This is a genomic window from Roseovarius sp. MBR-51 (genome assembly GCF_053628575.1).
In genome coordinates this window covers 227,512-283,017 of record NZ_JBRJGQ010000006.1, presented here as the reverse complement: position 1 = coordinate 283,017, position 55,506 = coordinate 227,512, and the positions used below count along the sequence as shown (strand labels likewise).

Annotated in this window: 56 protein-coding genes (2 of these 56 cut by a window edge); 15 read left to right on the top strand and 41 right to left on the bottom strand. The window is 61.5% G+C overall.

Going from position 1 to position 55,506, the window contains the following annotated elements; all coding sequences use genetic code 11:
- The 5 genes from ACSSVY_RS11160 to ACSSVY_RS11140 all read left to right on the top strand — a co-directional run.
- Positions 1–1,532, top strand: partial view of an ATP-binding protein gene (locus ACSSVY_RS11160; RefSeq protein WP_454269627.1) — the 3' portion only. It extends 736 nt beyond the left edge of the window; only the last 1,532 of its 2,268 coding nucleotides appear in the window; its start codon lies beyond the left edge, outside the window; the stop codon is at positions 1,530–1,532.
- 7 nt (positions 1,533–1,539) lie between these two features.
- Entirely contained in the window at positions 1,540–2,949 is a 1,410-nt protein-coding gene (gene ntrX / locus ACSSVY_RS11155; RefSeq protein WP_454269626.1) for a nitrogen assimilation response regulator NtrX, read from the top strand.
- Between the two features lie 194 nt (positions 2,950–3,143).
- The gene (locus ACSSVY_RS11150; protein ID WP_454269625.1) at positions 3,144–4,085 is read left to right on the top strand and encodes a sulfurtransferase; all 942 of its coding nucleotides are present in this window, start codon (positions 3,144–3,146) and stop codon (positions 4,083–4,085) included.
- A 14-nt stretch (positions 4,086–4,099) separates the two neighbouring features.
- Positions 4,100–5,236 (top strand): YeeE/YedE family protein, encoded by a 1,137-nt coding sequence (locus ACSSVY_RS11145; RefSeq protein WP_454269624.1) that lies wholly within the window; start codon positions 4,100–4,102, stop codon positions 5,234–5,236.
- A complete protein-coding gene (locus ACSSVY_RS11140; protein WP_454269623.1) occupies positions 5,233–5,403 on the top strand; it encodes a hypothetical protein in 171 nt (56 codons plus the stop codon). The genes ACSSVY_RS11145 and ACSSVY_RS11140 overlap by 4 nt, the downstream gene beginning before the upstream one ends.
- Positions 5,404–5,412: 9 nt before the next feature.
- Here the strand turns inward: ACSSVY_RS11140 and ACSSVY_RS11135 are convergent, their stop codons facing one another.
- The 4 genes from ACSSVY_RS11135 to ACSSVY_RS11120 all read right to left on the bottom strand — a co-directional run bounded on the left by ACSSVY_RS11135 (position 5,413) and on the right by ACSSVY_RS11120 (position 8,839).
- On the bottom strand, positions 5,413–6,618 hold the full coding sequence (locus ACSSVY_RS11135) for a peptidoglycan DD-metalloendopeptidase family protein (protein ID WP_454269622.1): 1,206 nt from the start codon (positions 6,616–6,618) through the stop codon (positions 5,413–5,415).
- A 56-nt stretch (positions 6,619–6,674) separates the two neighbouring features.
- Entirely contained in the window at positions 6,675–7,334 is a 660-nt protein-coding gene (locus ACSSVY_RS11130; RefSeq protein ID WP_454269621.1) for a protein-L-isoaspartate(D-aspartate) O-methyltransferase, read from the bottom strand.
- Positions 7,331–8,113 carry a 5'/3'-nucleotidase SurE gene (gene surE, locus ACSSVY_RS11125; protein ID WP_454269620.1) on the bottom strand — a complete coding sequence of 261 codons (783 nt, stop codon included), beginning with the start codon at positions 8,111–8,113 and terminating at the stop codon, positions 7,331–7,333. The genes ACSSVY_RS11130 and surE overlap by 4 nt, the downstream gene beginning before the upstream one ends.
- Positions 8,114–8,185: 72 nt before the next feature.
- Positions 8,186–8,839 (bottom strand): SDR family NAD(P)-dependent oxidoreductase, encoded by a 654-nt coding sequence (locus tag ACSSVY_RS11120; RefSeq protein WP_454269619.1) that lies wholly within the window; start codon positions 8,837–8,839, stop codon positions 8,186–8,188.
- A 108-nt stretch (positions 8,840–8,947) separates the two neighbouring features.
- Between ACSSVY_RS11120 and ACSSVY_RS11115 the strand changes: the two genes are divergently transcribed.
- Positions 8,948–9,517 carry a biotin transporter BioY gene (locus ACSSVY_RS11115; RefSeq protein ID WP_454269618.1) on the top strand — a complete coding sequence of 190 codons (570 nt, stop codon included), beginning with the start codon at positions 8,948–8,950 and terminating at the stop codon, positions 9,515–9,517.
- A gap of 72 nt (positions 9,518–9,589) precedes the next feature.
- Here ACSSVY_RS11115 and ACSSVY_RS11110 read toward each other — a convergent pair whose 3' ends face one another.
- The 12 genes from ACSSVY_RS11110 to ACSSVY_RS11055 all read right to left on the bottom strand — a co-directional run bounded on the left by ACSSVY_RS11110 (position 9,590) and on the right by ACSSVY_RS11055 (position 19,805).
- Positions 9,590–9,853 (bottom strand): hypothetical protein, encoded by a 264-nt coding sequence (locus tag ACSSVY_RS11110; protein WP_454269617.1) that lies wholly within the window; start codon positions 9,851–9,853, stop codon positions 9,590–9,592.
- A gap of 155 nt (positions 9,854–10,008) precedes the next feature.
- A complete protein-coding gene (gene purF / locus ACSSVY_RS11105; RefSeq protein ID WP_454269616.1) occupies positions 10,009–11,463 on the bottom strand; it encodes an amidophosphoribosyltransferase in 1,455 nt (484 codons plus the stop codon).
- Positions 11,464–11,586: 123 nt separating this feature from the next.
- Complete coding sequence (locus ACSSVY_RS11100; RefSeq protein WP_296627903.1) at positions 11,587–12,036, bottom strand: DMT family transporter; 450 nt, start codon at positions 12,034–12,036, stop codon at positions 11,587–11,589.
- 3 nt (positions 12,037–12,039) lie between these two features.
- Positions 12,040–12,600 carry a CvpA family protein gene (locus ACSSVY_RS11095; protein ID WP_454269615.1) on the bottom strand — a complete coding sequence of 187 codons (561 nt, stop codon included), beginning with the start codon at positions 12,598–12,600 and terminating at the stop codon, positions 12,040–12,042.
- A gap of 26 nt (positions 12,601–12,626) precedes the next feature.
- Complete coding sequence (gene radA / locus ACSSVY_RS11090) at positions 12,627–13,991, bottom strand: DNA repair protein RadA (protein ID WP_297776369.1); 1,365 nt, start codon at positions 13,989–13,991, stop codon at positions 12,627–12,629.
- 106 nt (positions 13,992–14,097) lie between these two features.
- A complete protein-coding gene (locus tag ACSSVY_RS11085; RefSeq protein ID WP_454269614.1) occupies positions 14,098–14,547 on the bottom strand; it encodes a paraquat-inducible protein A in 450 nt (149 codons plus the stop codon).
- Positions 14,548–14,578: 31 nt separating this feature from the next.
- On the bottom strand, positions 14,579–15,019 hold the full coding sequence (locus tag ACSSVY_RS11080; RefSeq protein ID WP_454269613.1) for a hypothetical protein: 441 nt from the start codon (positions 15,017–15,019) through the stop codon (positions 14,579–14,581).
- 109 nt (positions 15,020–15,128) lie between these two features.
- On the bottom strand, positions 15,129–15,875 hold the full coding sequence (locus tag ACSSVY_RS11075) for an ABC transporter ATP-binding protein (protein ID WP_454269612.1): 747 nt from the start codon (positions 15,873–15,875) through the stop codon (positions 15,129–15,131).
- The gene (locus ACSSVY_RS11070; protein WP_454269611.1) at positions 15,872–16,657 is read right to left on the bottom strand and encodes an MlaE family ABC transporter permease; all 786 of its coding nucleotides are present in this window, start codon (positions 16,655–16,657) and stop codon (positions 15,872–15,874) included. The genes ACSSVY_RS11075 and ACSSVY_RS11070 overlap by 4 nt, the downstream gene beginning before the upstream one ends.
- A complete protein-coding gene (gene alr, locus ACSSVY_RS11065; protein WP_454269610.1) occupies positions 16,654–17,691 on the bottom strand; it encodes an alanine racemase in 1,038 nt (345 codons plus the stop codon). Before alr ends, ACSSVY_RS11070 begins: the two co-directional genes overlap by 4 nt.
- A 133-nt stretch (positions 17,692–17,824) precedes the next feature.
- Positions 17,825–17,938, bottom strand: coding sequence for an entericidin EcnA/B family protein (locus tag ACSSVY_RS11060; protein ID WP_454269609.1), 114 nt, complete (start codon positions 17,936–17,938; stop codon positions 17,825–17,827).
- Positions 17,939–17,981: 43 nt separating this feature from the next.
- A complete protein-coding gene (locus tag ACSSVY_RS11055; protein ID WP_454269608.1) occupies positions 17,982–19,805 on the bottom strand; it encodes an extracellular solute-binding protein in 1,824 nt (607 codons plus the stop codon).
- Between the two features lie 281 nt (positions 19,806–20,086).
- Between ACSSVY_RS11055 and ACSSVY_RS11050 the strand changes: the two genes are divergently transcribed.
- Positions 20,087–20,860 carry a 3-hydroxybutyrate dehydrogenase gene (locus tag ACSSVY_RS11050; RefSeq protein ID WP_454269607.1) on the top strand — a complete coding sequence of 258 codons (774 nt, stop codon included), beginning with the start codon at positions 20,087–20,089 and terminating at the stop codon, positions 20,858–20,860.
- A 118-nt stretch (positions 20,861–20,978) separates the two neighbouring features.
- Here the strand turns inward: ACSSVY_RS11050 and ACSSVY_RS11045 are convergent, their stop codons facing one another.
- A complete protein-coding gene (locus tag ACSSVY_RS11045) occupies positions 20,979–21,674 on the bottom strand; it encodes a DUF502 domain-containing protein (RefSeq protein WP_454269606.1) in 696 nt (231 codons plus the stop codon).
- A 258-nt stretch (positions 21,675–21,932) separates the two neighbouring features.
- On the opposite strand from ACSSVY_RS11045, the gene rpsB reads away from it, so the two are divergent.
- Together rpsB and tsf are read left to right on the top strand one after the other, a co-directional pair.
- Positions 21,933–22,706: a 30S ribosomal protein S2 gene (gene rpsB, locus ACSSVY_RS11040; RefSeq protein ID WP_040650670.1), complete on the top strand. Its 774-nt coding sequence runs from the start codon at positions 21,933–21,935 to the stop codon at positions 22,704–22,706.
- Positions 22,707–22,781: 75 nt separating this feature from the next.
- Positions 22,782–23,654: a translation elongation factor Ts gene (gene tsf / locus ACSSVY_RS11035; RefSeq protein WP_454269649.1), complete on the top strand. Its 873-nt coding sequence runs from the start codon at positions 22,782–22,784 to the stop codon at positions 23,652–23,654.
- 364 nt (positions 23,655–24,018) lie between these two features.
- Here the strand turns inward: tsf and ACSSVY_RS11030 are convergent, their stop codons facing one another.
- The 5 genes from ACSSVY_RS11030 to ACSSVY_RS11010 form a co-directional block, all read right to left on the bottom strand.
- Positions 24,019–24,774: a LuxR family transcriptional regulator gene (locus ACSSVY_RS11030; RefSeq protein ID WP_454269605.1), complete on the bottom strand. Its 756-nt coding sequence runs from the start codon at positions 24,772–24,774 to the stop codon at positions 24,019–24,021.
- Positions 24,771–25,214, bottom strand: a complete 444-nt coding sequence (gene aroQ / locus ACSSVY_RS11025; RefSeq protein WP_454269604.1) for a type II 3-dehydroquinate dehydratase — start codon at positions 25,212–25,214, stop codon at positions 24,771–24,773. The genes ACSSVY_RS11030 and aroQ overlap by 4 nt, the downstream gene beginning before the upstream one ends.
- A gap of 292 nt (positions 25,215–25,506) precedes the next feature.
- Positions 25,507–26,913 (bottom strand): MATE family efflux transporter, encoded by a 1,407-nt coding sequence (locus ACSSVY_RS11020; RefSeq protein ID WP_454269603.1) that lies wholly within the window; start codon positions 26,911–26,913, stop codon positions 25,507–25,509.
- Positions 26,914–27,004: 91 nt separating this feature from the next.
- A complete protein-coding gene (locus ACSSVY_RS11015; RefSeq protein WP_454269602.1) occupies positions 27,005–28,264 on the bottom strand; it encodes an NAD(P)/FAD-dependent oxidoreductase in 1,260 nt (419 codons plus the stop codon).
- Between the two features lie 3 nt (positions 28,265–28,267).
- On the bottom strand, positions 28,268–29,491 hold the full coding sequence (locus ACSSVY_RS11010; RefSeq protein WP_454269601.1) for an acyl-CoA dehydrogenase: 1,224 nt from the start codon (positions 29,489–29,491) through the stop codon (positions 28,268–28,270).
- A 104-nt stretch (positions 29,492–29,595) separates the two neighbouring features.
- Here ACSSVY_RS11010 and ACSSVY_RS11005 point away from each other — a divergent pair, with 104 nt between their 5' ends.
- The gene (locus tag ACSSVY_RS11005; protein WP_454269600.1) at positions 29,596–30,507 is read left to right on the top strand and encodes a LysR substrate-binding domain-containing protein; all 912 of its coding nucleotides are present in this window, start codon (positions 29,596–29,598) and stop codon (positions 30,505–30,507) included.
- A 284-nt stretch (positions 30,508–30,791) separates the two neighbouring features.
- On the opposite strand, the gene phoB is transcribed toward ACSSVY_RS11005, so the two are convergent.
- The 10 genes from phoB to ACSSVY_RS10955 form a co-directional block, all read right to left on the bottom strand.
- Positions 30,792–31,481, bottom strand: coding sequence for a phosphate regulon transcriptional regulator PhoB (phoB, locus tag ACSSVY_RS11000; protein ID WP_454269599.1), 690 nt, complete (start codon positions 31,479–31,481; stop codon positions 30,792–30,794).
- 14 nt (positions 31,482–31,495) lie between these two features.
- Positions 31,496–32,224: a phosphate signaling complex protein PhoU gene (gene phoU / locus ACSSVY_RS10995; RefSeq protein WP_454269598.1), complete on the bottom strand. Its 729-nt coding sequence runs from the start codon at positions 32,222–32,224 to the stop codon at positions 31,496–31,498.
- Positions 32,225–32,234: 10 nt separating this feature from the next.
- The gene (gene pstB / locus ACSSVY_RS10990; RefSeq protein WP_454269597.1) at positions 32,235–33,035 is read right to left on the bottom strand and encodes a phosphate ABC transporter ATP-binding protein PstB; all 801 of its coding nucleotides are present in this window, start codon (positions 33,033–33,035) and stop codon (positions 32,235–32,237) included.
- 16 nt (positions 33,036–33,051) lie between these two features.
- Entirely contained in the window at positions 33,052–34,401 is a 1,350-nt protein-coding gene (pstA, locus tag ACSSVY_RS10985) for a phosphate ABC transporter permease PstA (RefSeq protein WP_454269596.1), read from the bottom strand.
- Positions 34,398–35,858, bottom strand: coding sequence for a phosphate ABC transporter permease subunit PstC (gene pstC / locus ACSSVY_RS10980; RefSeq protein ID WP_454269595.1), 1,461 nt, complete (start codon positions 35,856–35,858; stop codon positions 34,398–34,400). Before pstC ends, pstA begins: the two co-directional genes overlap by 4 nt.
- 61 nt (positions 35,859–35,919) lie before the next feature.
- Positions 35,920–36,957, bottom strand: coding sequence for a substrate-binding domain-containing protein (locus ACSSVY_RS10975; RefSeq protein ID WP_454269594.1), 1,038 nt, complete (start codon positions 36,955–36,957; stop codon positions 35,920–35,922).
- Positions 36,958–37,121: 164 nt separating this feature from the next.
- Positions 37,122–38,168 carry an ATP-binding protein gene (locus ACSSVY_RS10970; RefSeq protein WP_454269593.1) on the bottom strand — a complete coding sequence of 349 codons (1,047 nt, stop codon included), beginning with the start codon at positions 38,166–38,168 and terminating at the stop codon, positions 37,122–37,124.
- A 6-nt stretch (positions 38,169–38,174) separates the two neighbouring features.
- Entirely contained in the window at positions 38,175–38,696 is a 522-nt protein-coding gene (locus ACSSVY_RS10965; protein ID WP_454269592.1) for a gamma carbonic anhydrase family protein, read from the bottom strand.
- Entirely contained in the window at positions 38,693–39,334 is a 642-nt protein-coding gene (gene gmk, locus ACSSVY_RS10960; protein WP_454269591.1) for a guanylate kinase, read from the bottom strand. The genes ACSSVY_RS10965 and gmk overlap by 4 nt, the downstream gene beginning before the upstream one ends.
- 60 nt (positions 39,335–39,394) lie before the next feature.
- Entirely contained in the window at positions 39,395–40,285 is an 891-nt protein-coding gene (locus tag ACSSVY_RS10955; RefSeq protein ID WP_454269590.1) for a YicC/YloC family endoribonuclease, read from the bottom strand.
- A gap of 239 nt (positions 40,286–40,524) precedes the next feature.
- Between ACSSVY_RS10955 and ACSSVY_RS10950 the strand changes: the two genes are divergently transcribed.
- Complete coding sequence (locus ACSSVY_RS10950; RefSeq protein ID WP_454269589.1) at positions 40,525–41,175, top strand: PAS domain-containing protein; 651 nt, start codon at positions 40,525–40,527, stop codon at positions 41,173–41,175.
- Between the two features lie 129 nt (positions 41,176–41,304).
- Here ACSSVY_RS10950 and ACSSVY_RS10945 read toward each other — a convergent pair whose 3' ends face one another.
- Positions 41,305–42,675 carry a class II 3-deoxy-7-phosphoheptulonate synthase gene (locus tag ACSSVY_RS10945; protein ID WP_454269648.1) on the bottom strand — a complete coding sequence of 457 codons (1,371 nt, stop codon included), beginning with the start codon at positions 42,673–42,675 and terminating at the stop codon, positions 41,305–41,307.
- A 165-nt stretch (positions 42,676–42,840) separates the two neighbouring features.
- Here ACSSVY_RS10945 and ACSSVY_RS10940 point away from each other — a divergent pair, with 165 nt between their 5' ends.
- Positions 42,841–43,848: a GlxA family transcriptional regulator gene (locus ACSSVY_RS10940; RefSeq protein WP_454269588.1), complete on the top strand. Its 1,008-nt coding sequence runs from the start codon at positions 42,841–42,843 to the stop codon at positions 43,846–43,848.
- Between the two features lie 36 nt (positions 43,849–43,884).
- On the opposite strand, the gene ACSSVY_RS10935 is transcribed toward ACSSVY_RS10940, so the two are convergent.
- From ACSSVY_RS10935 to ACSSVY_RS10920, 4 genes are read right to left on the bottom strand one after another with little or no spacing between them, the layout of a single operon-like run.
- Positions 43,885–44,973 (bottom strand): PQQ-dependent sugar dehydrogenase, encoded by a 1,089-nt coding sequence (locus tag ACSSVY_RS10935; protein ID WP_454269587.1) that lies wholly within the window; start codon positions 44,971–44,973, stop codon positions 43,885–43,887.
- A gap of 31 nt (positions 44,974–45,004) precedes the next feature.
- Positions 45,005–46,933, bottom strand: coding sequence for a 1-deoxy-D-xylulose-5-phosphate synthase (dxs, locus tag ACSSVY_RS10930; protein ID WP_454269586.1), 1,929 nt, complete (start codon positions 46,931–46,933; stop codon positions 45,005–45,007).
- A gap of 32 nt (positions 46,934–46,965) precedes the next feature.
- Positions 46,966–47,829 (bottom strand): polyprenyl synthetase family protein, encoded by an 864-nt coding sequence (locus tag ACSSVY_RS10925; RefSeq protein WP_454269585.1) that lies wholly within the window; start codon positions 47,827–47,829, stop codon positions 46,966–46,968.
- Between the two features lie 5 nt (positions 47,830–47,834).
- Positions 47,835–48,077 carry an exodeoxyribonuclease VII small subunit gene (locus ACSSVY_RS10920; protein ID WP_454269584.1) on the bottom strand — a complete coding sequence of 81 codons (243 nt, stop codon included), beginning with the start codon at positions 48,075–48,077 and terminating at the stop codon, positions 47,835–47,837.
- A gap of 102 nt (positions 48,078–48,179) precedes the next feature.
- Here ACSSVY_RS10920 and ACSSVY_RS10915 point away from each other — a divergent pair, with 102 nt between their 5' ends.
- Positions 48,180–49,136, top strand: a complete 957-nt coding sequence (locus ACSSVY_RS10915) for a phosphotransferase (RefSeq protein WP_454269583.1) — start codon at positions 48,180–48,182, stop codon at positions 49,134–49,136.
- Positions 49,137–49,143: 7 nt separating this feature from the next.
- Here the strand turns inward: ACSSVY_RS10915 and ACSSVY_RS10910 are convergent, their stop codons facing one another.
- From ACSSVY_RS10910 to ACSSVY_RS10900, 3 genes are read right to left on the bottom strand one after another with little or no spacing between them, the layout of a single operon-like run.
- On the bottom strand, positions 49,144–49,752 hold the full coding sequence (locus tag ACSSVY_RS10910) for a pyridoxamine 5'-phosphate oxidase family protein (RefSeq protein WP_454269582.1): 609 nt from the start codon (positions 49,750–49,752) through the stop codon (positions 49,144–49,146).
- A 13-nt stretch (positions 49,753–49,765) separates the two neighbouring features.
- The gene (locus ACSSVY_RS10905) at positions 49,766–50,239 is read right to left on the bottom strand and encodes a nuclear transport factor 2 family protein (RefSeq protein WP_454269581.1); all 474 of its coding nucleotides are present in this window, start codon (positions 50,237–50,239) and stop codon (positions 49,766–49,768) included.
- Positions 50,240–50,294: 55 nt separating this feature from the next.
- Positions 50,295–50,840, bottom strand: coding sequence for a carboxymuconolactone decarboxylase family protein (locus tag ACSSVY_RS10900; protein ID WP_454269580.1), 546 nt, complete (start codon positions 50,838–50,840; stop codon positions 50,295–50,297).
- Between the two features lie 126 nt (positions 50,841–50,966).
- Between ACSSVY_RS10900 and ACSSVY_RS10895 the strand changes: the two genes are divergently transcribed.
- Complete coding sequence (locus ACSSVY_RS10895) at positions 50,967–51,887, top strand: LysR substrate-binding domain-containing protein (protein ID WP_454269579.1); 921 nt, start codon at positions 50,967–50,969, stop codon at positions 51,885–51,887.
- 34 nt (positions 51,888–51,921) lie between these two features.
- On the opposite strand, the gene ACSSVY_RS10890 is transcribed toward ACSSVY_RS10895, so the two are convergent.
- A complete protein-coding gene (locus ACSSVY_RS10890; RefSeq protein WP_454269578.1) occupies positions 51,922–54,777 on the bottom strand; it encodes a calcium-binding protein in 2,856 nt (951 codons plus the stop codon).
- Between the two features lie 471 nt (positions 54,778–55,248).
- Here ACSSVY_RS10890 and ACSSVY_RS10885 point away from each other — a divergent pair, with 471 nt between their 5' ends.
- Positions 55,249–55,506: the beginning of a class I SAM-dependent methyltransferase gene (locus ACSSVY_RS10885; protein WP_454269577.1), read on the top strand. Its footprint extends 420 nt past the window's final position; only the first 258 of its 678 coding nucleotides appear in the window; it begins with the start codon at positions 55,249–55,251; its stop codon lies off the right edge, out of view.

The following is a 55,506-nucleotide window of genomic DNA, read 5'->3' as shown; positions in this document are numbered from 1 at the left end:
GCGATTGGGAGAATGACGAGTTTCGGGCCTTGATGCCGCTTGATGCCGTGCCGGACCGGTTGCTCTATGTGAGCCGAACGGTTGATGGCGCCATCCTGAACCTGCTTGATGAAACCAAGGAAACGGCGGCCTTTTATAAGCAACGCGAGAGCGAGCGGGGGCGTGTTCTGTTTGAGTTCGGGCTGCTTTATCTCGGGTTTGCCGTGATCCTGATCTTGGCCGCCATCTGGCTTGGGATGTGGTTTGCCGAACGGTTGTCGCAGCCGGTCGGCCGGTTGACCTCGGCGGCACAACGGGTGGGCGAGGGGGATCTTGACACGCAGGTGCGCGAGGAGGAGGGCGACGATGAGATCGCGCAATTGAGCACCTATTTCAACCAGATGACACGGCAGTTGAAGGGGCAGCGTGAGGCGCTCTTGACCAACACGCAGCAGATCGAGCGGCGGAGGCGGCTGTTTGACTCTGTGCTGGGGTCGGTTTCATCCGGGGTTGTCGGGCTGGATGCACAGGGCCGCGTCACCTTTGTGAACCGCGCCGCTGAACGGCTGCTGGATTGGGGGGAAGATCAGCAATCCGTGGCGCTGAGCGCAGCTGTGCCGGAATTTGCAGCGCTGTTTGATCGGTTGCGCACGGTGCCTGGTGGATTTGTGCAGGAAGAGATCAAAGTCGCGCGAGGCGACCGGCAGGAAAACCTGCTGGTGCGCATGTCGACGCGGATCAGCGAAGAGGGCCGTCGCGAGGGTTATGTGGTGGCATTCGACGATGTGACCGATCTGGTGGCGGCGCAGCGTATGGCCGCCTGGGGAGATGTGGCGCGGCGGATTGCGCATGAAATCAAGAACCCGCTGACGCCTATTCAACTGAGTGCAGAGCGGATCAAGCGCAAGTTCGCCAAACAGTTGCCGCCGGACGAGGCCGCGAGCCTTGAGCAATTGACCGATGTGGTGGTACGGCAGACCAATGATCTGCGCCGGATCGTGGATGAGTTTTCAAAATTCGCGCGGATGCCGGAGCCTGTGACACAGCAGGAAAGCCTCACGCAGGTCTTGCGTGAGGTTGTTCTCTTGCAAGAGAGCGGACAACCGGATGTGCGGTTTGACGTGGCGCTGGATATCGGGCCATTGCGCGCCGATATTGACGCGTCGATGATCGGACAGGCGCTGACCAATCTGGTGAAGAATGCGGGCGAAGCGATTGAAAGCCTGCAAGAAAAGGGTGCGCCCGCGGGACATCGGCCAATGATCCGTATCGAGAGTGGGGTCGAGGATGGCAGCGCCGTGATCCGCATTTCGGACAATGGGATCGGATTGCCTCAGGATCGCGCGCGGCTGTTCGAGCCGTATGTGACGACGCGGGACAAGGGCACGGGGCTGGGTCTGCCCATTGTGAAGAAGATCATCGAAGAGCATGGCGGGACGCTTGTGCTTGAGGATGCAGAGCCGTTCGAGGCGGGGGCACATGCCGGGGCGATGGCCGTGGTGCGGCTTCCGCTGGTGGCGGAAGAGCTTGTAGAGGCCAATCTGGCTGTTTGAGGGACCGATGAGTGATATTCTGATTGTCGATGACGAACGCGATATCCGGGAGCTGATTTCGGATATTCTGGAGGACGAGGGCTATAGCACCCGTCGGGCGGGCAATTCCGACGAGGCAATGGCCGCGATAGTGGCGGAGCAGCCTGGAGTGTTGATCCTCGATATCTGGCTGAAGGACAGCCACATGGACGGGATCGACATTCTCAAGGCGGTCAAGCGTGATTATCCCGATGTGCCGGTGGTGATCATCTCTGGCCATGGCAATATCGAAATCGCGGTCGCGGCGATCAAGCAGGGGGCCTATGACTTTATCGAAAAGCCATTCAACATCGACCAGTTGATGGTGGTGATCCGGCGCGGCATGGAAACCAGCCGGTTGCGGCGGGAAAATCAGGCCTTGAAGCGGCGGGAAACCGCACCTTCTGAAATGCTGGGCGAGGCCCCGGCGTTTCGCACGCTGATGGGGCAGTTGGACAAGGTCACGAAATCCAATGGGCGGGTGATGCTGTCAGGCCCCGCCGGGTCGGGCAAGGAATTGGCGGCGCGCTATATCCATGCCAATTCGGCGCGCGCCTCGGCGCCGTTTGTCACGGTGGGCTGCGCCTCGATCGCCTCGGATCGGATGGAAGAGGTGCTCTTTGGCCGCGAGAATGAAGAGGGCGGCGTGGTTCCGGGGCTGTTGGAAGAGGCCAACGGCGGGGTGATTTATTTCGACGAGGTCGCCGATATGCCGATGGGCACGCAGTCCAAGATCCTGCGGGTGCTGGTGGATCAGACCTTTTTACGGGTGGGCGGCAGTGACAAGGTACAGGTCGATCTGCGGGTGATCTCTTCGACCAGCCGGGATCTGGAGGCGGAGATTGCTGCGGAGCGGTTCCGGCGCGAGCTCTATCACCGGCTGAACGTGGTGCCGATTGCTGTGCCGAGTCTGGAGGACCGGCGCGAGGATATTCCGGCGCTGGCAGAGCATTTCATCGCGATGTTCCACAAGACCCAAGGGTTGACGCTGCGCATGGTGAGCGAGGAGGCGGCGGCGCTGTTGCAGACGATGCGCTGGCCGGGCAATGTGCGGCAGTTGCGCAATGTGATCGAGCGGGTTCTGATTCTGGGCGAAGGCACGGGGCCGATTGTGCCGCGCGAGTTGCCAAGCGAGAGCGCCGGGGCCGTGGAAGAGGGCCGGGTGGTGCTATCGGGGTCGGTTGCCACAATGGCGCTGCGCGAAGCGCGCGAGGCGTTTGAGCGCGAGTACCTGCTGACCCAGATCAACCGCTTTGGCGGCAATATCAGCCGGACGGCGGAATTCGTTGGCATGGAGCGCAGCGCCCTGCACCGCAAGCTGAAATCCCTGGGGATCGTGACCGGAGTAAAGGGAACGGGACGCGGCGATGAGGATGAGGATGCGCAGGCATTTGGGTAGAATGTTCTGACCGCTATGCCGTGTTTGGAATACTGTTCGGATTGCGGGACCGGGCCGGGATGTTGAGCGCTGCTTAACAGGCTGTCCGGGCGAAGCTCCTTATTTGCTCAAGATGAAGTGAAAGCCTGGTCTGATGCTTGTCGTTACTCTGGCACATGCCTAGGTTCTGCGACAGGAAAGCAAGGGGATACATCATGTTTGACATGTTCAGAAAATTGGGGCTGGCGGCGGCGATTGCTGTCGCGCCCATGACCGCCGTTGCGCAGTTGGGGCCGCTCACGGACCCCGACGCCGTGGCGCAAGCGCAGGCCGCGCAAGAGGTGATCGTGCTGGATATCCGCACAGGCGCGGATTACGAGGCGGGCCACATTCCCGGCGCGCTTCCGGCGCCATATGGGCTCTTTCGGGGACCGGCGGAAAACCCCGGCGAGTTGGTCGCCGAGGAGGCCATGACAGACGTCTTGCGCAATCTTGGCGTGACCGAGGGCAGCCAGATTGTCGTGGTGCATCAAGGCAGCGATCAGACCGATTTCGGGGCTGCGGCGCGGGTCTATTGGACGTTGAAATCAAGCGGTATCCAGAATTTGGCAATCCTCAATGGGGGGATGAACGCATGGCAACAGGCGAGCAAGCCGGTTGAAACGGGTGCGGCCAAGACGATCACACCGAGCACGATCACGGTCACATATGACCCGACCTGGACGGCAACCCGCGAGGATGTGAAAGCCATTGTGGATGGCAAGGACAGTGCCGAGTTGATCGACGCACGGCCCGAAGCCTTTTGGAAGGGCGAAACCAAACATGCGGCAGCGGCCAAGCCCGGCACACTGCCGCAGTCTCGGTATTTCACCCATGATCGTTGGTTCGGACAGGATGAGCCCGCGTTGATCAAGCCGGACCTGATCCGGGAATTGGCCGCAGCGAACGGGTTTGAGGCGGGTGACCGTCTGGTGTCCTTTTGTAACACCGGGCATTGGGCCGCGACCAACTGGTTCGCGCTGAGCGAGATTGCGGGCATCGAAGGCGTGCGGATGTATCCCGAGTCGATGGTCGGCTGGTCGAACTCTGGCTATGAAATGGCCAATGTGCCGGGCCTGTTCCAGAATCTGCTGAACAAGATCACTGGCAAGTACTGACAGGAGGTTCGAACATGAGCCAAACCGTCTCTGCGTCCTCTCCGGGGATCCCATCCAGCCCCGGCACCCTGTCGCGTGCCGGGATGCTGGTGGCGGTGGCGGCGGTGGTTTTGGCCGTGGCCTTGCTGGCGGGGCCGCGCTTTGGTCTCTTGTTGCTGATCGGTCTTGGCTTTGACCTGACGCTGGAGGGGTTCCGCTTTGGCTTTACCGGGCCGTGGCGGCGGATGATCCTAGAGCGGGATGCCTCGGGCCTTGTGGCGCAGCTGATTTGCATTGCCATTGTGGCCAGCGTCTCCTTTCCGCTCTTGGCGGCGAATGGCGCAGAGTTGAAGGGCGCGCATGCGCCTATCGGGCTGGCGATGATCGGCGGCGCGTTCGTGTTTGGCGCGGCCATGCAGATCGTTCTGGGCTGTGGATCGGGCACGTTGGTCAATGCCGGCAGCGGCAATGCGATCGGCGCGGTGGCGTTGCCATTCTTTGCGATTGGCAGTTTTGGCGGTGCCTATCACCTGACCTGGTGGACCAATCTTGGCAGTATGCCGGTGGTGGCGCTGAGCGGTGGGCAGGGGTTGGCACTCACGTTGATCGGGTTGGCGGCGATAGCTGGCTTGGCATTGATGCTGGGCAAGCGCGGCTCTCACCGACTGCCTGCGCGGTATTGGGGGGCGATACTGGCGCTGGCGGGATTGGCGATCGTGCATCTGGTGGTGGCTGGTCAGCCTTGGGGTGTGGTCTACGGTCTGGGCCTCTGGGTGGCCAAGGTGGTGGTGGCCGTGGGGGGCGATCTGTCGGGATCGGCGTTCTGGTCGGCACCGGGCAATCAAGGACAGGTGGCGGCCAGCGTGCTGACGGATGTCACCTCGCTCACCGATTTCGGGTTGATCGGGGGGGCCGCGCTGATGGCATGGTGGCGGGCCGGTCTGGCCTCGCCGGTTGGTATCCTGCCTGCGCGGGCCTGGGTTGCGGTGATCATCGCGGGGCTGGTGCTGGGCTATAGCTCAAGGTTGGCGTTCGGCTGCAATATCGGGGCGTTCTTCAGCGGCATCGGCACCGGGTCCGCGCATGGCTGGGTGTGGTTTGTCGCGGCCTTTGCCGGGTCTTGGGCCGGTATCCGGTTGCGGCCCTATCTGGGCCTCGAGGCGCGCAAATGATCCGGGCGCATGTGACAACGGCGGTATTGGTTCTTGTTGCGGGGTTGATTGCCTTTGACGCTGGGGCGTCAGACCCGCTCAATCCCTATGGCGCTGTGCCGATGCTGGCACTCGGATCAGGGATGGCCGCGGCGGGGGCGCATTGCGCTGCCCCGCCACCAAAGTAATCGCGACGCTCAGGACGACGCCCCGAGGAAGCGCATCGGATCGACACTATCGAACCCGTCGCGTACCTCGAAATGCAGGGCAGGCGTGCCGGTGCGGCGGATCTCGGCCAGTTTTTGACCGCGGGTGACGCTATCGCCCTTTTTCACGGTCAGAGCATCGACGTTGGAATAGACCGTCAGGAGGGAGCCTGCGTGTTTCACCACGATGATCGGCACACCATTCGTGTCCTCGGTTATCGCAGCGACTGTGCCCGCATCGGCAGCCACGACGGGTGACCCGGGGGTGGCGGAGATGTCGATACCGTCATTCCGGCCTTTGGAATATTCGCGGATGATGTCGCCTTTGACCGGGAAGGACATGCGCGCCGCCGTGGTCTTGGTTTCGGTTTTACCCAAATCCGGGGCGGCGATGGTTTCAATGGGCGCAGCCTTGGGCGTGGTCTTTTCGTCTGGAAGGGGTTTGGAGGCGCTCGGCGGCGTCGGCGTGGGCGAGCCCGCGCCCGGCCGCGTGACGGTGACGACATCGGCCTCATTGAACGGTTCGGTTTTCTCACCCGGAAGGGCGACGGGGATCAGCAGGAACTGACCTTCACGGACCGAGAAGTCAGACGCAAGCCCGTTCCAATCGGCCAAGCTGCGGATTGAGACATTGTAGAGCCGGGCGATGGAAAACGCGGTCTCTCCGCGCTCGACCTTGTGACGGACGGGTTCCGCGCCGACCTGTGCCGGGGCGGCGGTGCCGGGCGTCGCGGGCGGCAGTTCCGAGGTTGTGACAGTCTGGGAATCCGCACGGCGGATCGCGCCATCGGCGAGAGTGCCGATATCGACGCCCGGAGTGGTCTGAATCGGGCCGCCCAGCGGCTCTGCCACACGACCGGGCAGGGCGATGATTTCACCTGTGCGGAGCGGGTCACCGGTTTGCATGCCGTTGAAGCGGGCCACTTCGCCGGGGTCGGCACCAATGCGGCGCGCGAGGCTGGCCAGAGTGTCACCGCGCTCGGCCACCGCGACCTGATAGCCGGGATAGGAGATGATGCCGCGCGCATCCGGTTGCGGACGCGGGGCCGTCGCGTTGCGCGCGGCCTCTGCGGTGCTGGGCGCGTTGCCAAAGGCCCCGCGCACGTCGAGATCCAGCGGTTGGTCGCAGGCGGCAAGGGCCAAGGCCATGGTCGCCAGCAACGGTGCGGAGCGTGGGAATTTGCGCATCTCGATCATCCTCTTGAGTGGCCCCTTGTTGGCCGGGGCCTTGGTTACTGTGTCTCGCGCTCTACTCAGCCGTCGCGCCCCAGTCCCTCGATCAGAGGAACAAAGCGCACCGGGCGCAATTCGTCATAGTCAAATCCGGTCTCATGCCGGGTCACGCGGATCAGCCGTTGCACGGCATCGGACTGGCCCACTGGCACGACCATGATACCCCCGATTTTAAGCTGGGCCAATAGGGGGCCGGGCGGGTCTTCGGCGGCTGCGGTCACGATAATGCGGTCAAATGGCGCCTGATCGGGCAAACCGAAGCTGCCATCGGCGGTCAGGGCCGTGATATTGGTCAGATCGAGGGCCCGAAAGATCTCTGATGCTTCGTTGACCAGTCGTTTGTGACGGTCCACGGTATAAACGCGGCGGGCCAACTGGCTCAGGATCGCTGCCTGATAGCCAGAGCCGGTGCCGACCTCGAGCACCTTGTCGCGGCTGGAAACCTTGAGCGCCTGTGTCATGAGGCCCACAACCGAGGGCTGGCTGATGGTCTGGCCACAGGCGATGGGAAGCGGCATATCCTCATAGGCGCGTTCCGCGAAATAGCCCCGGATGAAGGGGCCACGGTCGATCTGTTCCATTGCCGTGAGGACGCGCGCATCGGTCACGCCCTTGGAGCGCAGGGTAAAGAGAAACTGCATCTTGCGTTCGGCAATATGGTGATCGTCCTCGTCGGTCATTCGATCGCCCTGAGCGCCTCCAACGCGTCATGGGCGGTCAGGTCCGCACGCATGGGAGTGACCGAGATATATCCCTGAAGGTTCACATCGGCATCTGATCCGGGGCTGGTGGGTTCGTGCTGGGGTGCGCCCGTGACCCAGAGAAAGCGACGACCCGAGGGCGAGACATGCGGCTGCACCCCATAGCCCATATCACGGCGAAAGCCCTGACGGGCGGCGCGCAGGCCCTTGACCTCTGCGGCCGGTACGGGCGGGAAGTTGATGTTGTAGAAAATACCGTAATCGTCCTTGGTCCAGACACCCTTGTCCAGGAGGCGTTGCAGCGTGGGCAGGCCATGCACGCGCGCGGCCTCGAATGTGTCGTCGAGATCGCGGTTGCCGGGGCCGTAATACTGGCTGAGCGCCACGGCGGGCACGCCCTGAAGGGCAGCCTCCATCGCAGCCCCGACGGTGCCGGAATAGACCGCGTTCTCGGCGGCATTGTTGCCGCGATTGACGCCAGAGAGCACGAGGTCAGGGCGGGCGTCCTTCATCACGTCATGCAGCCCCGCAAGGATGCAATCGGCGGGGCTGCCCTCGGCGGCAAAGCGGCGCGGGCCCATCTGTGCGATCATCATCGGGCGGGTGTAGGAAATGCAGTGAGCAACGCCCGATTGCTCGAAGGCGGGGGCCACGGTCCAGACTTCGCCAGTCTCACCGGCGAGGTCGGTGGCGATATCGTGGAGCACGGCAAGGCCGGGGGCATTGATGCCGTCGTCATTGGTGATCAGAATACGCATCGGCCTGCCCCTTTTTCTTGCTTGGTCTCTGTCTAGCTGCCGAGGGCGCGCGCGGCAAGCACGGGACGCAGCTTAGATCAATTCTGCAAGCAGGCGCGCGGCCTCGTCGCGGGGAAGTGCCAAGGTCTCGCGGTCTTCGCCGGGGTGAAAGCGCGCGCGGGTGGCGGTGGGCATCGGATGGGGCGTGAGGATGTGCACACGCGGGCCGGTCTGGGCGGTCTCGGCCTGCCACGAGCGGGCGAGGGCGATTTGCGCGGCTTTGGTGGCCCCATAGGCCGCATAGAATTTCTCACCCGCGCGCGGATCGTCGAAAAAGATCGCCTGCCCGCTGGTGCCCAAGAGGGGCGCTATGAAGGGGATCAGGATGCCCGTAGCGGTCACGTTGCAGGCCACGGATTTGGACCAATCCCCCTCGGACAGATGTGCCACCGGGGTCAGGGGGGCGGCATGCACCGCCGCATGCACCCAAGTGGCAATGGCACCCCAGCGGTCATAGATCGAGCGGCAAAGCTGCGCCATCGCTCCAACATTGGTAACGTCCATCGGTGCCAGTGTCGCCTGACCGCCGGCCGCCTGAATACGGTCGTCGAGTTCCTCGAGCGCGCCAGTGGTGCGGGCCACGGCAACGACGTGATGGGTTTTGGCCAAGGCCTCGGCCATGGCGGCGCCCAGACCGCGCGACGCGCCGGTCACGAGAGCGATCGGGAGGGAGTTCTGAGTTTCCATGCGTAGGGAAATCCCACCAGTTGCGTGGCAATTCAAGGGCAATCGCTTGACTTTCTCGCACATGCAGCGAAAAAGTCATCTCAGAGACATAACAGAGGGACGCGACCAATGCGCGATACAGTTTTGACCAAGGCCGTGATCGGCCACGACACACTGCTCCGCAAGGCGGGGTTGGTTTTGGGCGGCTCTTTCCTGATTGCGGTGGCAGCCCAGATCAGCGTGCCGTTCTATCCGGTGCCACTCACGCTTCAGACGTTGGCGATTCTGATGGTCGGTCTGACCTTTGGATCACGCCTCGGTGCGCTGACGCTGCTGGCCTATCTGGCCGAGGGTGCGATGGGCCTGCCGGTCTTTGCAGGGGGGTTGAACGGCGTGGCTCTGATGGGACCGACGGCCGGTTTCCTGTTTGGGTTTGTTGCCATGGCCTATCTTGCGGGTTTGGCCGTTGAGCGGGGACTGGCGCGGGGCGTCGTGTCCACGGCGATCTGTGGCATGGGGATTTCGGCGCTGCTCTATCTGCCGGGTCTGGCATGGCCTGCAATGATGCTGGGTAAGAGCGCGGATGCGCTGTGGTCCGGTTGGATGGCACCGTTCCTGCTGGGGGATGCGGTCAAGGCCGTTCTGGCGGCGATGATCGTCACCGGGGCAACCGCCCTGATCCGCGCGCGCAAGGGCTGAACCAGCACCAAAGCGATGAAACAAAGAACGCCGCTCCTGCATAGGAGCGGCGTTTTCTGTGCGTCCAGAGGATCAGGAAGCGGGAAGGCTAAGCCGTTCGCTGCGCCCACCGCCGCGCGCAAGGATCAAGACCCCCTCACCGATGGAGGCGACTGTAGCGCTGCCAAGGTCGGTGCCGATCTCAACGGTGTGCACCGTGCGGCCGACACGCAAAAGCGCGCGGGCGTGGTCCGGGCCATGCAGGGTGCCAATCAGGGTCAGACGTGCGTCCGGCAGTGCCGCGCGATTGGTGGCGGCATCCAATGTGGCGGCGGGGGTTTCTGTGTGCTCTGTCACGCGTACCTCTTTGTGCAATGCTCAAAGCGGCGTCTAGACGTGTGCTGACGGAGGGGAAAGAGGGAGGGTTTGGGGTCGGCGGAGAGTTGCCGCAATGCAGCATCGCCGCGCAAAGACCCGCTCAGCCGCCTGAGTGACGGCTGAGCGGCGGGCTCTTATTCGGCGGCTTTCAGCTCGAAACCCTTTTCGATCATATCGGACGGTGCGACGGGGTATTCGCCGGAGAAACAGGCGTCGCAATATTGCGGGCATTTGGTGTTGCGCCCGCCTGCCTCGCCCACGGCGCGATAGAGACCGTCGAGCGAGATGAACTTGAGGCTGTTGACCTGCAAATGGTCGCGCATCTCATCCTCGGACATGGTGGCGGCAAGCAGTTTTTCCCGCTGCGGTGTATCCACCCCGTAAAAGCAGGGCCACGCGGTGGGCGGCGAGGCAATGCGAAAGTGCACCTCGGCGGCCCCAGCATCGAGGATCATCTCTTTGATCTTGCGCGAGGTGGTGCCGCGCACGACGCTGTCATCCACGAGGATCACGCGCTTGCCCTCGATCAGGGCGCGGTTGACGTTGAGCTTCAGGCGCACGCCCATGTTGCGGATCTGTTCGGTGGGCTCGATAAAGGTGCGGCCCATGTATTGATTGCGGATGATCCCCATCGCAAAGGGGATACCCGATTCGTGGCTGAAACCGATGGCGGCCGGCGTGCCGCTGTCGGGCACGGGGCAGACAAGGTCAGCGTCAACAGGGGCCTCGCGGGCCAGCTCTACGCCGATCTGATGCCGGGTTTCATAGACCGAGCGGCCCCCGATGATCGAATCAGGACGCGAGAAATAGACATGTTCGAAGATGCAGAATCGCGGGGACTGGCGGCGGAAGGGAAAATGGCTCTCGACGCCGCCCTTGGCCGAGATGACGACCATTTCACCCGGTTCGATTTCACGGACATGGCGCGCGCCGATGATGTCGAGCGCGCAGGTTTCCGAGCTGAGAATCCAGCCCTCTCCCAATTGACCCAAGACCAAGGGCCGCACGCCCAAGGGATCACGCACGCCAATCAACTTGGTGCGGGTCATGGCGACGATTGAAAACGCGCCTTCGACCCGACGCAGCGCATCCTCCATCCGTTCGGGGATATTGCGTTGGAGCGAGCGGGCCATGAGGTGAATGATGCATTCGGTGTCCGAGCTGGACTGAAAGATCGAGCCGCGCTCGATCAGTTCCTTGCGCAGTGCAATGGCGTTGGTGATGTTGCCGTTATGGGCAATTGCAGCCCCACCCATGGAAAACTCACCAAAGAAGGGCTGAACATCGCGGATCGCCGCCCCTTTGGATCCCGCCGTGGAGTAGCGCACATGGCCGATGGCGAGCGGGCCGGGCAGCCGTTCCATCAGCGACTGGCTGGTGAAATTATCGCGCACATACCCAAATCGGCGTTCTGAATTGAAGCCGAGTTCAGGATCGTGGCTGACGATGCCGCCAGCTTCTTGGCCGCGATGTTGCAGCGCGTGCAGGCCGAGGGCCACGAAATTTGCCGCATCGGTCAGACCGATTGCGCCGAAAATTCCGCATTCCTCCTTCAGTTTATCATCATCGAAAGGGTGAGCGGGGGGCATTTGTTTGGGCAAAGCGGGCAGCTCCGAATCCGTGGATATCGCTTGGGCGTGTCATACGCCCTCAGGCCGGACATGTCACGAAACTATCACAGATAACGTGGGGATGCGATGGCTGGCGGGGGATCAGAAGCGCGATAGAATGACGCCTGCCCCGACCAAGAGGGCGGCGGTGAGGCGGGTCCACGACAGATCGCGCGCAGCGATGCCGAAGGCGCCGATGTAATCAAGCACCATGGCACCGACGATCTGCCCTAGGATGAGCGTGGCCGCGGTGGTGAGCACGCCGAGGACAGGCACACTCCAGAGTGACGCCCAGACAAAGAACGCGCCCAGAAGGCCGCCGAGCAGGAGCCAGCGCGGGGCGAGGGCCGCGCGACCAAAGGCGGCGCTGTCGCCGGAGAGGGCCACCAAGAGCACCAGCGCCACAAAACCCACGCCAAAGGACACGGCCGCCGCCGCGACCGAGCTATCGATCGTGCGCCCGAGCGCCGAATTGAGCGGGGCCTGAATGGCCACGGCAAGCCCGGCCACGGCCATGAGAATGAGGGCGAGAACCGGGCTTTGCGGCAGCATCGGTTACTGCGGCGCCTCGCATTTGCCGATCAGATCCTCGTATTGCCGGGTGATCCAGCCCAACGCCTCGTCGGGGTTGCGATCCTCGATCTTGCCGGTCAGTTGCGAGAAGACGCGGGCCGAGCGGCTGTCGTCGATGATCTGGATGGATTGTGAGGAGATCACAGTCTGATAGACGAAATAAGCGATGGCGATGAGCAGCACGCCGCGCGCTACGCCAAAGACAAAGCCAAGCCCTTGGTCAAGACCGCCCAAAACCGAGCGTTGCACCAGCGAGGAAAAGAGCGGCGTGATCAGCGAGGCGACGATGAGACCCACGGCAAAGACCACGGCAAAAGCGCCGATCATCGACAATTCACAGCTATCGGCGATGAATTCGCCCACCACCGGGATTTCCTTGACCAGCGGTTCCACCTGCGGGGCAAAGATAAAGGCGAGGAAGCCCGCCACGACCCAGCCCGCGATGGCCAGGGATTCGCGCACGAAGCCGCGCGAGTAGGCCAAGAGCGCCGAGAGCACAATGAAGAGCGCCACGACGCCGTCGATGATGGTGAAACCTTCCATATGCCTCTTCCTGTCCTTCTTGGCGGTTAGCCCGCGCCGAATATGTCACCTACGAATGTGGTCAGATCCCCCATATGGGTGAGTTTGAGGCCACTGTCGCCCGCCGTCTTGCCACCCGACGGGGTGATCGCGGCTGTGAAACCAAGTTTTTGCGCTTCTTTCAACCTGTTTTCGGTCTGCCCCACCGGGCGCAGGGCACCGGATAGGCTTATTTCGCCGAAAACGACGGTATCTGCCGGCAGGGCTTTGTCCTCGCGCGCACTCAGAAGGGCGGCGGCGACCGCAAGATCGGCGGCGGGTTCGCTGATTTTGAGGCCGCCTGCGACGTTAAGGTAGACATCAAGCCCGGCAAAGGGGATGCCGCAGCGCGCCTCGAGCACGGCGAGAATCATCGCGAGCCGCGCCCCGTCCCAGCCGACCACAGCGCGGCGCGGCTGGGCATGGGGGGTGGGGGCAACGAGCGCCTGCATTTCGACAAGGAGGGGCCGCGTGCCCTCGATGCCGGAAAAGACGACCGAGCCGGGGGTGGGCGCGCCGCGCCCCGAGAGAAAGAGGGCAGAGGGGTTGGCCACCTCGGCCAGACCCGCGCCGGTCATCTCGAAGACGCCGATTTCATCGGCGGGGCCAAAGCGGTTCTTGACGGACCGCAGGATGCGGAACTGATGCCCGCGCTCGCCCTCGAAATAGAGCACGCAATCGACCATATGTTCCACCACGCGGGGGCCGGCGATCTGGCCGTCCTTGGTGACATGACCCACGAGGATCACGGAGGTGCCAAAGCGTTTGGCAAAGCTGGTCAGCTCATGGGCGGCGGCGCGCACTTGGCTGACGCTGCCGGGGGCGGCCTCGACCGTGTCGGACCAGACGGTCTGGATCGAGTCGATGATCACGAGATCGGGCTTTTCGGATTCGAGCGTCGTCAGGATGTCGCGCAGCGATGTGGCTGCGGCGAGTTTGACGGGGGCATTGCCAAGCCCCAGGCGCTGCGCGCGCATTCGGACTTGGGCGCTGGCCTCTTCGCCGGAGATGTAGAAGGTCTTGAGGCCCGCGCCCGCGAACTGGGCGGCGGCCTGCAACAGGAGCGTGGATTTGCCGATACCCGGATCGCCGCCCACCAGAACCGCGCTGGCAGGCACAAGGCCGCCGCCCAGCACGCGGTCCAATTCGCCTATGCCCGAGAGGGTGCGGGGCGGCGGGGCCTCTTCGGTCGAGAGGTCCGTGAGGGTGAGCGGCGTGCCGCGTTTGCCGCCCAGTGTCTTGCCCTTGGGGCCGGTCGAGAGCGGCGCCTCTTCTATGATGCTGTTCCATTCGCCGCAGGCGTCACAACGCCCCGACCAGCGGTTGTGAACCGCGCCGCAGGCCGTGCAGGTGAAGGTGCCGGGTTTTGCCATATGCGCCTGATGCCCCAAGCGGCGGGCGCGGTCAAATGCGAAACCACTCTGGCGGCCATTCGTCGGTTCGTTAGGTTGTACTGATTACGGCAGTTTGCGTTTGAGGTCAGCCAGATCCGGGATGGCTCGACCGCTTGTGTGCGGTCAATCCGATCATCAGTGAGGCCAGAATGCAGGCGGTAAAGAGATAGAGGCCCCACGCCACCTCGACCCTAGCCAAGCCCACGCCTTTGACCACGATGATATAGAGCGCGATGAGAAAGATGTCTGCCATGGCGAGTTTGCCCAAGAGGTGCAGCGCGGGCAGGGCGCGCGGGGAGAGGAGGCCAAAGTGCAGGAGGGCGAGGCCGATGGTCTTGAGATAGGGGGCGAAGAGGGCAAAGACCGTGACCAAAAGGGCGAGGGTGACGTCGCTCTGCCAGAGCGCTTGCAGGCCCGAGATGACGGAGATTTCCGAGAGGCCAAAGAGCGGCAGGTCAATCCCCGCGCGCAACAGGGGCGCGAACCACGCGAGGGGGAAGAGGATAAGGAGGGAGAGGTTGGCGTATTTGAGCATTAAACTCTACCAAAACCTGTAAATGACTGCCTCATGAAGAAGCTATGTTATCGATTAAAAATCTCACACCTACGGCAACTATTGTAGGAGAGTAGTTGCGCACGTAGTCATTCTTTGGTGGGTATCGAGACGCGTATCTATCCCCGTTCTTCAGCTCTTTACAATAAATTTGGGTCATCAATTTCAAATGAAGTTCAAATGAGTACCAATCCCGCAAATCCTTACCGTTTTTAGTAAGGTGTTTTTTATGGTGGTCGGGAACTTCAAGAACTAAGACGGCTGTGTGCTTTGAAGTATACTCTTCTGCTCTCTGCAAAATTGACGTTTGCTCGTTCAATTGTCTGGCGAGATCGAAGAGATCATGACCTCGTTTCTCATGTGCGTGCCCTTGTTCTCCGACAGAAAGAATATGTGCCTTTATCGCCAACTCTGCTGCTTGCCCGAAAAGCTGCGTTAGCGGTGCAAGGGCCATAATCCTATTCTTTGTTTCATGCGCCTCTGTCCACACAACTTGTGCAGCATCTAGGTAAGCCTTTGCGTACTCGTTGTACCAGTGAATGCGATCCTTTAGCTGCAATGGCTTACCGCACCGCCTCGATCGGTCCCTCGGCGCGGCCGTGGATGAACTGGTCGAGATAGGGATCGCCGGAGTGGTCCATCTCGGACACGGGGCCGGTCCATTTGATCACGCCGTCATGCAGCATGGCGACATTGTCGGCGATGGCGCGCACGGAGGTCATGTCATGGGTGATGGTCATGGCGGTGGCGCCCATTTCGGTGACGATTTCGCGGATCAGGTCGTTGATCACGCCGGCCATGATGGGATCAAGGCCGGTCGTTGGCTCGTCAAAGAAGATGATCTCGGGTTCGGCGGCGATGGCACGGGCGAGGCCCACACGCTTTTGCATACCGCCCGAAAGCTCGGCGGGGAATTTATCGGCGACATCGGGTTTGAGGCCCACACGGCGCAGTTTCTCGATGGCGATCTCGCGGGCCTCGGACAGAGGCCGCTTGAGCGAGCCGCGCAAGAGGCGGAAGGCGACGTTTTGCCAGACGGGGAGCGAGTCAAAGAGTGCGCCGCCCTGAAAGAGCATGCCGAAGCGGGCGAGAAAGGCATCGCGGTCGCCACGCGTCACATCCTGCCCATCCAGGGTGATGGTGCCGCTGTCGGGGCGGACAAGGCCAAGGATACATTTCAGCGCCACGGATTTACCGGTGCCCGAGCCGCCGATGATCACCAGAGAGGTGGCCGAGGGAATGGTCAGGTTCACCCCGCGCAGGACACGGTTGGAACCGAAGGCTTTGTGGACGTTTTTAAGTTCGATCATGACGCGAAAAACAGTTCTGTCAGGAGGTAGTTGGAGGCGAGGATCAGCACGCTGGCCGACACAACCGCGGATTTGGTGGCGCGGCCCACGCCCTGCGCGCCGCGGCCCGAATTCATGCCATAGTAGCAGCCCATCAGCGCGACGATAAAGCCGAAGGCAGAGCCCTTGATCAGGCCCGAGACCACATCCCAGGTTTCCAGAAAATCAATCGTGTTGTGCAGATAGGTGGCGGCCCCGAAATCAAGCCGCCCGATGCCCACGAGAAACCCGCCCATGATGCCCAGCACATCGCCCACGCCCACGAGGACCGGCACGGCCAGCGTCGCGGCCAGCACGCGGGGCAGGGTGAGGTATTTCATCGGGTTGGTGGAGAGGGTGGTGAGCGCGTCGATCTGCTCTGTCACCTTCATCGTGCCGATCTCTGCGGCGATGGAGGAGGCCACGCGCGCGGCGACCATGAGGCCGCCCAGCACGGGACCAAGCTCACGGGTGAGGCCGATGGCGACAATCGAGGGCACCACGGTTTCGGCATTAAAGCGCGCGCCGCCTGCGTAGATCTGAAGCGCCAGAGCGCCGCCGGTAAAGAGCGCCGTCATGCCCACCACGGGCAGCGAGAGCCAGCCGATCTGGACCAGCGCATGCAGAAATTCACGCCAGTAGAAGGGGGGCCGCGCCAGATGGCTGAGTGTATCACTGGCGAAAAGCGCAATCCGGCCCATTGATGCCAGCCCGTTCAGAACGGTGCGGCCAATGCTGGCCAGAAAGCCGAGAATAAAATTCATCCGCCGATATAGCGTCGCGTATAGCGCGCCCCCAATGAGGTCAGGATTTCGTAGCCGATGGTATCGGCGTTATCGGCCAGCGTGTCGATGCTCTGATGCGGCCCGAGAAGTTGCAGGCTCTTGGGGTCATGGCCCAGATCCGTGATATCGACGCAGGTCAGGTCCATCGAGATGCGGCCTGCGATGGGGCAGGGGATATCTTCGGCCCAGAGGCTGGTTTTCGGCCCCATGGCGCGCAGGATGCCATCGGCATAGCCCGCCGCCACCGTGGCGATGCGGGTCTCACGGGGGGCGGTAAAGCCGTTCGCATATCCAACTGTTTCTCCCGGTGCCAGATCGCGGCATTGGATCACGGGAATGTCGAGGGTGACGACGGCGCGCGCCTCTGCAAAGGGGCGTCCGCCATAGAGGCCGATGCCGGGGCGGGCAAGATCGAAGTGATAGGCCGTATCCAGCAGGATGCCGCCGGTATTGGCAAGGCTGCGCGGCACATCGAACCCGTCAGTCATCTCGTGGAAGGCGGCAAGCTGCTGCGGGTTCATCGCATGGTCCGGCTCGTCGGCGCAGGCGAGGTGCGACATGATCAGACGCGGATCCTGAGCCAAGGCGATGTCGCGCAGGGCGGCCCATTCGCCGGGTTCCATGCCGAGGCGGTTCATGCCGCTATCAAGCTGGATGCCGAAGGGGTGCCCCGGCAAGGATTCGACATGGCGGATCATCTGCTCAAGCGAATTGATCATCGGGGTCAGGTACATGTCGCCGATCATATCCGCGTCACCGGGCATATGGCCGGAAAACACATAGATCGCAGGTCCGCTCCCGAGCGTGTCGCGCAGGGCGGCCCCTTCTTCGGCGACAGCGACAAAGAAGTGTCGGGCACCGGCGCGTGCGAGGCTGCGCGCCACCTTTGCCGCGCCCAAGCCATAGGCATCCGCCTTGACCACGGCGGCGGTCTCGCCCGCTGTCATGGCGTCCAAGGCGCGCCAATTGGCGGTGATGGCGTCAAGGTCGATGGTAAGGAATGCAGTGCTCATAGGCCGGGTTTTGACAGGATGGGCGGGGGCGTCAAGGGGAAAGGCATGATTGGTTTCCGGTCATAGCCTCGTGGCCTGCGCCCACCGAGGCGCAAGCGACGCGACTCTCGTCGGGAGGTGGGCCGTCGGCGGATCAGAACCAGCTCTGAACGCCGCGCGCGGCACCCGATATGTCACGACCCACACCATCGACAGTGGCGCATCCGGCCAGCGACGCAAGGAGGGCGAGCGCAATCAGTTTTCGCATGGGTTTGCCTGTCATTTGCCTGTGTCTGCTGCGATTTTTATTGTTATTCTTGAAACCACCATACCTCGGGGAGGAATCCAATGCCATCCCCATAGATCGGCAGCCGGTGCATTGGGTATTTCAACTGTGACTTATGCGCAATACGACCCACGCTGTATTGATGGATCGGGATCACATAGCGCCCCGCCATAAGCACCCGGTCGAGCGCGCGGGTGGCCGCGACAAACTCGGCGCGGTCGCGGGAGGTCAACATGGCGCGGATCATCGCCTCGGCGGCGGGGGATTTCATGCCCATCAGATTGCGGCTGCCGGGTTGGTCGGCATACTCCGCCCCCCAGTAGAAGGTCTGTTCATTGCCGGGGCTGAGCGAGAGCGAGCGGCGCATCATGGTGAGGTCAAAGTCGAACTGCGCTTCGCGTTCGGCATATTGCGCCTTGTCGGTCATCTCGACCGTGAGGGTGATGCCAAGGCGTTCGAGAGCGCGGGCGTAGATATCCATCATGGCGCTTGCCTGTGCGATCAGACCGTCCTGTTGCAAGAGGACGGTGAGGGACAGGGGAGTCCCCTCTGCATTCACAAGCCGCCCATTCTGGACCTGCCAGCCCGCCTGGTTCAGGAGGTCCACTGCGCGGCGCAGGGCCGTGCGATTGCGCGCGGTGCCATCGCCGACGGGCAGGCTGTAGCCCTCGAGCGTGCCGGGCGGGAGGGTGTCGGCGTGAGGTTCCAGCAGGTCGCGCACCCGGCCCGTGGCGGGGCCGTGATCCATGCCAAGCTCGGAGCCGGAGAAATAGGAGGTGATGCGGGGCTGGCGTCCGCCGGTCAGCGTGTCGTTGATATATTCGAAATTGAACGCGGTGATCAGTGCCTCGCGCACGCGCCAATCACCCAGCGGCGCGCGGCGGGTGTTCATGACAAAGCCGGTCATGCCCGAGGGTTTGCCGTGGGGGATTTCGCTCAGGGTTATCTCGCCGCGCTGGACGGCGGGGAAATCATACTGTGTGGCCCACGCCTCAGCGTTGAATTCTCGTACATAGCTGACAAGCCCCGCCTTGAACGCCTCTTTCAGCACGGTGTCGTCGCCGTAGAACTCGATGCGGATTTCGTCGAAATTGTTGGTGCCGCGCCGCAGGGGTAGGTCGCGGCCCCAATAGTCGGGATTGCGTTTCAGGGTGACGTGACGGTTTATTTCGTAATCGCTGACCACATAGGGGCCGGTGCCAAGGGGAATGTCATCAATTCCGGCCTCTGTGATGTCGCGCCCCTCCCACTGGGATTTTTGCAGGATCGGGCGGAGACCGGCCAAGAGGGCCAATTCGCGATCCTCTTCGGTGAAGGTCAGGCGCAGAGAGCGCGGGCCGGTTTGGGAAATGCTGTCCACCTTGGTCCAGAATCCGCGATAGCGCGGGTGGCCCGTGGTGCCGAGGGTCTGATAGGACCAAAGCACATCTTCGATGGTGACGGGTGTGCCATCCGAGAATCGGGCCTCGGGGCGCAGGGTGAATTCGACCCATCGACGGTCGTCGTCCGTCTCGACCGATTCGGCCAGAAGACCGTAAAGCGTGAACGGTTCGTCCCAGGATCGACCCATCAGGGTCTCGTGCGTGAGGTCGGCCACTTGCCACGGCGGATTGCCGCGCAGGATGAAGGGATTGAGCGAATCAAAGCCCCCCACGTTGCCGGTGACGACCGCGCCGCCCTTGGGCGCGTCCCGGTTGGCATAGGGGAGCGACACAAAATCAGGTGGGAGCGCCGGGGTGCCATACATAGCTATGCCATGCGCCGGGGCGGCACCCGCCTGAGAGGCCGTGCCAGCAAGGATGATCGCGGCCAATCCAGCCCTCAGATGGCGGAAAAATTCTGATCTCATTTTGGCGACAATCCTCAATCATCCTTGTTTGTCTGGGCCGGACCCTAGAGAGGGATTCAAGGGTTTTCAAACTTTTAGCTTGGACAGTGGCGCAGGATTGCTTATAAAGGGGGCACTGCTCGATAGGTTTCTTGCCTGTATGAAACCTGCCTCAATAACTTAACGCCCGCTTCGTGCGGGCGTTTTTTTTGGTCTGCTCGCGAGAGCGTGATGGGTATTGCCGTGCAATTTGCAGATGCAGCAGATATGCTGCGCACGCAATGGTTATTGGGAGACAGAGCATGAGTGTCAAAGGCAAAACCGCCATCATCACGGGGTCAAACTCGGGCATCGGTCTGGGCATCGCTGAAGAACTGGCGCGGGCTGGTGTGAATGTCGTGCTAAATTCCTTTACCGATTCGGAAGAGGACCACGCGCTGGCCAAGCGAATCGCCAAGGAGACCGGCGTCGAGGTGCGCTATATTCAGGCCGACATGTCCAAGGGCGATCAATGCCGGGCCTTGATCGAAAAGGCGGGGCGCTGTGATATTCTGGTGAACAATGCAGGAATTCAGCATGTGGCGCCGATTGACGAGTTTCCGAGCGACAAATGGGATGCGATCATCGCGATCAACCTCAATTCCGCGTTTCACACCACCGCAGCCGCGCTGCCAATGATGCGCAAGGCAGGTTGGGGCAGGGTGATCAATATCGCCAGCGCCCATGGTCTGACCGCGAGCCCTTATAAATCCGCCTATGTGGCGGCCAAGCATGGCATCGTGGGCCTGACCAAGGTCACCGCGCTGGAAACCGCGAAAGAGCCGATCACGGCCAATGCGATCTGTCCGGGCTATGTGCTGACCCCGCTGGTCGAGGCGCAAATTCCGGATACGATGGAGAAATACGGCATGGGGCGTGAAGAGGTGATCGAGAAGGTCATGCTCGAGCGGCAACCGTCCAAGGAGTTCGCCACGACCGAACAATTGGGCGGCACGGCGTTGTTTTTGTGCTCGGATGCCGCGGCGCAGATCACCGGCACGACGATCAGCGTCGATGGGGGCTGGACGGCGCTCTGAAGGGCGGGAAGCCCCGGCTCAGGTTGTGCCCCCGCGCGATTAGCACCGAAGGTGCCGCGCGGATCGCTGGGCCGTCCCGCGGCCTAGCGACCGCGCGGCTCTGGGTATAGGGCCCCGCCTAATCCCCTGCCTTTTTGCGCGTTTCCTCGGCTTTTTTCTGATCCGGATAGACCAGACCGGCAGAGATCACCAGTTTGGCCGCGTCCTCGATGGTCATCTCAAGCTCGATCACATCCTCGCGCGGGAAATAGAGCAGAAAACCAGAGGTGGGGTTGGGCGTGGTCGGCACGAAGACGCTCAGAACCTCACTCTCGGTTTTGGCCTTTTCGCTGATCTCGCCGCGTGCCTCGGTCGAGATAAAGCCGATGGCCCATATCCCCTTGCGTGGATATTCGACAAGGCAGGCTTTCTCGAAGCTGCGTTCGGATTGGGCAAAGACCGTTTCGGCGATCTGTTTCACACCGGAATAGATGGAGCGCACCACCGGCATCCGGTTCACAAGCGATTCCGCGAAAAGGATAAGGGACCGCCCGATCAACCCCTTGGCGATCCAGCCCACAAGAACCGTGAAGATCAGGAAGATAATGACGCCGACACCGCGCAGGTTGATGCCGATATATTGTTCGGGCTGATACTGCGCAGGGATGAGGGGCAGCACGAAGCCATCGACCCAACCGATCAGCGTCCACATCAGCCAGACCGTCAGGCCCACGGGGGCAATCACCACAAGCCCGGTCAGAAAGGACGCGCGCAGACCGCCAAAGCGTCTGGCTTTGCGCGGTGGAGGGGGCAGGTCGTCAAAGGGTGTGTTCATCACGGTTCCATCACGCGGATCATGCGGATATCTAGGCACAATGTCGCCCGCTCACAATGGGGCATCCGGCGCTGTCGAACGTCACGTTCAAAATACCTGACTGGGGCTTGTATCGGGCCAAGAGCGCAGGTATACGCGCGCCACTGAACCCCGCAGGTATGGGCGGGCTGACAGGGGAGACATCCCTGTCCGTCCACCGGTTGAAGCACCCGCTTCTCTTCCCATACCGAGGCGAAAACCGGAAAAGGAAAACGAGACATGGCTCTTCCCGAGTTCACGATGCGTCAGTTGTTGGAAGCTGGCGTTCACTTTGGCCACCAGACGCAGCGTTGGAATCCCCGTATGGGCGAATTCATTTATGGCGCGCGCAATGGCATCCATATCATGGATCTGACGCAGACCGTGCCGCTGCTGGATGCGGCGCTGCATGCAATCCGTGAGACGGTTGCCAAGAATGGCCGCATTCTGTTCGTCGGCACCAAGCGTCAAGCCGCGCAGCCGATTGCCGAAGCTGCGGAAAAATGCGCTCAGTATTACATGAACCACCGCTGGCTCGGTGGCACGCTGACCAACTGGCAGACCGTGTCGAAATCGATTCAGCGTTTGAAGCAGATCGACGAGATGATGGAAGTCGGTGCTGAAGGTCTGACCAAGAAAGAACGTCTTGGCATCGAGCGCGACCAGATCAAGCTTCAGGCGAGCCTGGGCGGTATTCGCGAAATGGGCGGCGTGCCGGACATGCTGTTCGTCATCGACGTCAAGAAAGAGGCGCTGGCCGTGGCCGAAGCCAACAAGCTGGGCATCCCGGTTGTCGGTATCGTTGACACCAACTGCTCGCCCGATGGCATCGACTATATCATCCCCGGCAACGACGACGCCGCGCGTGCCATTGCGCTCTATTGCGATCTGGTCAGCCGCGCGGCGCTGGACGGCATGTCCGCCCAGTTGGGTGCGGCAGGCGTCGATATGGGTGCCTTGGAAGATGTGCCAGTCGAAGAAGCCTTGGCCGAAGTTGCCGAAGCCGAAAGCTGAAGCTGCGTCATGAAACTGACATGGGGGCAGGGGTATCCCGCCCCCAATCCCGAGACTGATTTGAGGAGAGCCGGTATGGCGATCACTGCTGCAATGGTTAAAGAACTGCGCGAGAGCACGGGCGCAGGCATGATGGACGCAAAGAAGGCGTTGACCGAAACTGATGGCGACATGGAAGCCGCTGTCGATTGGCTGCGCACCAAGGGGCTGGCCAAGGCTGCCAAGAAATCCGGCCGCACGGCGGCTGAGGGTCTTGTCGCGGTCAAGGTCGCGGGCGGCGTAGGTGTGGCGGTCGAGATCAACTCCGAGACCGACTTTGTTGCCAAGAACACTGATTTTCAGAGCATGGTTGCCACGATTGCTGATGCCGCTATCGGCGTGGCCGATGTGGAGGCCCTGAAAGCCGCCACGGTGAATGGCAAGGCCGTCGCTGATATCGTGACCGACAAGATCGCCACGATCGGCGAGAACATGGCGCTGCGCCGGATGGCCCGGATCGAAGGCGACGGCGTGGTGGCCTATGTCCACAATGCCGCAGCCGAGGGTATGGGCAAGATCGGCGTTCTCGTGGCCTTCAAGGGTGATGAGGGCTTTGCGCGCCAAGTGGCGATGCACGTCGCCGCAACCAACCCCGCCGCGCTGAACGAAGCGGTTCTGGACCCGGCGATTGTCGAGAAAGAACGTCAGGTTCAAATCGACATCGCGCGCGAATCGGGCAAGCCGGACGCTGTGATCGAAAAGATGATCGTGGGCCGCATGGCCAAGTTCATGGCAGAGGTGACGCTGATGGGTCAGTCCTTTGTGATGAACCCCGATCTGACCGTCGAGGCAGCGACCAAGGAAGCCGGGACCGAGATTATCGGTTTCGTGCGTCTGGAAGTGGGCGAAGGCATCGAGAAGAAAGAAGAAGATTTCGCCGCAGAAGTGGCCAAGGTCGCACAGGGCTAAGCTCTGGTAATATTCAACTATTAAGGGCATCCTTTGGGATGCCCTTTTTCATTCGCGGCTAGGCCGGAATCAAAACGGTGCCACCCCGAGGGATGACACCGGTCTTTGATCGCGTCGTCTATTGGGGATGAAACGACGTTTAGATAGGCGCCGACCGTCAGTCCCGATCAATAAGAACCAACGGCCGACATCCGGTAGGACCGGAAAGGACGACATCACCTGCTCAATAAAACAAGCTCCGCAATCCGAAGTGTTCCCAGGCAAATAGCCACCACTCACGGAACAGTGATATCATGCTACGTAACGTCAAGTCGGGAAAGTAAGGTATTCCATACCATCTGATATCTATCAGATTTTAATAGTTTTAATTCTCGAGAATGAAAATCTGATTTTGAAATGCAGCTTTTAGAACCGCCTGTGCCGTGGTTTCGACTGAGAGCGCCTGACGCGCGAGGCGCAGGTGCTTTTCCACTGTGGCAGAGGTCAGGCCCATAATGATCGCGATATCCTGGACGGTCTTGCCGTCACCGACCCAACCGAGCACTTCGCGCTGTCGTGGTGTGAGGGCACGGCCCGGTGCGGTATAGGGCAGGGAGAGAATCCGAAGATGCGCCACATTATTGAGGGCGAGGATCTGTTCGCCATTCTTTTTCCAGAGCGCATCCACTTCTGATTGCATCATGCCTTTCTGTGCGGTGAGGGCGATGGCCCCTTTGGTGCGTGGGCTGAGGGATTTGAAACTGATGGAGTAGCCTGCCGTGACACCGTGCGACTGGTTGAACTCGAACACCCGGCGCTCTTGCGGGGTCAGCGTCCCGCTGTCGATCATGTCGCGCAACACCGACCAAGAGCAAGCACCGTCATTGTCGAGCGCCCAGCGGACCATCGGGGCATTGAAATACAAGCCTTCGCCCACGAAGACATCCGTATACCTAGGACTGTGGTTCGTCAGCATAAGAAAATCGTCGGGGTCACCCAAGGACGTTGCGGTGCGATAGCGCGTGTAGCCGTAGATCAAACGATCAAAGCCATAGTCCGCCATGAACCGGGTGTGCAGATCCCAGAGTTCTTCGATAGATGCGGCGTTCAACAGGGCATTGATGCTGGAGGCTTCTATCATCCGGGACTCTCCAGATGGCCAAGCAGTGCGTCGAGTGCGAGGACATAGCCCCGCGCGCCAAAGCCGCAGATCACACCCAAAGCCACGCGCGCAATGTAAGACTGGTGCCGAAACGCCTCACGGGCGTGGACGTTGGAGAGATGCAATTCAATCGTTGGAATGGCCACGGAACTGATCGCATCCATCAGGGCGACGGAGGTGTGGGTATAGGCTCCGGCGTTCAGGACAATTCCGTCGTAGGTTCCGCGAGCCGCATGAATGGCGTCGAGCAGTGCACCTTCGTGATTGCTCTGGGCAAAGGCGACCGTGACACCGCGCTGAGCGGCGGCGGCGTGGCACATCGTTTCGATGTCTTTCAAGGTCGTGCGCCCGTAAACCTCGGGCTGCCGCGTCCCCAAAAGATTGAGGTTTGGTCCGTTCAAAAATAGAATTGCGGTCATGGTATCGCTCCTGAGACCTTCTCTTAAACCGCAAATCCTTGGCCTGTCGAGACTTGAGTGGTCGTATCTCGTGGATCAAACGGAAAGGCCGACCTGCGGATACCCTAGTGAACTTGACCTGACAAGGGAAGGTGTCGCACTAAATTTACTCCTCGCATCGGGCGTAGATTAACATACACCGTTAACTCTTTGTATTACGGAACTAAAGATTAGATATTGAGCGGTTGAACACGGTTTGGTTAATGCCTATTAATTACATAATACTGATTATGCGATAAATTGATTGCAGTAATCAGGACCTATTGCAGCGGTTCATGACGATCTGCATGCGATGATCCGGACACGAGAAATGGCCCAAGAGCGGATCTTTGCCCGGGGCTTCGATCACTCTCAGACTGAGCCATGTGGCAAGCGCCGCAAAGACCACCCCACCCACGGCCTGTCCCAACAACACGCCCTGCGCGCCCCAGATCATTCCGAAGGCTATGGCAAAGGGCCAGATGCCCAACGTGTTGCGCGCCCAGTTGACCGACGTCGAATAGCCCGGATGTCCAAGGTTGTTGAACGAAGCATTGGCGACAAAGATCGTGCCGTTGAAGAAGGACGCGAGGGCCAATGGCCCGAGATACAGGTAAAGCAAGGTGCGCATCTCGCCGGTGGCATTGAACAGGTCCGCGATGGGAGCGCGGAAGACGAAGAGCAGCGCCGACATGGCGATCACATAGAGGGCTAGAAATTTGATCCCCTCAAAGAAGGTTTCTTGCACCCGATCCAGTCGCCCTGCCCCGAAATTCTGACCAAAGATCGGGCCAATCGCCCCGGAAAGCGCGAGAACGACTGAGAAAACCACAGGAACAAGCCGATTGATCACGGCCATGCCCGCGACGGCATCCGCGCCGTACTTTGCCATTTCCCGCGTTACGATGGCAGCCCCGACCGGGGTTGCGATGGTCGCCAGAACAGCAGGCACCGCAATCTTGATTGCGCCGCCGCAATCGCGCAGTACACATCCCAAATGCGGTTTGGAAAAAGCGCTGTACCGGGACATCGCGAGACTAAGCGCCAGAACCATGGTCGCCACGCGCGCCACCACGGTCGCGAATGCCGCCCCCTCAAGGCCCATGCTGAGGCTGAATATCAGGATCGGGTCCATCACGAGATTGACGGCCGCCCCCAAAAGTGCCGGATACATCGCGCCGCGCGCGTCGCCATAGGCCCGCAGCACGGCCACTGCGACCATGGAGAGGCCAGAGACAAAGGTTGTGGGCAGGATGATCCAGAGATAGCTGGCCGCCATATCAAGCATGGCCCCTTTGGTCCCGACAAGCCCGAGAATGTCGTCGAGGAACGGCAAGGCCAGAAGCGGCAGGATGAGGCCAACTCCGATGGCGATAACGGCCGTCGTGCTGGCATAATCGCGGGCGGCGGCACGATCCTCGCGCCCTTCTGCCTGTGCCACCAACGCACCTGCGGCGATGGAGAGCCCGATATTGACCGCGCTGGCAAAGAACATGACCGTGCTGGCATAGCCTGCGGCAGCCGCCAATTCCTCGCGGCCCAGCATGGAAATGAAAAGGATATCAATAAGATCGACAGCGAAAATCGCCATCAATCCGATGCTCGAGGTGAATGACATTACCGATATGTGCCGAAAAAGATTGCCTCGGGTAAAGCTGCCGCCGGTGTCGGTGAGGGCCATGTCATGCTCCTGTTACATCACGCATGCTGACATAGACGCACAACGCCGCTCTGCAACTGGGGCAGGATCAACAGTGTGTGTGCGTTTTTGCTCAGCGGCGGGCGGCAGCCAGATGCACCAGACGTGCCCCGGTCTCGTAATAGAGTGATTTCAGAGTGACGAAGTGTTCTGAGTGGCTGTCTACCACGGGAACTGGAAGCCCGGCTTCATCCCCGCTCAGCAAAGCCTGAGCGGCGGCACGACCGAACACCGTGCCGGGACCGATGCCGCGGCCAGAGTATCCGAAAATGGCAAGCGCGCCCTGCCCCATGCGTTGAATGCGCGGCAAATGATCATGGGTCATGGCGATGCGCCCGGCCCAAGCGTGCGCGATATCCGCCCCTGCCAGACGCGGGAAAAGCTGTGCCAGTTTGCGACGGGCCCAGTCGGCGTGCAAACCGACATCCCCCCCCATGCCGCCGAGGATGACGCGCCCTGCTTGATCGCGGCGCACCGACGTCATCACGAGGCCTGTGTCCCAACACCCCTCACCTCCGGCCAGAATTTCACCTGCGAGATTGTCGCCAATTGGCGCAGTCGCCAGCTGAAAATACTGCACGATCGGCACATCGGGGCGGGCGACATGGGTGACGGGGCGGTGATAGGCGTTGGTGGCGATGAGCAGATGCCGCGCGCGGAGTTTGCCGCCGGGGGTGGTGATGATCCATTGTCCGCTGCGGTGTTCGGCAGCGGTGACGGGGGTGTCCTCACAGATCAAGGCACCGGCGTCTCGGGCGGTGCGGGCCAGACCACGCGCATAGGCGAGCGGTTGAATCGTGCCCGCGCGCGCATCATGCAGCGCGCCATAAAATCGATCTGTTCCGGTGCGTTGCGTGGTTGTCTTCATGTCAATAAGGCGCACAGGGGCACCCCGCGCAGCCAGTTGGGCATGGCGCGATTCCAAGTCTGCCATGGCCTTGGGCGCATGCGCGAGATGCAGGGTTCCGTTGCGCGTGGGTTCGCAGGCGATGCCGTGCTGCGCGATCAGGTCGAACACCAGCGAAGGCGCCTCGGCCAACACGGCATTGAGATGTTCGCCTGCCTCTGCTCCAAGGATCTTGCACACCTCATCAGGAGGGAGCCAAAGGCCAGCATTGACAAGGCCCACGTTGCGGCCAGAGCCGCCCTCGCCCACGGTTTCGGCCTCGAGCACCGCCACATCGGCCCCCTGCCCTGCGGCATAGAGCGCCGCCGACAGCCCCGTGAATCCCGCGCCGATAATTGCAAGGTCCACACTGCGTTCGCCGCGCAGGGGCTGTGCGGCAAAGGTTTCGCGCGAGCTGTCACGCCATAGATTGCCAAGGGCAGACATGGATCAAAAGAAGGCCTGAAGCCCGGTCTGGGCGCGGCCCAGGATCAGGGCGTGGACGTCATGAGTGCCCTCGTACGTGTTCACGGTCTCGAGGTTTACCATATGCCTAATAACTTGAAATTCCTCTGAAATCCCGTTGCCGCCATGCATGTCGCGGGCGTGACGGGCGATGTCCAGCGCCTTGCCGCAATTGTTGCGCTTGATCATCGAAATCATCTCGGGGGCGGCGTTGGCCTCGTCCATCAGGCGGCCGACGCGCAGGGCGGCTTGTAGGCCCAAGGTGATCTCAGTCTGCATATTGGCCAGTTTCAGCTGGAAAAGCTGGGTCTGGGCGAGCGGGCGGTTGAACTGTTTGCGATCAAGCCCGTATTGCCGGGATGCGTGCCAGCAGAATTCCGCAGCGCCCATGACACCCCAAGCGATGCCGTAGCGGGCGCGGTTCAAACATCCAAAGGGGCCTTTAAGTCCTTGAACATTAGGGAGAAGTGCCGATTCCGGCACCTCGACATTATCCATAACGATCTCACCGGTGACGGAGGCACGGAGCGAGAGTTTGCCGCCGACCTTGGGGGCGCTCAGGCCCTTCATGCCCTTCTCCAGCACGAAACCACGGATCTTGCCGTCATGTGCGTCAGACTTGGCCCAGACCACGAACACATCCGCGATAGGGCTATTTGATATCCACATCTTGGTGCCGGTGAGTCGATAACCACTATCTGTGCGCAGAGCACGGGTTTTCATACCGGCGGGATCGCTGCCTGCGTCCGGTTCTGTCAGGCCAAAACAGCCGATGAGATCGCCGCTGGCCAGACCGGGCAGATATTTGCGGCGCTGCTCTTCTGACCCGTAGGCATAGATCGGGTACATCACGAGCGAGGACTGCACGCTCATCATCGAGCGGTAACCCGAATCAACCCGCTCGATTTCGCGGGCGACGAGGCCATAGCTGACATAGTTGGAGCCGAGCCCGCCGTATTCCTCGGGGATGGTGGTGCCCAAGAGGCCCATTTGCCCCATTTCCTTGAAGATTTCGGGGTCCACCCGCTCTTCCCGGTAGGCGGCGATGACGCGCGGTTGCAGCACTTCTTGCGCGAAAGTGCGGGCGCTTGTGGCGATCATGCGCTCTTCTTCGGAGAGTTGGTCATTCAGGCGGAAAGGGTCGGCCCAATCGAAAGAGTTAAGATCCGGTGCATCCTTTGCGCGCAGCGTCGGCGTCTTGGCGTTCATGGCGGACTCCCTATGAGTATTTTTACACGTTGAGGGCAGGTTACACTGGCGTAGACGCGAAGAATAACGATAATTTCACATACACATATGAGTAAACCGCAAGAATGACCCTGCCCCGTCGCTTTCTCCCGTCCATATCGTCCTTGCGCGCGCTGGAGGCGCTCGATCGTCTGGGCAGCGCCACGGCGGCGGCGGCGGAGCTGTCACAAACACAAAGTGCGGTCAGCAGGCAATTGAAAACACTGGAAGATCAGCTTGGCGTCGGGTTGATCGTGCGGCAGGGCCGCGGCATTCATCTGACCCCGGAAGCGGCGGATTATGCGGATAAAATCCGCGGAGCATTGCAGCAGATTGCACAGGCCTCGGTCAAGTTGACGGTCAACCCGGTGGGCGGCAGTCTGAGCCTTGCGATTCTGCCCACATTCGGGATGCGTTGGCTGGTGCCGCGACTGGCAGACTTTGCACGGCTGCACCCGGAGGTGACAATCAACCTGTCGACCCGGTTGAAGCCGTTTAACTTTGTCACAGAACCCTTTGATGCCGCGATACATTTCGGAAGTTCAGATTGGCTTGGAACTGAGGCTTTGCGCCTGCGGACGGAGCGGGTCGTTGCCGTGGCAACGCCCGAATTTCTAGCACGACAGGGACCAATTGAGAGTGCGGAAACCCTATTGCGTCTGCCGCTTTTACAGATTGAAACCCGGCCTTCTGCCTGGCCCACGTGGTTCGAGGCGCAGGGGATTTCAGGGGCAAAGGTCACAGGCACGATCTATGATCAATTTTCAACCATTACACAGGCAGCGTTGCATGGGCTTGGGATTGCGCTCTTGCCGGATTATCTGGCCGAACAGGATTTGGCGACGGGGCGATTGACAACAGCTTGGGGTGACAAGACGCTGATTTCGGGAGCTTATTACTTGGTTTGGCCAGTTCAGAACGGACGCGATCCGGCGCTGCGCAAGTTTCGCGATTGGCTGGCGGGACAGGCCGAGGATGAGGACCTGTTGCCGCGCTGAGCGACCGGGCCGGGAGATGGCTGATTTGGTGGGATGTACGAGTGTGCGGAGTTTCCACACGGCTTTAACGATTTCGCAAGCCTCTGCCTGCAAGATGAGGAGGCGTGAGTCGTCCGGGGAGTTGGACTGATCCCCCGACCCCGTTGCCACGCGTGCGTTGGACTTGGAAACAGGAGGGCCAGAGGATTAGGACACTGCGCTCAGATTAAACCGGATTAACCGAGTGTCGAGAGGCCCGTGCGCATGGACATGCTCTGACGCCGTCAGCCCCCGCAAGCCCGCGGTCAGCCTAAGGCGTAGCCCGCGCCGCGCACGGTGCGCAGCGGGTCTTCGCCGCCAAATTGGCAGAGCGCCTTGCGCAACCGGCCGATGTGGACATCGACGGTGCGGGTGTCGACATAGATGTCGCGACCCCAAACGCGGTCAAGGAGTTGCTCGCGGGACCAGACGCGGCCCGGCTTTTCCATGAAGGTGGACAGCAGGCGAAATTCGGTCGGGCCGAGTTTCAACGGTTTTTCGCTGCGGGTCACGCGATGGGTTTCGGCATCGAGCACGATGTCGAGATATTCCAGTCGCTCTCCGACGGTTGCGGGGCGGGTGCGGCGCAGTTGGGCGCGCACGCGGGCCATGAGTTCAACAAGCGAATAAGGCTTGATCACATAGTCATCGGCGCCCGTCTCCAACCCGCGCACGCGGTCCACCTCTTCGGAGCGGGCCGAGAGCATGATGATCGGGATGCCGCGTGTTTCGGAGCGGGTCTTGAGCTGGCGGCAGACCTCGATGCCCGACACATTCGGCATCATCCAGTCAAGGACGATGATGTCGGGCGGCATCTCGGACACCATCAGGAGCGCCTCTTCGCCATTGCTGGCGGTGAGGACGTGAAAGCCGTCTGCCTGAAGGTTATAGCCGAGCACCTCTCGCTGTGCTGGCTCGTCTTCGACGAGAAGGACGGTAGGTTGATCTGCGGACATCGGGCTTTCCTATCCTAGGCCTTGACCTTGGGGGCGAGATTGGGGTCGATGGACGTGTCGTCGCCCTTGGGGCGCGGATCGTCCGGGAAGGAGCCGGAGACGAGGTAGACCACCTGTTCCGCAATGGCCGTCACCAGATCACCCATGCGCTCGGTGTTCTTGGCAATGAAATGCAAGTGCATGCAAGGCGTGATGTTGCGCGGATCTTCCATCATGAAGGTGAGGAATTCGCGAAAGATCGCGTTATACATCTGATCGACGTCTTGATCACGCCGGATCACCTCGTGGGCGAGGTCGACATCGCGTTGGATATAAGCGTCGAGCACGTCCTTGAGCATTTCTTCGACCTCGCGCGCCATGCGGCGCAGGGCCGAGGGGGAGCCATTGACGGCGGTCATCTGGCTGAGGACCGAGGTGCGCTTGGCCATATTCTTGGCATAGTCGCCGATGCGCTCTAGGCTGGCGGAGATCTTGATCACGGTCAGGACAACCCGCAGGTCGCGCGCGGCGGGCGACCGCAGGGCCAGAACGCGGGCGGCCTCTTCGTTGATCTGCTCTTCGAGCGCGTCAATCGCCTTGTCGCGGCCGCGCACCTCTTCGGCTAGCTCGTCATCGCGGGTTTCGAGCGAGCGGGCAGCATCGGAGATCGCGCGTTCGACCATGCCGCCCATCTTCATGATATGGGCCTGAATGGTCTCGAGGTCGCGGTCGAAGGAGGAGACGATGTGCTGATGGTCGGACATGGGGAGTTCCTTAGCCAATGCGCCCGGTGATGTAGCTCTCGGTGCGCTCATCCTTGGGGTTGGTGAAAATCTGGCCGGTGTCGCCAAATTCGACGAGATGACCCAAGTGGAAGAAGGCGGTTTTCTGGCTGACGCGGGCGGCCTGCTGCATCGAGTGGGTGACGATGACCACGGAAAACTCCTGTCGCAATTCGTCGATGAGTTCCTCGACCTGCGCTGTGGCGATGGGATCGAGCGCCGAGCAGGGTTCGTCCATCAGGAGCACTTCGGGCGAGGTGGCGACGGCACGGGCGATGCAGAGGCGCTGTTGCTGGCCCCCCGAGAGGCCGGTTCCCGGTTGATCGAGCCGGTCTTTGGCCTCGTTCCAGAGCGCGGCGCGGCGCAGGGATTTTTCGACGATCTCGTCCAGTTCGGATTTGGTCCGGGCAAGACCGTGGATGCGCGGGCCGTAGGCCACATTGTCATAGATCGACTTGGGGAACGGGTTGGGTTTCTGGAACACCATGCCCACCTTGGCGCGCAATTGCACCGGATCGACCTTTTTGTCGTAGATGTCTTCGCCGTCGATGTGGATATCCCCCTCGACGCGGCAGATGTCTATGGTGTCATTCATCCGGTTGATGCAGCGCAGGAAGGTGGATTTGCCACAGCCCGATGGGCCGATGAAGGCGGTCACGGTCTTGTCGGCGATATCGACATTCACGTCCTTGATGGCATGTGTATCGCCATAATAGACCTGCACATTGCGCGCGGCGATCTTGATGTCGTTATTGCTCACTCTGGTCTCCGAGAGTTTTGGGGCGTCATACATGTGTCTATACCTTTGTTTACCAGCGGCGTTCAAACCGTCTGCGCAGAAGGATGGCAGCGATGTTCATCAGCACGAGGAAGACGAGCAGCACGATGATGGCCCCGGACGCGCGTTCGACAAAGGCCGGATCGCCGCGTTGGGTCCAGTTGTAAACCTGCACCGGCAGGGCGGCGGCGGGATCAAAGAAGCCTTCGGGCGGGCCGCCGGGGTATTCGCGCACAAAGGCCACCATGCCGATGAGCAGCAAGGGGGCTGTTTCGCCAAGCGCCTGTGCGAGCCCGATGATTGCGCCCGTGAGAATACCGGGCATGGCGAGCGGCAGGACGTGGTGAAAGATCGCCTGCATCTTGGACGCGCCCACACCGAGCGCTGCATCGCGGATCGAGGGGGGCACGGATTTGAGCGCCGCACGGGTGGCGATGATGATGGTGGGCAGGGTCATCAGGGTCAGCACGAGGCCGCCGACGATGGGGGCCGATTGCGGCAGGCCCACCATGTTGATGAAGATCGCAAGGCCGAGGATACCGAAGACGATGGAGGGCACCGCCGCGAGGTTGGAGATATTCACCTCGATGAGATCGGTCCAGCGGTTCTTGGGGGCGAATTCCTCGAGATAGATGGAGGCCGCGACACCGAGCGGCAGCGCCAGCACCAGAACGATCAGCATCATGTAAATCGAGCCGATGATGGCCACGCCGAGACCGGCAGCCTCGGGGCGGGTGTCGGAGGCATCGGGCGCGGTGAAGAAGGCCCAGTTGAACTTGGTTGTGAGGATGCCTGCGTCTTTGAGTTGCTCCGCGAGTTGCAGCTGCTCTGGGGAGATGTTGCGGTCGAGGGCTGCGCTTTCCATGGTCACGCGACCCTTGAAAAACCCGTCGATCCGGCCTGCTGCAAGAAGGTCGAATTGCACCGTTTCGCCGATCCTGTCGGGGTTGGCGAGAACGAAGTCACGCAAGGACGCAGGCGCCTCCTTGGAGATCAGCTCTCCGGCGGCTTTGGCGGTGATGTCGGTGGCAGCGCCCACACGTTCGATGGCTGCTCCCATTGCGGCATCAATCAGAGGCGCGTAGCCAAAGGTGGATACTTTGGCGATATCCTCAGGGTTTCGGTTGCCGGTCTTGTCGAGTTTGGCGGGGTCGAGATAGACCTCCAGCTCGACAAAGGTCTGTTGAAAGGACGAGAGGCCACTGGCGAGGATCGACGTCAGCAGGCCAACCAGAGCCAGCAGGCCAATGGTGACCGCGACAAGACCCATCATGCGGAACCGCGCCTCTTTGGCGTTGCGCTGCTTGGTGCGGGCGTCCTGGGTGAGCAGCGAGCCTTTGCGCGGGGCAGGAATGGCCCCGGAGGAGGTGAGATCGGTCATTCGTACTGCTCCCGGTATTTGCGCACGATCACAAGGGCGATGACATTGAGCCCAAGCGTGAAGACAAAGAGCGTGAGGCCGAGCGCGAAGGCCACCAGCGTTTCGGGGCTGGCGAATTCGGTGTCGCCGGTCAACTGGCTTACGATCTTGACGGTGATGGTGGTCATGGCCTCGAACGGGTTGAGGCCGAGTTTGGCCGCGGCCCCTGCCCCCATGACGACGATCATCGTCTCGCCGATTGCGCGGGAGGCGGCCAGAAGGATGGCCCCGACAACACCCGGCAGCGCCGCAGGCAGGATCACCTGTTTGATGGTTTCGGATTTGGTGGCCCCGAGGCCATAAGCCCCGTCACGCATGGATTGCGGCACCGCGTTGATGATGTCATCCGAGAGCGAGGAGACAAAGGGAATGAGCATGATGCCCATCACCAGACCGGCTGTCAGCACCGAGGACGAGGAAGAGCCCAGCCCCAGCGGCGAGGCTACATAGTCGCGCAGGAAGGGGCCGACGGTGATCAGGGCAAAGAGGCCGTAAACGATGGTCGGGATGCCGGCCAGAACCTCGATTGCGGGTTTGGCGACGGCGCGCAGGGGTTTGCTGGCATATTCCGCGAGATAGATGGCGATCATCAGGCCAATCGGCACAGCGACCAGCAGGGCCAGAAAGCTGACATAGAGCGTGCCCCACAAAAGCGGCAGGATGCCCAGATCCGAGCCGCCGCGAAATTGCGGATTCCAGACGGTCGAGAAGAAGAAATCGCGGGCGGGGTACATCTTGAAGAAATTGATGGTCTCGAACAGAAGCGAGGCCACGATGCCCACGGTTGTCAGGATCGCCACCAGCGACGCCCCGATCAGGAGGGCCAGAACAAAGGTCTCCGAGGCGTTGCGGGCGCGCTGGTCGGGGTGGACGCGCAGCCATGACCAGACCAGCAGAGCGAGAGCCAAGCCAAGCACCGCCACGGTCATCAGGAAATGGCCGGAGTTCTGCGACGTGCGCAACTCCTTGGCTGCCTCGAACACCGGCACCGGCACGTCAGAGCCAAGCGCCACGCCGACGTTGCCAAGGCGGTTGCGGATATCGGTGGTATCGGCGTTCATCGCCTCGAGGTCGTTCTCGGACATCTGGCCGGCGATCATCAGGGCATCGAGCCCCTCAGCGATGCGACGGACATCGGCCATGACAAGGCTCTTGGCCCCGCCGTCGGGGATCACGCTATCGGGGATCATCTCTCCGATCCGGCCCTCGATCAGAAGCGGCTGCACAAAGAGCCAAGTCAGCATCAAGAGAAGCGCAGGGGCCGCAGTAAAAAGGGCAACGGCCTGACCGTAATAATTGGGCAGGGAATGCAATTTCTTGCCCGTGGCGTGTGAGGTTGCGAAGGCGCGCGCGCGCCCCAAGAAAAAGCCCAGCCCGCCAAGGCCGAGCACCATCAGGATTATATAGCCGGTACTCATCTGCTCTCCGCCGAAATGAGGGGGACGGCGCGCGTGACGCCATCCCCCGAGGTCCTTGGGCTTAGTTCAGCACGCCCATGGGAACGCGGTTCGCTACCATTTCCTGAGTCTTGGCAAGCTCTGGATCGGACACGAGGCCATAGGCCGAGAGCGGGCCATCGGGGCCTGCAATCTCGTCGGAGACGAAGAATTCGATGTACTCCTGCATGCCGGGGATCACATCGAGATGCGCGTTCTTGACGTAGAAGAAGAGCGGACGCGACACCGGGTATTCGCCGGATGCGATGGTCTCGACCGAAGGCTCAATGCCGCCCATCGTGGCAACCTGAAGTTTGTCGGTGTTGTTCTGGTAGAACGAGAGGCCAAAGACGCCGATGCCGTTCTTGTTGGCGTCAACGCGGGCCAGCGTTTCGGTGTAATCGCCGTCGATGTCGATCGACACGCCATCGGTGCGCAGCGCCATGCAGGCCTTTTCAGCGGCTTTCTCGTCGCCGCCATTGGCCGCGAGATGCGCGTCATAGGTGCCGTTTTCTTCGCAACCGGCGATGATCACCTTTTCGTCGAACACTTCGCGGGTGCCGTGCTTGGTGCCGGGCACGAAAGCGAGGATTTCGTCACCGGGCAGGTCGGCGCGCACGTCGGACCAGACCTTGTTGGTGTTGTCAGCCAGAGCGCCGTCCTTGACGACCTGAGCGGCCAGAGCCGCGTGCCAATCCGCAGGGGTAAAGGCATAGGCGGGGCCGTTGATGTCGGAGGCAAAGACGATGCCATCATAGCCGATGCGGACTTCCATGATCTCGGTCACGCCATTCGAGGCGCAGAGGTCGATGTCCGACTGCTTGATGCGCGAGGACGAGTTGGCGATGTCGATGGTGTTCTCGCCGACGCCTTCGCAGAGTTTCTTGCGGCCAGCGCCCGACCCGCCGGATTCAACGACCGGGGTGGGGAATTCAAAGTTTTCGCCAAAGGCTTCGGCAACGATCGCGGCATAGGGCAGCACGGTCGAGGAGCCAGCGATCTGGATGTTGTCACGGGCCGCGGCGGTGCCAGCGGCGAGGGCCGTCAGGGCCAGGGCGGAAACGGTGGATTTGAACAGCATGAGTTGCTCCTGAGTTCGGTTTCACGGGGCGCCCAGGCAGGGGCGACCTCGGGGCCAGCACTATGCGAGATCCACAACGCTTTTGTTACAGTTATGTAACTGTTTTATGACAGGTCGAGAAAGGCCCGGTTTCAGAGTGTTTTTTTGCGCTCGCAGGGTTTGAGTCAGGGCTCTTGCCGGTCCCATTGCGGCAGAATCACCGAAAACTCGGCTCCCTCACCCGGCCTGGAAGAGATTCGCAGCCGTCCCCGGTGGCGGTTGACGATATGTTTGACGATGGCGAGGCCAAGCCCCGTGCCCCCCATCTCGCGCGAGCGGTGGGTATCGACGCGGTAAAACCGCTCGGTCAGGCGGGGGATATGCAGCGGGTCGATGCCGGGGCCCTGATCGAGGACACGCGCCACAATGGCCGGGGCGCGCAGGGTGGCATCACGCGGGGTACGCTCCAGCGTGATGGTGATGTGGTTGCCGGTGCCGCCATATTTGATCGCGTTTTCAATCAGGTTGGTAAAGACCTGTTGCAACTGGTCGTCATTGCCGCGCACGACCATGCCTTCGGGTGGATCGAAAGTGATCTCGCAGGCGCGGTCGCGCGCCATGGGGCGAAGCGCATGCAGAACCGATCCGATCACCTGCCCCAAGTTCACCTCGTCGCGCGGGCGCACGCGCTCTTCGCTCTCGACCCGGCTGAGTGACAGAAGATCGCGCACAAGGCGTTCCATCCGCGCCGCCTCGGATTGCATGATCCCGAGAAAGCGGTCGATGGCGGCCTGATCGTGGCGCGCTGGCCCTTGCAAGGTTTCGATGAAGCCCATGAGCGCGGTCAAAGGCGTGCGCAGTTCATGGCTGACGTTGGCCACGAAATCGCGGCGCATTTGCGCGGCATGTTCGCGTTCGGTCATATCCTCGAAACACACGAGCGTACCGCGCGCATCCAGTGTTTCGACATAGCCCACATGCACCTGAAAGCTGTTGTCGCGCCCCGCCTCGGATGTTTGATAGGTGATCTTGCGTGGCTGACGGTCGCGCAATGTGGCCTCGATTGCCTCGAGCACATCGGGTTGCCGGAGCGCGGTCAAAAGATGCCGCCCCTCGAGCCCCTGCCCCAAGAGGTCGCGCGCGCCCTGATTGGCGGCAAGGATGCGATCCTGTGGCCCGACCAGAATGGCAGCAAGCGGGATGCCTGCAAGAACGGTGGCCAGACCCTGCATCGCGTGTCAGAGCGCCATGAGGCCGGTGCGATACCGGCGCATGTTCTGTTGATAATGCAAGGCCGTGGCGCGCAGGGCCGCAATCGCCGCCTCGTCGAGGCTGCGCACCACCCGTCCCGGCGCGCCCATCACGAGGCTGCCTTCGGGGATGTCCTTGCCTTCAGTGATCAAGGCACCTGCGCCAATCAGGCTGTTGCGCCCGATGCGAGCGCCGTTGAGCACGGTGGCCCCCATACCGATCAGTACATTTTCCTCCAGAATACAGCCATGCAGCATCGCCTTGTGCCCTATGGTGCAGCCCGACCCGATGAGGAGCGGATAGCCCATATCGGTGTGCAGGACGCAGTTTTCCTGCACATTGCTGCCAGCGCCGACGCGGATTTCCTCATTGTCGCCGCGCAGGGTGCAGCCGAACCAGACCGAGGCCAGATCCTCGATCACCACCTTGCCGATCAGGTTGGCATCAGGGGCAATCCAGGTGTTTTCAGCAATTTGCGGCGCGTGTCCGTCAAGCGTGTAGATCGTCATTGCATCTCCTCGAATTCGGTTTGCAGCGCACGCACATGGGCGGTCAGGCCCGGCTGCTGGCTGCGGCGCAGGCGCGTGGCCTCGATGATGGTCTTGAGCCGCGCCTCGGTGGCGTCGAGGTTGTCATTGATCAGCACAAAATCATAGCCATCCCAATGGCTGATCTCGTCCCAGCTTTTCTCCATCCGTTTGGCGATCACCTCGGGCGTATCCTGCCCGCGCGTCTCGAGCCTGCGGTGCAATTCGCGGATTGAGGGGGGCAGCAGAAAGATCGAGAGCGTATGCGCGCTTAGCGCCGAGTTGCGGATCTGCTGCGCGCCTTGCCAGTCGATGTCAAAGAGCACGTCGCGCCCGGCATCAATCGCCGCTTGCACCGGGCCACGCGGGCTGCCGTAGAAATGGCCGAACACATGCGCATGTTCCAGCATTTCGCCCGCTGCCACATCCTGCTTGAAGCGCGACTGTGACATGAAATGATAATCCTGCCCATCCATCTCGCCGGGGCGCGGCGCGCGGGTCGTGGCCGAGACCGAAAAGGCAATCGTGGAATCCCAGTCGCGCAGCCGCCGCGAGAGGGTGGATTTGCCAGCACCCGAAGGCGAGGACAGGATGATCAAGAGACCCCTGCGATTGCTCATTCTATGCCCTGCCCTTTTTCTTGGTGCAAATACTCAAATCCTGCGCTGTCCGCGCGCGCGTCATTCGACATTCTGCACCTGTTCGCGCATCTGGTCGATCACGGTCTTGAGGCTGAGACCGATCTCGGTCAGCCCGGTATGCTGCGCCTTGGAGCAGAGCGTGTTGGCCTCTCGGTTGAATTCCTGTGTGAGAAAGTCGATCTTGCGTCCGAGCGGCGAGCCGGCATCGAGCAAGTTCCGGGTGGCTGTGATATGGGCGGTCAGGCGGTCCAACTCTTCGGTCACGTCCAGTTTGACCGCGAGCAGGGCCAGTTCCTGAGCGAGGCGGGCGGGATCAAGGTCGGGCATCGCGTCGCGCAGGCGCGACAGGGCAGTCTGGTGCGCGCGGGCGACATCGGTGCTGCGGCTCTCGAGCACGGAGCGCGCCGCCGTTGTCAGGCGGGAAATCTCGTCCAGTTGGGCGCGCAGCACCTGCGCAAGCGCCGCGCCCTCTGAGGCGCGCATGGCAAGAAAATCGTTGAGGACGGGCTCGAAATCCGCAAGGATTGCCGCGCAGAGCGCGCTGGTGTCGCTCTCGCCCGTGCCTGCCTCGAGCACGCCGCGCAGGGACAGGATGTCGGCGGCGGTGGCCGGGGCAAGCGAGAGGCCGCAGGCCATGGCGCGGTCTTCGACGAGGGTCATGGCGCGCAGCACATCCTCAAGCCGGTCGGGATTCACCGCCATCTGGCCGCTGGCATCCTCGCTGGTGACACGCAGGTTCAGCGCCACATTGCCGCGTGTTATTGCCTGACCCAGTCTTGCCCGGAGGGCTGGCTCCAACCCGTCAATCCAGTCGGGCACGCGCAGGCGCAGGTCCAACCCCTTGCCATTGACGCCGCGCAGTTCCCAAGCCCAGCTATGGCCCATATGCGCGCCCTTGGCCGTCGCGAAAGCGGTCATCGAATGGATCATGCCTTGGGTCGTCCTTGGATCGTGCCGGTTTGCCCCGTCCTAGTGCGTGGTCTCGCGGCTGGCAAGTCTCGGCTGTGGCCTCGGGGACGTTGGGTGGTTAACCAAGCCCAGCGATTTTTAAACAAATTCCCGGAAACTTGTGCCAAGTTGAAGCAAGCGCGCGGTGCCTCAGGTGTGGATTAAACCGGATCAGGGAGGGTGGCGCAGGTGGTTTCAGGCTTTGGGTGGTGAGGTGTATCATGCCGGATGACAGAACGATTTCGCAGGTGCCAGTTGCCTCACGCGGTCTGCAGGCGCGGCAAGAGGCGGATTTGCGGGCCCTCTGCGGTTATTGGGAGGGGCTTTGTCAGCGTAACAGCGTGCCGCGCCGCTCTGACATTGACCCGCGCCGGGTGGGTGGGCTTTTGTCCAATGCCTTTATCGCCGAGCGTATCGCACCGGGTGTGACGCGGCTGCGGATTGCGGGACTGCATCTGAATGACCTGATGGGTATGGAAGTGCGGGGCATGCCGCTCACGAGCTTCATCGCGCCTGCTGCGCGTGAGACCTTTGCGCTCGCGTTGGTTGATCTCTTTGAGCGGCCTGCGCGGTTGGAGCTGGATCTGCATGCCAGAGCGGGATTGGGGCGGCCTGAGGTGACGGGGCGGATGATCCTGTTGCCGTTGCGCAGTGATCTGGGGGACGTGTCTCGCGCATTGGGCTGTCTGGTGACGCAAGGTGAGATCGGGCGCGCCTCGCGGCGGTTCGAGCTGGAGGCGGTCCGGGTGCTGCCGATTGGAACGGTCGCGGCGGACATGAAGCCCTTTACCGCCGTGCCGGGCGGTCTGCGCGACGAGGGACGCGGGCGCGGCATGAGCCGGGGGCGGGATTATCTGCGGGTCGTGAAGTAGGGACACGTGGGGATTGGTCTTGAGTCGACATTGCCCCCCCAAGCGCCCACGCGCGGCTTACCCTTGAGAAGAACGTCAGTAACAGACCAACCGCAACAGGGTTATACCCTGCTGCGATCAGTCCGTTTATCAGCCCGCTTCGGCCTGACGGCGTTCGAGGCGCAGCGACTTGAGTTCCTCGGCCACGAGGAACGCCAATTCCAGCGACTGGCTGGCATTGAGGCGCGGGTCGCAGGCGGTATGATAGCGGGCCGAGAGGTTTTCGTCAGAGAGCGCACGCATGCCGCCGGTGCATTCGGTCACGTCCTGACCCGTCATCTCGAAATGCACGCCGCCGGGGATGGTGGCCTCGGATTTGTGGATCGCAAAGAACTCGCGCACCTCGCGGAGCACGGAATCGAAGGGTCGGGTCTTGTAACCTGTCGCCGATTTGATCGTGTTGCCATGCATCGGGTCGCAAACCCAGAGCACATTGGCCCCCTCTTGCTCGACTGTGCGGATCAGGCGCGGCAGGTTGTCACCGACCTTGCCCGCACCAAAGCGCGCGATGAGCGTCAGACGCCCGGCCTCATTGGTCGGGTTCAGCGTGGCCAAGAGCCGCTTGAGATCCTCGGAGGTCATCGTCGGGCCGCATTTGAGGCCGATCGGGTTCTGCACGCCGCGCAGGAATTCGACATGCGCACCGTCGGGTTGACGGGTGCGGTCACCGATCCAGAGCATATGCCCCGAGCCTGCCAACCATTTACCGGAGGTGGAATCGAGCCGGCAAAGCGCTTCTTCATATTCCAGCAGGAGGCTCTCGTGCGAGGTGTAGAAGTCCACGGTCTTGAGCGTATGGGCGCTTTCGCTGTCGATGCCCGCCGCCTTCATGAAGTCGAGCGCATCAGAGATGTGATTGGCCATCTCGCGGTATTTTGCGGCTTTTTCGCTCTCGGTGAAGCCAAGCGTCCAGGCATGGACCTGGTGCACGTCGGCATAGCCGCCCGTTGAAAAGGCGCGCAAAAGGTTCAGTGTTGCAGCCGCCTGCGTATAGGCCTGCAGCATTTTTTCCGGGTTGGGGATGCGCGATTCCGGCGTGAAGGCCAGTTCGTTGATGATGTCACCCCGGTAGCTGGGCAGTTCCACGCCATCAATGACCTCAGTGGGCGCCGAGCGCGGCTTGGCGAATTGACCAGCCATGCGGCCAACCTTGACCACCGGCACTTTGGCCCCATAGGTCAGCACCATCGCCATTTGAAGCATCACCTTGAAGGTGTCGCGGATCGCATCGGCGGAAAACTGATCGAAGGCCTCGGCGCAATCGCCGCCCTGCAGCAAGAACGCCTCGCCGCGTGCGGCAGCCCCCAAGGCGCGCTTGAGGCGGCGCGCCTCACCGGCGAAAACCAGCGGCGGATACTGGGTCAGACGAGCCTCGACGCTGGCCAGAGCGGCGGCATCGGTATAGTCAGGCATCTGCACCCGCGGTTTCGCGCGCCAGCCTGTTTTCTGCCATTCCGTCATCGTCGTTACTCCGATTGTCGCATTATAAGCCACGTCAATAACAAAGGCACGGCCAAGAGGCCATATGAAACGCGCGGAAAAGCGTCGCAAATTAACCTTGCATCTCTTGTCAATCGCGACGGTTTCGTGACAGACCCGATAAAGGCCATTGTTCCGGAGATTCGGATGATCAAGACGTCAGAGGCCACTAAAATCGAGGTCAAGGCACCCAAAGCGCCGAAACGCTTTGTGTTTGTGCTGCTCGATAACTTTACACTTCTCAGCTTTGCGTCGGCGATTGAATGTCTGCGTATTGCCAATCGTATGGCGGAAGAAGAGCTCTACAGTTGGGCGCTTACCGGCGATTCCCAAGAGTTCATCACCTGCTCTGCCGGTGTGCGGTTTCATCTTGATTTTCCGCTGGCAGAGTTGAACCGGGACGATGTGGTATTGGTCTGTGGTGGTGTGGATGTGCAGGCCGCCGCGACCAAGCGCATGTTGAACTGGCTGCGCCGTGAGGCACGCAAGGGGCTGCGGATGGGCGGGCTCTGCACGGCGGCCTATGTTCTGGCCAAGGCCGGGTTGCTAGATGGCAAGCGCGCCACGATCCATTGGGAAAACCACGACAGTTTCATCGAGGAATTCGAGGACGTGCATCTGACCAAATCGGTCTTTGTGATCGACGGCAACCGGATGACCACGGCGGGCGGCACCTCTTCCATTGACCTGATGCTGAATATCATTGCCGATGATCACGGCGAGAAGCTGGCCAATGCGGTGGCGGATCAGCAGATTTACAGCTCGATTCGCACTGATCAGGACACGCAGCGTTTGAGCGTGCCGACACGGATCGGCGTGCGCCATCCGAAGCTGAGCCAAGTGATCCAGATGATGGAGAGCAATATCGAGGAGCCGATCAGCCCGGCGGTTCTGGCGCGCGAAGTCGGCATGTCGACACGGCAGCTCGAGCGGTTGTTCCGGCGGTATCTGAGCCGCAGCCCCAAACGGTATTACATGGAATTGCGTTTGCAAAAGGCGCGCAACCTGTTGATGCAGACCGATATGACGGTGATCAACGTGGCGCTGGCCTGTGGCTTTGCCTCGCCGTCGCATTTCTCGAAATGCTACCGGGCGCATTACAACACAACGCCCTACCGCGAGCGTGGCGCGCATTCGTCGCGGCTGTCTGTGTGACAGGGCGCCGCTTTCTTGAAAAGAGAGCGATTTAGGTCATCGCGAGAGCCGGTAGGCCGCACCCTGCCCCACGCTGAGAAACCAGATCGAGCCATCCGGGGCCTGTCGGATGTCACGGACGCGTTGGGTTTCGGAGGATTTGAGGCGCTCGACCTCTGTGAGCGGTGCGCCATCGAGACGTGAGATCATATCGAATTTCAATGAGCCTATGAAGATATCACCGCGCCAGTCGGGGAACATGTCACCGGTGTAGATCATCATGCCCGAGGGCGCGATGGAGGGATCCCAGTAATAGGCGGGTTGCTCCATGCCGGGTTTTTGCGTGCCGTCCCCGATCGTTAGCCCAGAGTAGTGACGCCCGTAGGAGATAACGGGCCAGCCATAGTTGGCCCCCTTGGTGATGCGATTGACCTCATCGCCGCCGCGCGCGCCGTGTTCCACGACCCAAAGGTTGCCCTGGGAATCCAGCGCCGCCCCTTGCGGATTGCGGTGGCCATAGGACCAGATTTCGGGCTCTGCGCCTGTCGTTTGGGTGAAAGGGTTATCGGCAGGGATGCGACCGTCACGGGCGATGCGAATGACCGACCCGTTCTGGCGGGCAAGATCCTGCGCCGAGGTGTCATCGCCCCGGTCGCCGATGGTGGCGTAGAGCATCCCGTCGCGCCCCTCGACCAACCGCGAGCCGAAGTGCCGCCCGCCGGAGGAGCCGGGTTCCAGCTCGAAAATCACCGTCCAATCAGTCAGGCGATCCGCGCCCGGAGCAAGGCGGGCATGGGCGATGGCGGTGCCTTGGCCACCCTGCTGGCGTTTGGAATAGGTGAAATAAAGCTGACGGGTCCGGGCAAAGTCGCGCGGCACGAGGATGTCAAGCAAGCCCCCCTGCCCGCGTGTGGCGATTTGGGCCACGCCGGTGATTTCGCTGCGTTGGCCGTCCTGCACGCGCAACAGGCGACCGCCCTTTTCGGTGATCAGCACGCCACCCTCTGGTAGAAAACCTATCGCCCAAGGCTCCGAGAGCCGGTCGACCATCTTGGTCACGGTGAGTTTGCCGACGCTGCTCTCAAACGCGTGGGCGGGATTGAGCGCGAGGGTGAGCGCGAGGATCAGGGGGGCAAGACGCAACATGAAGTCTCCTTTCCCCTAAGAGATAGGAAGGTCAGGCGCGTTTGCCAGCAATCTGCGCGATGCCCAGCACATCCAGAACGCGCGCCTCGATGTCAGAGGCGTTGAGGCGGGCCACGGCATACATATCCTCGGCGCTGGCCTGATCTATGAACGTGTCGGGTAGCACCATGGAACGGAATTTGAAGCCCCGGTCAAACACTTGAGCTTCGGCCAGAAAGTGACTGACATGGCTTGCAAATCCGCCGATTGCGCCCTCTTCGATGGTGATCAGCGCCTCGTGGTTCTGCACGAGATCGAGAATTAGTTTCTCATCAAGTGGTTTGGCAAAGCGGGCGTCGGCGATGGTCGGCATGATCCCGCGCGCGCGCAGGGATTCGGAGGCCTTGAGCACCTCAGCCAGCCGCGTGCCAAAGGAGAGGATCGCGACGCGCGCGCCCTCCTGAATGATCCGCCCCTTGCCAATCTCGAGCGGCTCGCCGCGTTCGGGCATGGTGACACCCATCCCCTCGCCGCGCGGATAGCGGAAGGCAATTGGCCCCTCGTCATGGGCCACCGCCGTGGCCACCATATGGACAAGCTCGGCCTCATCAGCAGCGGCCATGACCACGAAACCGGGCAGATTGGCGAGAAAGGCGGTGTCGAACGCGCCCGCATGGGTGGCCCCATCCGCCCCCACAAGCCCGGCACGGTCGATGGCGAAACGCACCGGAAGGCGTTGGATCGCCACGTCATGTACCACCTGATCGTAGCCACGTTGCAGGAAAGTGGAATAGAGCGCGCAAAAGGGTTTCATCCCGCCCGCCGCAAGCCCCGCCGAGAAGGTCACGGCGTGCTGTTCGGCGATGCCCACATCAAAGAGCCGCGAGGGGTAGCGTTCGGCAAAGAGGTTGAGGCCCGTGCCATCGGGCATGGCGGCGGTCACGGCGCAGATTTTGTCATCCTGACCGGCGTGAGCCAGCAGTGCCTTGGCAAAGACGCTCGTATAGCTCGGGGCATTGGAGGGAGATTTTCGCTGTTCTCCGGTGAGCACGTCGAATTTGGCGGTGGCATGGCCGCCGTCGCGGGCGCGCTCGGCGGGGCCATAGCCCTTGCCCTTTTTGGTCAGGACGTGAATCAGGATCGGACCATTGGCGCGGGCCTTGACGGTGCGCAGGACGGGGAGCAGTTGGTGAAGGTCGTGGCCGTCGATGGGGCCGAGATAGCTGAAGCCAAGTTCCTCAAAGAGCGTGCCACCGACCGTCAGCCCCTTGAGCATGTCCTTGGCGCGGCGCGCGCCCTCTTGAAAGGGGGGCGGAAGAAGCGAAATCGCGCCCTTGGCGGCGGCTTTGAAATCCTGAAACGGCTCACCCGCGTAGAGGCGTGAGAGATAGGAGGAGAGCGCGCCCACCGGCGGTGCGATGGACATTTCATTGTCGTTCAGGATGACGATCAGGCGCTTCTTGAGATGGCCTGCGTTGTTCATCGCCTCAAAGGCCATGCCCGCCGACATCGCCCCGTCACCGATCACGGCGATGGCGTCGCCAAGGCCGGTGGGGCAGTTGCCGCCCAGATCGCGGGCGACGGCAAACCCAAGTGCGGCGCTGATCGAGGTGGAACTATGGGCCGCGCCAAAGGGATCGTAGGGGGATTCCGAGCGTTTGGTAAAGCCCGAGAGCCCGTCCTTTTGTCGGATCGTGCGGATGCGCTCGCGACGACCTGTCAGAATCTTGTGCGGATAGCATTGGTGCGAGACATCCCAGATGATCTTGTCGCGCGGCGCGTCAAACACATGGTGCAGGGCGACGGTAAGTTCGACCACACCCAGACCCGCGCCTAAATGCCCGCCGGTTTCCGACACGGCCGAGATGGTTTCCGAACGCAATTCATGCGCCAGTTGCACCAATTGGGGATCTGACAGCCGTTTGAGATCCGCAGGGCTGGCTGTCTGATCGAGCAGCGGTGTTTTCGGGCGGTCGGACATCATGCCCCTCCGTGGGGAAATTTCAGCACATTCTAGCTTTGGCGCGAGATAACGAAGCGGGCAAGGTCTCGCAAGGCACCCGCGCGCGCCCCGTAACAAGATAGCGCGTCGCACGCCTCTTCAACAAGGCTTGTCGCGCGGGTGCGGGCGCCCTCAAGACCTAGCAGCGAGACAAATGTGGCCTTGCCTGCGGCGGCATCCTTGCCCACCGCCTTGCCTGCGGCGACGGCATCGCCGGTTACGTCGATCACATCGTCCTGAATTTGAAAGGCGAGGCCAAGCGCGCGGGCGTAGGTGCTGAGCGGGGCACTGTCGGCCATGGCCATGCGCGCCCCTGCCGTGGCGGCCCAGAGAATGAGCGCGCCGGTCTTGCCCTCTTGCAAAGTGGTGATCTCATCCAAGCTGAGCGGCGTTGTGGCGGTCTCGGCGGCGATGTCGAGCGCCTGTCCCAGCACCATCCCCTGCCCGCCTGCGGCGCGGGCAAGCGTGAGAGTGAGGTCGGCGCGCACCTCAGCCGGGCCGCAGTCGGGATGCGCCACCAATTCGAACGCCAGCGATTGCAGCGCGTCGCCCACAAGGATCGCGGTCGCCTCGTCCCATTTGACATGCACGGTGGGCTGACCCCGGCGCAGATCGTCATTGTCCATGGCGGGCAGATCGTCATGCACGAGGGAATAGGCATGGAGTGCCTCTATCGCGGTGGCGGGCCAGAGCGCGGATGTCTCAGGAACCGCATGCAGCCGCGCGCTTTCCATCACCAGAAAGCCCCGGATGCGTTTGCCGCCCTGCGTGGCATAGCGCATGCCACAGGCCACGGGGCCGGTGCCAAAGGGGGCCAGAACGCGGGTCATATGCGCTTGAATGACCTCGGCCTCGGCGGCAAGTCGCGCCTGCATCTGCGTCAGAGGCCGTCGACGGGCTTGGTGCCGGTGGGCTGGCCTTCGGCGTCAAGGGTGATGGCGGCGACTTTTTCCTCGGCTTCTTTCAGTTTTTCCTCGCACCGTTTCTTGAGCTTTGCGCCGCGTTCATAAAGCGTGATCGACTCGTCCAGTGCCACATCGCCCCGTTCGAGACGCCCGACGACCTGCTCCAGCTCTTTCATCGCCTGTTCAAAGGTCATCTCGGAGGGGGGGGTATCGGTCATGGCTGCGTCCTTCTGCGCGGGAATTCAGCACCGATCATAGGGCTGTGTGGCGAGGGGTGCAATTCGGTTGACGCCCCTGAGCGGCTGGGGGACAGTCGGGCCATGTCAGAGCCTGCTGCCCCCCTGCCCGATCTTGATGTGCTTGGCCGCGTCGATGCGCGCCTGCGGGCCCTTGTGACGGCGCATCCCGAGGTGGCGGGGCTCGATATTTCCGAGGTGCTGCGGATCGTGCCGGACAAGCGCGCGGTGCTCGCCGGGCGCTTGGACGGGCGCGCGGTGGTGGCGCGTCTGGTGGAGCCGAAATATTCCGAGGCGCTGGCCAAGGAATGGGCCGAATTGCAACGCATCTGGCCGCATATGCAGAGCGGGCGGTACTGCGTGGCAGAGCCGATCCTGCACCTGCCCGATGCGGGGTTGATGGTGATCGAACGGGTCAAAGGCGACCCTTTGCTGGAACATCTATGGCAGCAAGATGTCGGCGCACGCGCGCAGCATCTGCGCCCGGTCGCTGAGTGGCTGCGCCAATACACGGAGGTCAGTGAAAGCTGGCAGGAGGGCAATGCGACCGGGTGGTTGGCCAGAGTAGAGCGGGCAGCGGGCACGCAACCCTTTGCGCGGCTGCGCCGGATCGAGGCGGCGATTCTGACGCATATGCGCAGCATGGCGCGGGCGTTGGAGGGCGCAGATTGGCGGGTGGCGATCAGCCATGGCGACTATCACCCGAACAACCTTGTTCTGGGATCTGACCGGCTGACGGGGATTGACACTGGCGGCTCGGGGCGGATGCCCGTCTGCAAGGATATTGCACGGTTTCTGGTACATATGGGTCGACGCGGCATGATCCCGTCCGGGCGGCGCTATCTGGGGGTTGATGCGGAGGGTCTTGAGGTCTTTGCCGAAGTGTTCGCCTTGACCGAAATCGAGCGGTGGCTGTGGCTGCCGTTCTTTATTGGGGTGGAAGCCCTCATTCGGGTAGAGAACCGCACGCTCAAATCCAGCCGAATCCGGCGCGCAGAAGAGATGTATACCCTCTTGCTTGACGATCTGGCGGCGCGGTAAGCGGCCGTCAGGCGGGGCGTGTGATCAAGGCCTCTTCGAGGTCAGCAATGCGGGCGAGAAGAGGTGTTGTGAGAGCCTGCACCTCTTCGGCGCTGTGGCGCGGGGTGATATGTTGCGGGCAGTTCCAGTCGAAGCCTTCGACCGTGATCAGAAATCCCCGCTCGATCCGGGCGCGGTAATCGGGCATTTCCAGTTGTGCGAGAGTTGCCTGATCCTCGGGGTCGATGACGCGGGCGCGGCCAAAGAGTTTCAACCGGGTGCGGTTGGGGTAGTCCATGAAAAACATCGACACGCGATTGTCCGTGCTCAGGTTGCCGAGGCTGATATATTGGCGATTGCCGCGAAAATCGGCGAACCCCAGGGTGCGGCTGTCCAGCACCCGCATAAAGCCGAGCGGGCCGCCGCGATGCTGGATATAGGGCCAGCCGGTTTCCGTGACCGTGGCCATGTAGACTGAGTCACGCGCCGCGATGAAACCGGCCTCGTGTTCGGTCAGGTGCTGGTTCACCGCATCGGGCTGATGCTGCATTCGCGCATAGGACGTCCGGCTGCCTTGCAGCTCTTGCTGTTTTATGACCGATGGGGTGAAGGCGATGTCGGCGAAATGATGGGGCATGGCATCCTCTGGGTCAAAGGCCAAGATCGGACAGGCCGGGGTGATCGGCGGGGCGTGGCCCTTGCGGCCAATGGAATTTGCGGGCGCTCTCTTGGATTGCTTGATCATTGATGCTGGCAAAGCGCAGGCGCATGAGGCCCGCCTCGTCGAAGTCCCAATTCTCATTGCCATGGCTGCGAAACCAGTTTCCAGCATCGTCGCGCCATTCATAGGCAAAGCGCACGGCGATGCGGGTGTCGGCAAAGGCCCAAAGTTCCTTGATCAGACGATAGTCGAGTTCGCGGGTCCACTTGCGTGTCAGAAAGACCTTGATCTCGTCCCGGCCCACGGGAAATTCGGCGCGGTTGCGCCAGCGGCTATCGGGGGTGTAGGCCAGCGCAACACGTTCGGGATCGCGGCTGTTCCAGCCATCCTCGGCCATGCGGACCTTTTGGGTGGCGGTGGCATGGGTGAAGGGCGGACGGGGCGGACGGGTGTCTTGGGTCATGGGGCTCTCCGATCGGGGGATGTGACGCGGCGGCGGGCCGCGCCACAAGAGTGTTTCAGGCGGCAGTGCGCAAGGCAACCGTTGGAAAGTCGATCTCGACCTGCGTGGCCTTGCCCAAAAGGTTGGTAAAGATGTTCATTGCGACATGGGTGATGATCTCGACGATCTCGGCGTCGGAATGCTCCGCTGCGCGCAGGGCGGCGAATTCGCTTTGGCTGACTTGTCCGGAATGTTCGACGAGCGTGCGGGCAAAGGTGAGCGCCGCCTCGGCCTTGGCATCCGCCGAGCGGCCTGCGCGGTTGGCCAGCATCTCATCCGCATCCAGCCCTGCCTTGCGGCCAATCGCGGTATGGGCGGAGACGCAATACTGACAGCCGTTCTGTTCTGCCACCGCGAGAGCGATGCGTTCGCGGGTCAAAGGATCGAGCACCCCTGCCCCTGCAATGCCATGCAGTCCGAGAAAGGCCTGAAGCGCCGCGGGAGAATTGGCGAGAACCCGGATGAAATTGGGCACCATGCCAAGCGCGGATTGCACCGCGTCTAGCAGCGCCTTGGCCTCTCCGGTGGCGGTTTGCGGGTCGATGACGGATACACGGGCCATATTGCGGCGTCCTTTTGTCTGAGGGGCAATGCGATCCTGCACTGCATGGCGGTAATCTGGTGCAGATTGGTCTTTGAAAGAATAGATGAAATGTGGAATAGTTTATTTCTCTGGGAGTAATAGTTTATGAACCGCTTGCATGAGATCGAAGTCTTTATCGCCGTGGCGGAGGCGGGCAGTTTTGCGCGGGCCGCGACGCGGTTGCGTCTCTCGCCGCCTGCGGTGACGCGGGCCGTGGCCGCCCTAGAGGATCGGTTGGGCACGAGGGTGTTCAATCGCACCACACGCAGCGTCACGATCACCGACGTCGGTCGGCGGTTTCTGGAGTCGGCGCGGCGCGTTGTGAGTGATCTGGAGAGTGCGGAGCGCGAGGCGGTGGGAGAGGCCGCCACGCCGCAGGGCCATCTGACAGTCACGGCCTCGGTCACATTCGGGCGGGCGGCGCTGGCGCCGTTGGTCTGCGAATTTCTGGCGCTCTATCCGCGTGTGACCGTGTCGGTGCTTTTGCTCGACCGGGTGGTCAATCTGGTCGAGGAAGGGGTCGATGTCGCGGCGCGTATCGGGCCGCTGCCGGATTCCGGGCTGATGGCCCGCAAGGTCGGGACCGTTCACAGGATTCTGGTGGCGAGTCCGGCGTATCTTGTGGCGCGCGGCGTGCCGGTGACCCCGGCGGACCTGCGGGATCATGCGGTGGTGGGTTTTACCGGGTTGATGCCAAATCGCGAGTGGCGCTATGTCAACGGGTCTAAAATCGGGTCGGTGGCGCTGCATCCGCGTTTTGAGATCAATGATGCGGCGACGGCGATCGAAGCGGCGGTGCAGGGGCACGGCATAACGATTGCGCTATCCTATATGGTGGCCGACCTGATCGACGCGGGCCGGTTGGTGCCGGTGTTGCACGCCTATACTCTGCCGCCGCAGCCGGTGCATCTTGTCTATCCCGAGACGCGGTTGGTTGCGCCCAAGATCCGCGCATTCCTCGATTTTGCGGCTCCGCGACTGAAGGCGAGTTTACACGATCTCACCCTGCGCGACGCCGGTCCGTAGAGCTTTTCGGGCTCGCGAACATATTTGTATGAGATCAGAGGAAGATAAAATGGTCCAAGGTGAGTCGCGCCGCCGTGATCCCCTCAACGAGGATCGTGTTGCCGTTCACGGTCATTTCCGCGCCCGCCGCCGTGTCGACAATGCCCAAAGCATCGACAAACCCCTCAATTCCGTTGCCGTTGTTGATAATGTTGGCCTCGCCCGTTGCTGGATCGACGATCCGGATGAACAGGCGGTCGACGCCATCCTCGAAATCGGTGATCACGTCGCGCTCACCGTTGACAAAGGCGGAGAAGACGAATTGATCCGCGCCTGCGCCGCCCATCATAAGATCATTGCCAGTCCCGCCGTTGATCGTATCATCGCCCCTGCCGCCGTCGATCAGATCGTCACGGCCACCCCCGGCCAGAAAATCATTCCCGTCGCCGCCGAAGATTTCGTCATCGCCCTCGCCGCCGCCCACGTTGTCGTGACCCGCCCCCGCGTTGATCGTATCACGGCCTGCGCCGCCGCCGATGTCGTCATCATCGACGTTTCCGAAGATCAGGTCATTGCCAAAGCTGCCCGAGATGCTGTCCTTGCCAGCCCCGCCCGAAAGCATGTCGTTTCCGGCACCGCCTGCAACCACGTCATCGCCAGTGCCGCCCAAAACGGAGTCGTCGCCAAAGCCCCCGCCGATCACATCGTCGCCCTCACCGCCGTCGATCGTATCGTTGCCCGGACCGCCGCCAATGAAATCTCTACCCGGACCCGCATTGACCAGATCATCCCCGTCCGAGGCTGATATGGAATCATTGCCACCGCCACCTTCGATATGGTCGTTTCCAAGGCCGCCCGACAACATGTCTGCACCCGCCAGACCGAGCAGCGTGTCGTTGTGATCGGTGCCAATGAGCATACTGCCTCGAGCAAGGGCAACGGCAAAAACATCGGGGTCGTCCAGAATTTCGACCATGACATCTGCCACGCGCAGCCTCTGGTCGGAGAACTCTATCCATTCCACGCCGATCAGATCATCTGTGCCGAGCGCGGAGACAACCCTTAGCCCGTCGCTCGTGAGGCTGAACGCGGCCGAGGCGCGTGTGATCGTGTCGAAGACTGCCGCATCCTCGCCAAGGTCACCCCGGATCACGTCATCGCCCGCGCCCCCCTCAAGCAGATCATCGCCTGCGCCGCCAAGAAGGGTATCATTGCCCTGCCCACCGTTGAGGATGAAACGCGGTGTGAGAATTTGCGTATGGTGCGTCTCTTCGCCGGGTATGTCTCCGAGGCTGAGAGGGTCATCCCCTGTGACGACCGAAACGACCCGGCGCGCGGTGCCGATGCTGGCCGCGATGCCATCGGTCACAGCCTCGACGTTCAAATAGACCAGTGACCAGGCCTGCATGGTGAGTAGAAAAGCGTCCAGCTCTTGGGCACTGACGAGATCTATCAGGTCTGTCTCGATCACGACCTGGGCCGCCGCTTCATCCTGGCCCCCTGCGCCGCCGTCCCAAAGTTCGGACCAAGACACCCGGTAAAGGGTAGCCGACGGATCACGCACGGCGCTGAAATCCAGCGTCAGGGCGTTTTCGGATCCGCTGCGTTCCGAGAGGATGAACAAGGTTTGCGGGCCGGCCTCAAATCCGTGGATCGACACATTGCCTGCGTCCCGAAAGTCCAACGAGGGTGTCATGCCAACCGTCTGGGTCAGTTGGGAATAGGCCTCGCCTGCGGTGGTGAGATGGCCACGACAGAAACAGACCAAAGTCACCGAGCGGCTGAAATCGAACAAGGACGGCCAGAAGTGCGCGACAGTGACATCATGTGTCACCATTTCGTAGAACATATCGACATTCAACGCGGCCTGCTGGAGACCACGGTTGTTGCCGTAGTCACCCCCAGTGGTTCGGCGCACGTTCCATTCGGTGATGTAAAAATCCAACTCCGGCAGGGTCGGATCCCGTCCTGCGAGGGTGTCGCGCCAGAATTGCATTTGGCTGAAGCCGAATTGCTCTTGGGTGTCGGCGGCGTCGAACCCGCCGTCGAGGTAGTAATGTTCGCTCACCCCGTCGATGGCATTGGCGGCATCGGATGTGTCAATGGACAGAAGGGCACCGTTGCCCTCCTTGACGGGTATGGTGTCCTGAGCAAAGGCCGAGAGGATGGCGATGTTCTGTGAGCGGGCCGTGCCTTGAGAGGGGACAACCACCTGTGTGAGTTGGTCGACGGGAGGACTACTCGCGTCACCGATTTGCTGCGGGACATAGACGAAGCCCGTGGTGGCATCGACGTAAAGGGTTCCATCGCCATTGGGCGAAAAAAGACCGGCCGAACTGAGGGTCTGAACCACGATATCCGGTTGATCGGCGCGTTGAATGCCAAGATCAAGCAAGGTGGTTTCAATTGTCTGGGATACGGCGGCTGCCAGATTGCCGTATTCCTGCGCCGCCATCCGTCCCGATGCCCAGAATTCGTTGCCGATTTCAAAGGCATCGACGGTCACGCCCATGGCCGTGGCTTCTTGCACCGCCATTGCGACGAAATCCGCCACATCCGCGAGATAGTCGGCGGACAGGATGCGGCTTCCGTAGGTCCCGGCCAAGAGCGCCTCGCCCGCCGATTGCGTGAACCCGACCGAGGTGGGAATGACAAGCGTCGTGCTCGTACCAAGTGAGGCCGCCAGGTCCATGAAGTCCGAAAACGCAATCAAATCCAGATCGCCGGAGTTCTCGTAGGAGCCGATCATCCGGTTATGGCTTCCGCCCGCGATATCCGAAATGTCGAAATGGGTTTCGGTGATCGTGCCGCCTGGATACCTGAGATTGGTGATTCCGGCCTCGCCAAACCGGTCAATGACGTCCTGCCGTAAGGATACATCCGTGGTAAGCGTGAGATTGGCGCCAAACATCTCTGAGGAGATTGTGGTCCTTGACGTCTCATCTGTTTGGTCAACAATATGCAGCATTGATCGGGTTCCGTCCAAACGTAGACTTGGCAAATATTTCGGAAAAACAACGGCCTATTGGTTAATTTGCACTGTGTCTCAGATGCTCGTGCAAGAACCGTGCAAAGTTATGGGGCAACGGAAGTAATTACTCTGAGCATTCAAAATACACCTTAAAGGTGAGTTGATCCAGAAACCGCCTCCAAAAACGCGAGTCGCGTTTAAAGCGCATTTCAACGCCTCACCCACTGTGGCGGCACATCGTGGCCATGGCCTCTGGAGCGTCTGGGTTTGACAGGATGACGCGGGAGATAGCGGTCTTTTGCCGCTTTCAGGGCCCCGTGGACGATTTTCATGTCGAAACGTCCGCATTTAATCTTTATGAGGGCGTCAAATCGCTAAACAGACCCCATTTTTGCAAGAACGGAAGTCCAAATGACGGCATATGCGCGTGGCAACCCCAGCCCTGAATACCTCGACATGGTTGCCATGTACGAGACGCTGCATACCGAAGGCGAAAGTATCGCCAAGAAATCTGGCAAGGATACATTTCCGGGCAAGATGCTGATCCGGCACACGCCGGGCATCAAGGAGATGATCGACCGGACGGGCGCGCGCAGTATTCTCGACTATGGGGCAGGCAAAGGGGCTGGCTATGACCAGCGCGACATCGCCCTGTCGAATGGCGATACC

Bases quoted from the DNA above. Each gene is read 5' to 3' on its own strand.
- ACSSVY_RS11140 (WP_454269623.1), top strand. From the start codon at position 5,233: ATGATCCGGGCGCATGTGACAACGGCGGTATTGGTTCTTGTTGCGGGG.
- ACSSVY_RS11120 (WP_454269619.1), bottom strand. From the start codon at position 8,839: ATGGAAACTCAGAACTCCCTCCCGATCGCTCTCGTGACCGGCGCGTCG.
- pstC (WP_454269595.1), bottom strand. From the start codon at position 35,858: ATGAGTACCGGCTATATAATCCTGATGGTGCTCGGCCTTGGCGGGCTG.
- ACSSVY_RS10900 (WP_454269580.1), bottom strand. From the start codon at position 50,840: ATGGCCCGTGTATCCGTCATCGACCCGCAAACCGCCACCGGAGAGGCC.
- purF (WP_454269616.1), bottom strand. From the start codon at position 11,463: ATGCCCCCCGCTCACCCTTTCGATGATGATAAACTGAAGGAGGAATGC.
- ACSSVY_RS10965 (WP_454269592.1), bottom strand. From the start codon at position 38,696: ATGACGATCTACACGCTTGACGGACACGCGCCGCAAATTGCTGAAAAC.
- aroQ (WP_454269604.1), bottom strand. From the start codon at position 25,214: ATGACCGCAATTCTATTTTTGAACGGACCAAACCTCAATCTTTTGGGG.
- pstB (WP_454269597.1), bottom strand. From the start codon at position 33,035: ATGTATGACGCCCCAAAACTCTCGGAGACCAGAGTGAGCAATAACGAC.
- ACSSVY_RS11030 (WP_454269605.1), bottom strand. From the start codon at position 24,774: ATGATAGAAGCCTCCAGCATCAATGCCCTGTTGAACGCCGCATCTATC.
- ACSSVY_RS11015 (WP_454269602.1), bottom strand. From the start codon at position 28,264: ATGTCTGCCCTTGGCAATCTATGGCGTGACAGCTCGCGCGAAACCTTT.
- gmk (WP_454269591.1), bottom strand. From the start codon at position 39,334: ATGAGCAATCGCAGGGGTCTCTTGATCATCCTGTCCTCGCCTTCGGGT.
- ACSSVY_RS10975 (WP_454269594.1), bottom strand. From the start codon at position 36,957: ATGCTGTTCAAATCCACCGTTTCCGCCCTGGCCCTGACGGCCCTCGCC.
- ACSSVY_RS11135 (WP_454269622.1), bottom strand. From the start codon at position 6,618: ATGATCGAGATGCGCAAATTCCCACGCTCCGCACCGTTGCTGGCGACC.
- ACSSVY_RS10945 (WP_454269648.1), bottom strand. From the start codon at position 42,675: ATGACGGAATGGCAGAAAACAGGCTGGCGCGCGAAACCGCGGGTGCAG.
- ACSSVY_RS10935 (WP_454269587.1), bottom strand. From the start codon at position 44,973: ATGTTGCGTCTTGCCCCCCTGATCCTCGCGCTCACCCTCGCGCTCAAT.
- ACSSVY_RS11145 (WP_454269624.1), top strand. From the start codon at position 4,100: ATGAGCCAAACCGTCTCTGCGTCCTCTCCGGGGATCCCATCCAGCCCC.
- ACSSVY_RS10915 (WP_454269583.1), top strand. From the start codon at position 48,180: ATGTCAGAGCCTGCTGCCCCCCTGCCCGATCTTGATGTGCTTGGCCGC.
- ACSSVY_RS10910 (WP_454269582.1), bottom strand. From the start codon at position 49,752: ATGCCCCATCATTTCGCCGACATCGCCTTCACCCCATCGGTCATAAAA.
- ACSSVY_RS10890 (WP_454269578.1), bottom strand. From the start codon at position 54,777: ATGTTTGGCGCCAATCTCACGCTTACCACGGATGTATCCTTACGGCAG.
- ACSSVY_RS11080 (WP_454269613.1), bottom strand. From the start codon at position 15,019: ATGGCCCTTGCACCGCTAACGCAGCTTTTCGGGCAAGCAGCAGAGTTG.
- ACSSVY_RS11085 (WP_454269614.1), bottom strand. From the start codon at position 14,547: ATGCTCAAATACGCCAACCTCTCCCTCCTTATCCTCTTCCCCCTCGCG.
- ntrX (WP_454269626.1), top strand. From the start codon at position 1,540: ATGAGTGATATTCTGATTGTCGATGACGAACGCGATATCCGGGAGCTG.
- ACSSVY_RS11075 (WP_454269612.1), bottom strand. From the start codon at position 15,875: ATGATCGAACTTAAAAACGTCCACAAAGCCTTCGGTTCCAACCGTGTC.
- ACSSVY_RS10905 (WP_454269581.1), bottom strand. From the start codon at position 50,239: ATGACCCAAGACACCCGTCCGCCCCGTCCGCCCTTCACCCATGCCACC.
- ACSSVY_RS10925 (WP_454269585.1), bottom strand. From the start codon at position 47,829: ATGCAGGCGCGACTTGCCGCCGAGGCCGAGGTCATTCAAGCGCATATG.
- tsf (WP_454269649.1), top strand. From the start codon at position 22,782: ATGGCGATCACTGCTGCAATGGTTAAAGAACTGCGCGAGAGCACGGGC.
- phoB (WP_454269599.1), bottom strand. From the start codon at position 31,481: ATGTCCGCAGATCAACCTACCGTCCTTCTCGTCGAAGACGAGCCAGCA.
- ACSSVY_RS11115 (WP_454269618.1), top strand. From the start codon at position 8,948: ATGCGCGATACAGTTTTGACCAAGGCCGTGATCGGCCACGACACACTG.
- rpsB (WP_040650670.1), top strand. From the start codon at position 21,933: ATGGCTCTTCCCGAGTTCACGATGCGTCAGTTGTTGGAAGCTGGCGTT.
- radA (WP_297776369.1), bottom strand. From the start codon at position 13,991: ATGGCAAAACCCGGCACCTTCACCTGCACGGCCTGCGGCGCGGTTCAC.
- pstA (WP_454269596.1), bottom strand. From the start codon at position 34,401: ATGACCGATCTCACCTCCTCCGGGGCCATTCCTGCCCCGCGCAAAGGC.
- ACSSVY_RS11020 (WP_454269603.1), bottom strand. From the start codon at position 26,913: ATGGCCCTCACCGACACCGGCGGCAGCTTTACCCGAGGCAATCTTTTT.
- ACSSVY_RS11095 (WP_454269615.1), bottom strand. From the start codon at position 12,600: ATGGAAGGTTTCACCATCATCGACGGCGTCGTGGCGCTCTTCATTGTG.
- ACSSVY_RS11010 (WP_454269601.1), bottom strand. From the start codon at position 29,491: ATGAACGCCAAGACGCCGACGCTGCGCGCAAAGGATGCACCGGATCTT.
- ACSSVY_RS10955 (WP_454269590.1), bottom strand. From the start codon at position 40,285: ATGATCCATTCGATGACCGCTTTCGCGACGGCCAAGGGCGCGCATATG.
- ACSSVY_RS11070 (WP_454269611.1), bottom strand. From the start codon at position 16,657: ATGAATTTTATTCTCGGCTTTCTGGCCAGCATTGGCCGCACCGTTCTG.
- alr (WP_454269610.1), bottom strand. From the start codon at position 17,691: ATGAGCACTGCATTCCTTACCATCGACCTTGACGCCATCACCGCCAAT.
- ACSSVY_RS11045 (WP_454269606.1), bottom strand. From the start codon at position 21,674: ATGAACACACCCTTTGACGACCTGCCCCCTCCACCGCGCAAAGCCAGA.
- ACSSVY_RS10970 (WP_454269593.1), bottom strand. From the start codon at position 38,168: ATGCAGGGTCTGGCCACCGTTCTTGCAGGCATCCCGCTTGCTGCCATT.
- ACSSVY_RS11050 (WP_454269607.1), top strand. From the start codon at position 20,087: ATGAGTGTCAAAGGCAAAACCGCCATCATCACGGGGTCAAACTCGGGC.
- ACSSVY_RS11005 (WP_454269600.1), top strand. From the start codon at position 29,596: ATGACCCTGCCCCGTCGCTTTCTCCCGTCCATATCGTCCTTGCGCGCG.
- phoU (WP_454269598.1), bottom strand. From the start codon at position 32,224: ATGTCCGACCATCAGCACATCGTCTCCTCCTTCGACCGCGACCTCGAG.
- surE (WP_454269620.1), bottom strand. From the start codon at position 8,113: ATGCGTATTCTGATCACCAATGACGACGGCATCAATGCCCCCGGCCTT.
- ACSSVY_RS11130 (WP_454269621.1), bottom strand. From the start codon at position 7,334: ATGACCGACGAGGACGATCACCATATTGCCGAACGCAAGATGCAGTTT.
- ACSSVY_RS10920 (WP_454269584.1), bottom strand. From the start codon at position 48,077: ATGACCGATACCCCCCCCTCCGAGATGACCTTTGAACAGGCGATGAAA.
- dxs (WP_454269586.1), bottom strand. From the start codon at position 46,933: ATGTCCGACCGCCCGAAAACACCGCTGCTCGATCAGACAGCCAGCCCT.
- ACSSVY_RS11100 (WP_296627903.1), bottom strand. From the start codon at position 12,036: ATGCTGCCGCAAAGCCCGGTTCTCGCCCTCATTCTCATGGCCGTGGCC.
- ACSSVY_RS11055 (WP_454269608.1), bottom strand. From the start codon at position 19,805: ATGAGATCAGAATTTTTCCGCCATCTGAGGGCTGGATTGGCCGCGATC.
- ACSSVY_RS11060 (WP_454269609.1), bottom strand. From the start codon at position 17,938: ATGCGAAAACTGATTGCGCTCGCCCTCCTTGCGTCGCTGGCCGGATGC.
- ACSSVY_RS10895 (WP_454269579.1), top strand. From the start codon at position 50,967: ATGAACCGCTTGCATGAGATCGAAGTCTTTATCGCCGTGGCGGAGGCG.
- ACSSVY_RS10950 (WP_454269589.1), top strand. From the start codon at position 40,525: ATGCCGGATGACAGAACGATTTCGCAGGTGCCAGTTGCCTCACGCGGT.
- ACSSVY_RS11150 (WP_454269625.1), top strand. From the start codon at position 3,144: ATGTTTGACATGTTCAGAAAATTGGGGCTGGCGGCGGCGATTGCTGTC.
- ACSSVY_RS10940 (WP_454269588.1), top strand. From the start codon at position 42,841: ATGATCAAGACGTCAGAGGCCACTAAAATCGAGGTCAAGGCACCCAAA.